The sequence below is a fragment of the Stenotrophomonas sp. ASS1 genome, from assembly GCF_004346925.1.
GTDB lineage: Bacteria > Pseudomonadota > Gammaproteobacteria > Xanthomonadales > Xanthomonadaceae > Stenotrophomonas > Stenotrophomonas maltophilia_A.
The window spans coordinates 1852710-1910380 of record NZ_CP031167.1; the positions used below are offsets into that span (position 1 = coordinate 1852710).

Annotated in this window: 47 protein-coding genes (2 of these 47 cut by a window edge); 33 read left to right on the top strand and 14 right to left on the bottom strand. The window is 64.3% G+C overall.

Annotated features, from left to right (window positions below; translation table 11 throughout):
* The 3 genes in view from MG068_RS08855 to galU are tightly spaced (at most 3 nt apart) and all read left to right on the top strand, a layout consistent with a single transcriptional unit that may run on beyond the window.
* Nucleotides 1-134, top strand: partial view of an MraY family glycosyltransferase gene (locus MG068_RS08855; RefSeq protein ID WP_132809938.1) — the end only. 856 nt of this gene lie to the left of the window's left edge; 134 of the gene's 990 nt are visible here — the last part of the coding sequence; the start codon falls outside the window, past its left edge; it ends in the stop codon at nt 132-134.
* Nucleotides 135-137: 3 nt separating this feature from the next.
* On the top strand, nt 138-2051 hold the full coding sequence (locus MG068_RS08860; protein ID WP_032130079.1) for a polysaccharide biosynthesis protein: 1914 nt from the start codon (nt 138-140) through the stop codon (nt 2049-2051).
* A complete protein-coding gene (galU, locus tag MG068_RS08865) occupies nt 2048-2926 on the top strand; it encodes a UTP--glucose-1-phosphate uridylyltransferase GalU (RefSeq protein ID WP_132809939.1) in 879 nt (292 codons plus the stop codon). Before MG068_RS08860 ends, galU begins: the two co-directional genes overlap by 4 nt.
* 482 nt (nt 2927-3408) lie before the next feature.
* Here the strand turns inward: galU and MG068_RS08870 are convergent, their stop codons facing one another.
* The 3 genes from MG068_RS08870 to MG068_RS08880 all read right to left on the bottom strand — a co-directional run bounded on the left by MG068_RS08870 (nt 3409) and on the right by MG068_RS08880 (nt 7782).
* Nucleotides 3409-4617, bottom strand: coding sequence for an acetyl-CoA C-acyltransferase (locus MG068_RS08870; protein ID WP_049399460.1), 1209 nt, complete (start codon nt 4615-4617; stop codon nt 3409-3411).
* 99 nt (nt 4618-4716) lie between these two features.
* A complete protein-coding gene (locus tag MG068_RS08875) occupies nt 4717-7089 on the bottom strand; it encodes a 3-hydroxyacyl-CoA dehydrogenase/enoyl-CoA hydratase family protein (protein ID WP_049399461.1) in 2373 nt (790 codons plus the stop codon).
* A gap of 39 nt (nt 7090-7128) precedes the next feature.
* A complete protein-coding gene (locus MG068_RS08880) occupies nt 7129-7782 on the bottom strand; it encodes a TetR/AcrR family transcriptional regulator (RefSeq protein WP_032130490.1) in 654 nt (217 codons plus the stop codon).
* A 325-nt stretch (nt 7783-8107) separates the two neighbouring features.
* Here MG068_RS08880 and ndk point away from each other — a divergent pair, with 325 nt between their 5' ends.
* From ndk to der, 7 genes are all read left to right on the top strand, one after another.
* On the top strand, nt 8108-8533 hold the full coding sequence (gene ndk / locus MG068_RS08885) for a nucleoside-diphosphate kinase (protein WP_008265389.1): 426 nt from the start codon (nt 8108-8110) through the stop codon (nt 8531-8533).
* Nucleotides 8534-8543: 10 nt separating this feature from the next.
* Entirely contained in the window at nt 8544-9749 is a 1206-nt protein-coding gene (rlmN, locus tag MG068_RS08890) for a dual-specificity RNA methyltransferase RlmN (protein WP_005409296.1), read from the top strand.
* The gene (gene pilW, locus MG068_RS08895; RefSeq protein ID WP_121503074.1) at nt 9736-10521 is read left to right on the top strand and encodes a type IV pilus biogenesis/stability protein PilW; all 786 of its coding nucleotides are present in this window, start codon (nt 9736-9738) and stop codon (nt 10519-10521) included. Before rlmN ends, pilW begins: the two co-directional genes overlap by 14 nt.
* Nucleotides 10522-10539: 18 nt before the next feature.
* On the top strand, nt 10540-11412 hold the full coding sequence (locus tag MG068_RS08900) for a RodZ domain-containing protein (protein ID WP_032130492.1): 873 nt from the start codon (nt 10540-10542) through the stop codon (nt 11410-11412).
* A gap of 65 nt (nt 11413-11477) precedes the next feature.
* Nucleotides 11478-12116, top strand: a complete 639-nt coding sequence (locus MG068_RS08905; RefSeq protein WP_049399466.1) for a YfgM family protein — start codon at nt 11478-11480, stop codon at nt 12114-12116.
* Nucleotides 12116-13324 (top strand): outer membrane protein assembly factor BamB, encoded by a 1209-nt coding sequence (bamB, locus tag MG068_RS08910; protein ID WP_032130494.1) that lies wholly within the window; start codon nt 12116-12118, stop codon nt 13322-13324. Before MG068_RS08905 ends, bamB begins: the two co-directional genes overlap by 1 nt.
* 17 nt (nt 13325-13341) lie before the next feature.
* Nucleotides 13342-14739 carry a ribosome biogenesis GTPase Der gene (gene der / locus MG068_RS08915; protein ID WP_049453247.1) on the top strand — a complete coding sequence of 466 codons (1398 nt, stop codon included), beginning with the start codon at nt 13342-13344 and terminating at the stop codon, nt 14737-14739.
* A 138-nt stretch (nt 14740-14877) separates the two neighbouring features.
* Here the strand turns inward: der and MG068_RS08920 are convergent, their stop codons facing one another.
* The 3 genes from MG068_RS08920 to MG068_RS08930 form a co-directional block, all read right to left on the bottom strand.
* Nucleotides 14878-15660 carry a hypothetical protein gene (locus MG068_RS08920; RefSeq protein WP_049399471.1) on the bottom strand — a complete coding sequence of 261 codons (783 nt, stop codon included), beginning with the start codon at nt 15658-15660 and terminating at the stop codon, nt 14878-14880.
* Nucleotides 15661-15754: 94 nt separating this feature from the next.
* Nucleotides 15755-16384: a LysE family translocator gene (locus MG068_RS08925; protein ID WP_132809940.1), complete on the bottom strand. Its 630-nt coding sequence runs from the start codon at nt 16382-16384 to the stop codon at nt 15755-15757.
* 74 nt (nt 16385-16458) lie between these two features.
* Complete coding sequence (locus tag MG068_RS08930; RefSeq protein WP_132809941.1) at nt 16459-17274, bottom strand: helix-turn-helix domain-containing protein; 816 nt, start codon at nt 17272-17274, stop codon at nt 16459-16461.
* A gap of 89 nt (nt 17275-17363) precedes the next feature.
* Between MG068_RS08930 and moeB the strand changes: the two genes are divergently transcribed.
* From moeB to MG068_RS08975, 9 genes are all read left to right on the top strand, one after another.
* Complete coding sequence (moeB, locus tag MG068_RS08935; protein ID WP_132809942.1) at nt 17364-18500, top strand: molybdopterin-synthase adenylyltransferase MoeB; 1137 nt, start codon at nt 17364-17366, stop codon at nt 18498-18500.
* A gap of 777 nt (nt 18501-19277) precedes the next feature.
* The gene (locus MG068_RS08940; protein WP_132809943.1) at nt 19278-21110 is read left to right on the top strand and encodes a monovalent cation:proton antiporter-2 (CPA2) family protein; all 1833 of its coding nucleotides are present in this window, start codon (nt 19278-19280) and stop codon (nt 21108-21110) included.
* A 212-nt stretch (nt 21111-21322) separates the two neighbouring features.
* The gene (gene folD / locus MG068_RS08945; protein ID WP_132809944.1) at nt 21323-22201 is read left to right on the top strand and encodes a bifunctional methylenetetrahydrofolate dehydrogenase/methenyltetrahydrofolate cyclohydrolase FolD; all 879 of its coding nucleotides are present in this window, start codon (nt 21323-21325) and stop codon (nt 22199-22201) included.
* 433 nt (nt 22202-22634) lie between these two features.
* Nucleotides 22635-24092 (top strand): IMP dehydrogenase, encoded by a 1458-nt coding sequence (gene guaB / locus MG068_RS08950; protein ID WP_005409308.1) that lies wholly within the window; start codon nt 22635-22637, stop codon nt 24090-24092.
* A gap of 107 nt (nt 24093-24199) precedes the next feature.
* Entirely contained in the window at nt 24200-24676 is a 477-nt protein-coding gene (locus MG068_RS08955) for a hypothetical protein (protein WP_206138695.1), read from the top strand.
* A complete protein-coding gene (gene guaA, locus MG068_RS08960) occupies nt 24673-26238 on the top strand; it encodes a glutamine-hydrolyzing GMP synthase (RefSeq protein WP_132809946.1) in 1566 nt (521 codons plus the stop codon). Before MG068_RS08955 ends, guaA begins: the two co-directional genes overlap by 4 nt.
* A gap of 336 nt (nt 26239-26574) precedes the next feature.
* Nucleotides 26575-29277 carry an ATP-binding domain-containing protein gene (locus MG068_RS08965; protein WP_132809947.1) on the top strand — a complete coding sequence of 901 codons (2703 nt, stop codon included), beginning with the start codon at nt 26575-26577 and terminating at the stop codon, nt 29275-29277.
* Nucleotides 29278-29337: 60 nt separating this feature from the next.
* Nucleotides 29338-31338, top strand: a complete 2001-nt coding sequence (locus MG068_RS08970; protein WP_132809948.1) for a site-specific DNA-methyltransferase — start codon at nt 29338-29340, stop codon at nt 31336-31338.
* Nucleotides 31339-31348: 10 nt separating this feature from the next.
* Nucleotides 31349-34432: a type III restriction-modification system endonuclease gene (locus MG068_RS08975; protein ID WP_132809949.1), complete on the top strand. Its 3084-nt coding sequence runs from the start codon at nt 31349-31351 to the stop codon at nt 34430-34432.
* Between the two features lie 464 nt (nt 34433-34896).
* Here MG068_RS08975 and MG068_RS08980 read toward each other — a convergent pair whose 3' ends face one another.
* A complete protein-coding gene (locus MG068_RS08980) occupies nt 34897-35253 on the bottom strand; it encodes a hypothetical protein (RefSeq protein ID WP_132809950.1) in 357 nt (118 codons plus the stop codon).
* A 548-nt stretch (nt 35254-35801) separates the two neighbouring features.
* Entirely contained in the window at nt 35802-36725 is a 924-nt protein-coding gene (locus MG068_RS08985; RefSeq protein WP_132809951.1) for a LysR family transcriptional regulator, read from the bottom strand.
* A 96-nt stretch (nt 36726-36821) separates the two neighbouring features.
* Here MG068_RS08985 and MG068_RS08990 point away from each other — a divergent pair, with 96 nt between their 5' ends.
* Nucleotides 36822-37661 carry a type 1 glutamine amidotransferase domain-containing protein gene (locus MG068_RS08990; RefSeq protein ID WP_132809952.1) on the top strand — a complete coding sequence of 280 codons (840 nt, stop codon included), beginning with the start codon at nt 36822-36824 and terminating at the stop codon, nt 37659-37661.
* Nucleotides 37662-37756: 95 nt separating this feature from the next.
* Here the strand turns inward: MG068_RS08990 and MG068_RS08995 are convergent, their stop codons facing one another.
* Nucleotides 37757-38332, bottom strand: coding sequence for a 5' nucleotidase, NT5C type (locus MG068_RS08995; protein ID WP_132809953.1), 576 nt, complete (start codon nt 38330-38332; stop codon nt 37757-37759).
* A 545-nt stretch (nt 38333-38877) separates the two neighbouring features.
* On the opposite strand from MG068_RS08995, the gene MG068_RS09000 reads away from it, so the two are divergent.
* The 4 genes from MG068_RS09000 (at nt 38878) to MG068_RS09025 (ending at nt 43523) form a co-directional block, all read left to right on the top strand.
* Entirely contained in the window at nt 38878-40230 is a 1353-nt protein-coding gene (locus MG068_RS09000; protein ID WP_165929933.1) for a DUF1963 domain-containing protein, read from the top strand.
* Between the two features lie 91 nt (nt 40231-40321).
* Nucleotides 40322-41053 carry a hypothetical protein gene (locus tag MG068_RS09005; protein ID WP_132809955.1) on the top strand — a complete coding sequence of 244 codons (732 nt, stop codon included), beginning with the start codon at nt 40322-40324 and terminating at the stop codon, nt 41051-41053.
* A 79-nt stretch (nt 41054-41132) separates the two neighbouring features.
* Nucleotides 41133-41612, top strand: coding sequence for a hypothetical protein (locus MG068_RS09010; RefSeq protein ID WP_240792124.1), 480 nt, complete (start codon nt 41133-41135; stop codon nt 41610-41612).
* Between the two features lie 1128 nt (nt 41613-42740).
* On the top strand, nt 42741-43523 hold the full coding sequence (locus MG068_RS09025) for a 3-hydroxybutyrate dehydrogenase (protein WP_132809956.1): 783 nt from the start codon (nt 42741-42743) through the stop codon (nt 43521-43523).
* Between the two features lie 72 nt (nt 43524-43595).
* On the opposite strand, the gene MG068_RS09030 is transcribed toward MG068_RS09025, so the two are convergent.
* The 3 genes from MG068_RS09030 to MG068_RS09040 are packed head-to-tail and all read right to left on the bottom strand — an operon-like array spanning nt 43596 to nt 44855.
* The gene (locus MG068_RS09030) at nt 43596-44054 is read right to left on the bottom strand and encodes an SRPBCC family protein (RefSeq protein ID WP_087922332.1); all 459 of its coding nucleotides are present in this window, start codon (nt 44052-44054) and stop codon (nt 43596-43598) included.
* Between the two features lie 2 nt (nt 44055-44056).
* The gene (locus tag MG068_RS09035) at nt 44057-44389 is read right to left on the bottom strand and encodes an ArsR/SmtB family transcription factor (RefSeq protein WP_132809957.1); all 333 of its coding nucleotides are present in this window, start codon (nt 44387-44389) and stop codon (nt 44057-44059) included.
* Nucleotides 44390-44399: 10 nt separating this feature from the next.
* Nucleotides 44400-44855 (bottom strand): SRPBCC family protein, encoded by a 456-nt coding sequence (locus MG068_RS09040; protein ID WP_132809958.1) that lies wholly within the window; start codon nt 44853-44855, stop codon nt 44400-44402.
* A gap of 163 nt (nt 44856-45018) precedes the next feature.
* Here MG068_RS09040 and MG068_RS09045 point away from each other — a divergent pair, with 163 nt between their 5' ends.
* Together MG068_RS09045 and MG068_RS09050 are read left to right on the top strand one after the other, a co-directional pair.
* Nucleotides 45019-45543: a GNAT family N-acetyltransferase gene (locus tag MG068_RS09045; protein ID WP_132809959.1), complete on the top strand. Its 525-nt coding sequence runs from the start codon at nt 45019-45021 to the stop codon at nt 45541-45543.
* A 141-nt stretch (nt 45544-45684) separates the two neighbouring features.
* Nucleotides 45685-47454 (top strand): oleate hydratase, encoded by a 1770-nt coding sequence (locus tag MG068_RS09050; RefSeq protein WP_132809960.1) that lies wholly within the window; start codon nt 45685-45687, stop codon nt 47452-47454.
* A 43-nt stretch (nt 47455-47497) separates the two neighbouring features.
* On the opposite strand, the gene MG068_RS09055 is transcribed toward MG068_RS09050, so the two are convergent.
* A complete protein-coding gene (locus MG068_RS09055; protein ID WP_240792125.1) occupies nt 47498-48769 on the bottom strand; it encodes a hypothetical protein in 1272 nt (423 codons plus the stop codon).
* Nucleotides 48770-48837: 68 nt separating this feature from the next.
* Nucleotides 48838-49839, bottom strand: a complete 1002-nt coding sequence (gene ftrA, locus MG068_RS09060) for a transcriptional regulator FtrA (protein ID WP_132809961.1) — start codon at nt 49837-49839, stop codon at nt 48838-48840.
* A 317-nt stretch (nt 49840-50156) separates the two neighbouring features.
* Here ftrA and MG068_RS09065 point away from each other — a divergent pair, with 317 nt between their 5' ends.
* The 7 genes from MG068_RS09065 to MG068_RS09095 all read left to right on the top strand — a co-directional run.
* Nucleotides 50157-52733: a TonB-dependent receptor plug domain-containing protein gene (locus MG068_RS09065; protein ID WP_132809962.1), complete on the top strand. Its 2577-nt coding sequence runs from the start codon at nt 50157-50159 to the stop codon at nt 52731-52733.
* Nucleotides 52734-52851: 118 nt separating this feature from the next.
* Entirely contained in the window at nt 52852-53433 is a 582-nt protein-coding gene (msuE, locus tag MG068_RS09070) for an FMN reductase (protein ID WP_132809963.1), read from the top strand.
* Between the two features lie 142 nt (nt 53434-53575).
* Entirely contained in the window at nt 53576-53953 is a 378-nt protein-coding gene (locus MG068_RS09075; RefSeq protein ID WP_219626372.1) for a DUF3088 family protein, read from the top strand.
* A gap of 14 nt (nt 53954-53967) precedes the next feature.
* Nucleotides 53968-54945 (top strand): MsnO8 family LLM class oxidoreductase, encoded by a 978-nt coding sequence (locus MG068_RS09080; RefSeq protein ID WP_132809964.1) that lies wholly within the window; start codon nt 53968-53970, stop codon nt 54943-54945.
* A gap of 18 nt (nt 54946-54963) precedes the next feature.
* Nucleotides 54964-56307, top strand: coding sequence for an LLM class flavin-dependent oxidoreductase (locus MG068_RS09085; protein WP_071228936.1), 1344 nt, complete (start codon nt 54964-54966; stop codon nt 56305-56307).
* A gap of 4 nt (nt 56308-56311) precedes the next feature.
* Nucleotides 56312-57532: a M20 aminoacylase family protein gene (locus MG068_RS09090; protein WP_132809965.1), complete on the top strand. Its 1221-nt coding sequence runs from the start codon at nt 56312-56314 to the stop codon at nt 57530-57532.
* Nucleotides 57529-57671, top strand: the start of a protein-coding gene (locus MG068_RS09095; protein ID WP_049399083.1) for a GNAT family N-acetyltransferase. It continues 409 nt past the right edge of the window; the window shows 143 of its 552 coding nt (coding positions 1-143); the start codon lies at nt 57529-57531; the stop codon falls past the right edge of the window. Before MG068_RS09090 ends, MG068_RS09095 begins: the two co-directional genes overlap by 4 nt.

A 57671-nucleotide genomic window follows, 5' to 3' on the forward strand; every position in this document is an offset into this window, starting at 1 on the left:
TTACAGTGCTTAATGTCTGCTCCAATTTGCAGCCGAGGTGGGAGGCTGCCGTGGCGTTCGCGTGGTTCATTGCGCTGAGCGTCCTCTGGCTCCTCCTGCGCAATGGATTGCGCCACCCAAAAGGAAATACCTGACTTATGGCTTCACCCTGGCGGGACAGAATCCTCGGCCTGATGCCGCGTTCGGCCATCGTCTGCCACGACCTGTTCATGGTCTGGGCATGCTGGCAGCTGCTCCACGCGGGGCGGTATTCGATCCTGGCCAACGCCCCCGAGCTCCCTCTCTGGAACGTTGACACCACGCTGGTGCTGCTGCTGCAGGGCATGGTGTTCTGGCGCGTGGGCCTCTATCGGGGCCTGTGGCGGTTCGCCAGCGTCAGCGACCTGCTGAACATCTTCAAGGCCAGCTTCATCGGCATGGTCGCCATCGTGCTGGTGCTGATGTGGAAGCGCTTCGACGGCGTGCCCATGTCGGTGCTGGTGATCTATCCGTTCGCGCTGTCGGCGCTGCTGGGCGCGCCGCGCCTGCTGTACCGGGCCTGGAAGGACTATCAGGCACTGCAGTCGGACTCGTCCGCGCGCCGCGTGCTGATCCTGGGTGCCGGCCAGGCCGCCGAGACCCTGGTCCGTGACCTGCGCCGTTCCGGTAATTTCGAGCCGGTCGGCCTGCTGGACGATGCGCCGCACCTGCGCGGCGCCAAGCTGCAGGGCCTGCCGATCCTCGGCACCCTGGACGATGCGCCGACAGTGGTCCGGGAGACGGCAGCCAAGCTGCTGGTGATCGCCATCCCGTCGCTGGACGCGGCGGGCATGCAGCGGATCGTCGCCATCTGCGAGAGCACCGGCGTGCCGTTCCGCACCGTGCCCAAGCTCAGCGACATCCTGCAGGGCCAGTCGCTGCCGGGGCAGCTGAAGGAAGTGGCGATCGAGGATCTGCTGGGCCGCAAGCCGATCATGCCGGACTGGAACCTGATCCGTGGCTGGCTGGGCGGGCGTACGGTGATGGTCACTGGTGCCGGCGGTTCGATCGGCTCCGAGCTTTGCCGCCAGTGCGCACGGCATGGTGCCGGCCGCATCATCCTGCTCGAGATCAGCGAACTGCTGCTGCTGACCATCGAAGGCGAGCTGCGGCGCAGCTTCCCCGATGTCGAGATCGAAGCGGTGCTGGGCGACTGCGGTGACCCGGCGGTGATCCGCCACGCCCTGTCGCTGCATCCGGTCGACACCGCCTTCCATGCGGCTGCCTACAAGCACGTGCCGGTGCTGGAGCGGCAGCTGCGCGAAGCGGTGCGCAACAACATACTGGCCACCGAGAACGTGGCCCGCGCCTGCCTGGAAGCGCGCGTTGAGCATTTCGTGTTCATCTCCACCGACAAGGCGGTCGACCCGGTCAATGCACTGGGCGCCAGCAAGCGCTATGCGGAGATGATCTGCCAGAGCCTGGACCAGAAGTCCACGCATACCCGTTTCGTTACGGTGCGCTTCGGCAACGTGCTGGCCTCGGCCGGCAGCGTCGTGCCGCTGTTCCGCGAACAGATCCTGCGTGGCGGTCCGGTGACCGTCACCGACCCGGAAGTCAGTCGCTACTTCATGACCATCCCGGAGGCCTGCCAGCTGATCCTGCAGGCGGCCGCTTCGGCATCGCATGGTGCGATCTATACGCTCGACATGGGCGAGCCGGTGCCGATCCGCGTGCTGGCCGAGCAGATGATCCGCCTGGCCGGCAAGCAGCCGTACAAGGACATTCCGATCATCTACACCGGGCTGCGTCCGGGCGAGAAGCTGCACGAGACGCTGTTCTATTCGGACGAGGACTACCGTTCCACCGCGCACCCGAAGATTCTCGAGGCCGGTGTACGTACGTTCTCGCGTGACCTGGTGCTGGGCAATGTCCCGCGCCTGCGCGATGCCGTGGCTGGTTACGACACGACCAGCATCCAGGAGATCCTGTTCGCGACGATGCCGGAGTTCTCTCCCATCGAACAGGATGCTTACATTTCATCCGCTAAAGTCGTGCCCTTTCCGGCACGTGAGGCCAACAGGCACCAATGAGCAAGCGAATTCGCAAGGCAGTTTTTCCAGTGGCAGGGCTCGGGACGCGCTTTTTGCCGGCAACCAAGACGGTTCCGAAGGAGATGCTGCCGATCATTGATCGACCGCTGATCCAGTACGCCGTGGATGAAGCGATCGAAGCGGGCTGCGACACGCTGGTGTTCATCACCAACCGCTACAAGCATGCGGTCGCTGACTATTTCGACAAAGCCTACGAGCTGGAGCAGAAGCTCGAGCGCGCCGGCAAGCAGGAGCAGCTGGAGATGATCCGCCATGTGCTGCCCAATGGCGTGCGCGCGATCTTCGTGACCCAGGCCGAAGCACTGGGCCTGGGCCATGCGGTGCTGTGCGCCAAGGCCGTGATAGGTGACGAGCCGTTCGCGGTGCTGCTGCCGGACGACCTGATCTGGAGCCGCGGCGACGGCGCACTGAAGCAGATGGCAGACCTCAACGAGGCCAGTGGTGCCAGCGTGATCGCCGTTGAAGACGTGCCGCACGACAAGACTGCCAGCTACGGCATCGTTGCCACTGATGCGTTCGACGGCCGCAAGGGTCGCATTTCGCAGATCGTGGAGAAGCCGAAGCCGGAGGACGCGCCGAGCGACCTGGCGGTGGTTGGCCGTTATGTGCTGAGCCCGAAGATTTTCGAGTTGCTGGAACAGACCGGCAGTGGTGCCGGTGGCGAGATCCAGCTGACCGACGCGATCGCGCAGCTGCTGAAGACCGAAGAGGTCGATGCCTACCGCTTCGAGGGCACCCGCTTCGACTGCGGCACGCACCTGGGGCTGGTGGAGGCGACGATCCGTTTCGCGTTGGACAACCCGAAGCTGGCCGGCCCGGCGCGGGAGAAGCTGGCGGCGATGCTGGCGGAATAAGGGTTTTATCAAGCGCTCCGTGCGGCGTCTTGATTGATACGTGGGGGAGGGGGCGGATGGCCCTCTCCAAAACACGCCAAAGCCCTTCCATGGTGCTCGATGGCGCCATCCATGGCGCCAACGGTTTTGGAGAGGGCCATCCGCCCCCTCTCGACAGTTTCCGTGCGGCGCGGACGGGAAGGGCGGAATCAAAGGCAGAAGCACAATCAAAAAAGGCAGCCTCTGGCTGCCTTTTTTGATTGTTGGGGGCGGATCCCTTTGCGCAGCAAAGGGCTCTGACCCAAGACTTTGATCCTGCCTTTGCTCACCCCTCCGCCGCGCGGAATGTTGGCTGGCACGGGCGGGTGAGGCTGGCCGGGACTGTCAGCGGCATGGATGCCGCTGCCAAGCCTACAGGGATGTACTTGCGGCGTGTCCCGGGCAGTCTCACCCACCCGGGGCCCCACAGCAAACCGAAACGTCCGCCGGCAACGCTTTGAACCTTACAGCGCCTCGAAAATACCCGCTGCGCCCATGCCGGTGCCGATGCACATCGTCACCATGCCGTACTTCTGCTGGCGACGGCGCAGGCCGTGCAGCAGGGTCGCGGTACGGATCGCGCCGGTCGCACCCAGCGGGTGGCCCAGGGCAATCGCGCCACCCAGCGGGTTGACCTTGTTCGGGTCCAGGCCGCAATCGCGGATCACCGCCAGCGACTGCGCGGCGAAGGCTTCGTTCAGTTCAATCCAGTCCAGCTGGTCCTGGGTCAGGCCGGCCTGCTTCAGTGCCTTCGGGATCGCGGCGATCGGGCCGATGCCCATCACCTCCGGGCGCACGCCGGCTACCGAGAAGCTGACGAAACGAGCCAGCGGGGTCAGGCCGTAATCCTTGATCGCCTGTTCCGAGGCCAGCAGCACGGCACCGGCGCCGTCGCTCATCTGCGACGAGTTGCCAGCAGTGACGGTGCCGCCGAACTGGCCGTTGCGGAACACCGGGCGCAGCTTGGCCAGGCCTTCAGCCGAAGAGTCCGGGCGCGGGCCTTCGTCGGTGTCGGCGATCTTGTTGCGGGTGATGATGCGCTGGCCGTCGGCCAGGTCAGGCAGGTGCGAGACGATTTCGTACGGGCTGATCTCGTCCTTGAACTCACCGTTCTGGATCGCGGCCATGGCCTTCTGGTGCGAGGCCAGGGCGAAGGCGTCCTGGTCTTCACGCGAGACCTTCCACTCTTCAGCCACCTTTTCGGCGGTGATGCCCATGCCGTAGGCGATGGCGACGTGGTCGTTGTCGAACACGCTCGGCGCCATGGCGATCTTGTTGCCCATCATCGGCACCATCGACATCGATTCGGTGCCACCGGCCAGCATCAGGTCGGCATTGCCCAGGCGGATCGCGTCGGCGGCCTGCGCCACGGCCTGCAGGCCGGAGGAGCAGAAGCGGTTCACGGTCTGCGCGGCGATGGTGTTGGGCAGGCCAGCCAGCAGCACGCCGATGCGCGCCACGTTCATGCCCTGCTCGGCTTCCGGCATGGCGCAGCCGATGATCGCGTCATCGATGCGGTTGACGTCCACGCCCGGGGCCTGGGCGACGACGCTGCGCAGCACGTGCGCAAGCATGTCGTCGGGGCGGGTGTTGCGGAACATGCCCTTGGGCGCCTTGCCAACCGGGGTACGGGTGGCGGCGACGATGTAGGCGTCCTGGATTTGCTTGGTCATTGCAGTGATCTCTCGAATTGGTTTTGCCGGTGTGCCCACCAAGGTGGGCACCTACCAGAGGCAGAGGGATGCCGGCCAGGGGCCGGCACCCGCCATCAATCAGTTACGCAGCGGCTTGCCGGTCTTCAGCATGTGCGCGATGCGGGCCTGGGTCTTTTCCTGCTGGGCCAGTTCGACGAAGTGCTTGCGCTCCAGGGTCAGCAGCCACTCTTCGTCCACCAGGGTGCCGCGGTCGACCTTGCCACCGCACAGCACGGTGGCGATGCGCTCGGCGATCTCGTAGTCGTACGGGCTGATGAAACGGCCTTCCAGCATGTTGACCAGCATCATCTTGAAGGTGGCGATACCCACGTCGCCGGCCACCTGGATGCGGCGTGCCGGCAGCGGCGGACGGTAGCCCGCTTCGGCCAGGGCGCGCGCTTCGGCCTTGGCGATATGCAGGGCCTCGTAGCTGTTGAACACCACCTTGTCGGTGCTGCGCAGCAGGCCCAGTTCCTTGGCGTTGACCGCCGAGTTGGAGACCTTGGCCATCGCCACGGTTTCGAAGGTCTTCTTCAGTTCGGCGAACACGTCACCGCCCGGGCCTGCGGCCTGCGAGGCGCGCACAGCCAGTTCCTTCAGGCCACCACCGGCCGGCAGCAGGCCGACGCCGGCCTCGACCAGGCCGATGTAGCTTTCCAGGAAGGCCACGGTCTTGGCGCTGTGCATCTGGAACTCGCAACCACCACCCAGCGCCAGGCCACGCACGGCAGCCACCACCGGCACCAGCGAGTACTTGATGCGCTGGCTGGTGCGCTGGAAGTTGGCGACCATCTCTTCGAACTGGTCGACCTTGCCGGCCTGCAGCAGGCCCAATGCACCGGCCAGGTCGGCACCGGCGGAGAAGGGTTCCTTCTGCTGCCAGATCACCAGGCCCTGGAAGTCCTTCTCGGCGCGGCTGACACATTCCTGCAGGCCGTCGAGCACCTGGTCGGACACGGTGTTCATCTTGGTCTTGAAGCTGACCACGGCGATGCCATCACCGTCGTGCCACATGCGCAGGCCGTCGTTCTCGAACACGGTCTCGCCCGGCGCGAACTTCTCGCCCAGCAGCGGATCGGGGAAGCGCTGGCGCTGATACACCGGCAGCGACGAGCGCGGTAGCTTGGCGTTGCGCGACGGGCTGTAGCTGCCCTCGGCGGCGTGCACGCCGTCGCGGCCATCGAACACCCAATCCGGCAGCGGGGCGTTGCTCATGCTCTTGCCGGCGACGATGTCATCAGCAATCCACTGTGCCACCTGCTTCCAGCCGGCGGCCTGCCAGGTTTCGAACGGGCCCAGCGACCAGCCGTAGCCCCAGCGGATGGCGAGGTCGACGTCGCGCGCGGTCTCGGCGATGTCGGCCAGGTGGTAGGCGCTGTAGTGGAACAGGTCGCGGAAGGTCGCCCACAGGAACTGCGCCTGCGGGTGCTGGCTTTCGCGCAGCTTGGCGAACTTCTCCGCCGGGTTCTTGATCTTCAGGATCTCGACCACTTCCGGTGCGGCGGTGCGATCAGCAGCGCGGTAGTCCTGCTTTTCCAGGTCGAGGACGACGATGTCCTTGCCGACCTTGCGGAAGATGCCGGCGCCGGTCTTCTGGCCCAGCGCGCCCTTGGAGATCAGCGCGTCCAGCCACTTCGGCGACTTGAAGAATTCATGCCACGGGTCGTTGGGCAGGGTGTCGCCCATGGTCTTGATGACGTGGGCCATGGTGTCCAGGCCGACCACGTCGGAGGTGCGGTAGGTGGCCGACTTCGGGCGGCCGACCAGCGGGCCGGTCAGGCCGTCCACTTCATCGAAGCCCAGGCCGAACTGCTGGGTGTGGTGGATGGTGGACAGGATCGAGAACACGCCGATGCGGTTGCCGATGAAGTTCGGGGTGTCCTTGGCGTACACCACGCCCTTGCCCAGGGTGGTGACCAGGAATTCTTCCAGGCCTTCCAGCACGGCGGCGTCGGTGGTGGTGGCCGGGATCAGCTCGGCCAGGTGCATGTAGCGCGGCGGGTTGAAGAAGTGCACGCCGCAGAAGCGGTGGCGCAGCTGCTCGGGCAGCACGTCGGCCAGCTTGTTGATGCCCAGGCCCGAGGTGTTGGAGGCCAGCACCGCGTGGTCCGCCACGAACGGCGCGATCTTCTTGTACAGGTCCTGCTTCCAGTCCATGCGCTCGGCGATGGCCTCGATAATCAGGTCGCAGTCCTTCAGCTGCTCCAGGCCGGACTCGTAGTTGGCCGGGGTGATGGCTTCGGCCAGCGACTTGCTGGCCAGCGGCGCCGGGCTCAGCTTGCCCAGGTTGGCGATCGCCTTCAGCACGATGCCGTCAGCCGGACCCTCCTTGGCGGGCAGGTCGAACAGCACGGTGTCGACGCCAGCGTTGGTGAGGTGGGCGGCGATCTGGGCACCCATGACGCCGGCACCCAGCACGGCGGCGCGGCGGACTAGCAGGGAATTGGACATGGTGTAGGGCCTTTGTTGGTCAGCAGTTACTGGGTGGAATCAAGGGGAAGCGGGCAGGGCGCTGGCGCGTGCGGCGGCGCGGAACCCGGCTTCGGCGAAATGGATCAGTTCGTGGGCGGCATGGGCACGATGCGCCGCTTCGGTGACACCGGCGGGACGCTTGATCAGCCCGAAGTCGGCCATGGCATAGGTGAGCGAGCCGGCCAGGAAATCCAGGCGCCAGTACAGCTCTTCCTTGCTCAGGTCGGGTGCGCATTCGGCAATCGCCTTGCCGAACGCACGCAGCACGTGACCGTAGTGGTCGGACAGGAACTTGCGCAGGTTGTCGTTCTTCTCCGCGTAGGCGCGGGCGATCACGCGCACGAAGGCGCCGCCGTTCTGGCGGTCCTGGGCCAGCGCCAGTGCCGGCTCGACGAAGGCGGCCAGCACCGGGCGCAGCTGCCCGGGGTGTTCGCTGCGGGCGCGCTCGAGCTGCGACAGGCGGGCGCCGGTCATCTCGTCCATGCGGCGGCGGAACACCTCGTTGACCAGGTTTTCCTTGGAGCCGAAGTGGTAGTTGACCGCAGCGATGTTGACGTCGGCCTGGCTGGTCACCTGGCGCAGCGACGTGCCGGCGAAGCCGTGCTGTGCGAACAGCTCCTCGGCCGCGCCGAGGATGCGGTCCTTGGTCGAGAAGTGGGCGGGTTTGGCCATCGGCGGGCGGACCTTAATCAAACGATTGTTTGATACTAGGACCAGACGGTAGCGTATGGCATTTTGCAGTGCAGCAAAAATGCCCGGACCGGTCAGATTTCACTCAGGTGGGTGAATGGGCGCAAAGGGTAGTGCCGGCCGCTGGCCGGCAACCGCAGGCAGCCCGTGGGGCGCCAGCCTGCCGGCCGGCGGCCGGCACTACCACGCTGCCGCTTTATCTTTTACAATTCGCCTACGTTTATCAGGCTAAGCCCGCGTCCCGACGCGGGTTTTTTTCATGTTACCCTTCGGGCCATCAGCGGCCCGATTCCATTGGAGACATCCCATGGCGCTGGAGCGCACCCTTTCGATCATCAAGCCGGACGCCGTTGCCAAGAACGTCATCGGCGAAATCTACGCCCGCTTCGAGAAGGCCGGCCTGAAGGTCGTGGCCGCCAAGTACAAGCAGCTGTCGCGCCGTGAAGCCGAAGGCTTCTACGCCGTGCACCGCGAGCGTCCGTTCTTCAACGCGCTGGTCGAGTTCATGATCTCCGGCCCGGTGATGATCCAGGCCCTGGAAGGCGAGAACGCCGTCCTGGCCCACCGCGACCTGCTGGGCGCCACCAACCCGAAGGAAGCCGCTGCGGGCACCATCCGCGCCGACTTCGCCGAATCCATCGATGCCAACGCCGCCCACGGCTCGGACTCGGTCGAGAATGCCGCGATTGAAATCGCCTACTTCTTCGCCGCCACCGAAGTCGTTTCGCGCTGAGAGTAATGCCGTGAACGAGGTCGTACAGTCCCCCGCCATCCAGCCGCTGCCGAAGTCGGCACCCACGGCTGGCAAGCAGAACCTGCTCGACCTCGATCGCGCGGGCCTGGAGAAGTTTTTCGTCGAGGTTCTCGGCGAGAAGAAGTTCCGTGCCCATCAGGTGATGAAGTGGATCCACCATCGCTACGTCACCGATTTCGATGAAATGACCGACCTCGGCAAGGTCCTGCGCGCCAAGCTGCAGGCCCATGCCGAGGTGCTGGTTCCCAACATCGTGTTCGACAAGCCCTCCGCCGACGGCACCCACAAGTGGCTGCTGGCGATGGGCGTGGATGGCAAGAACGCCATCGAGACCGTGTACATCCCGGACAAGACCCGCGGCACGCTGTGCGTGTCCTCGCAGGTCGGTTGCGGCCTGAACTGCACGTTCTGCTCCACCGCCACCCAGGGCTTCAACCGCAATCTGACCACCGCCGAGATCATCGGCCAGGTGTGGGTTGCCGCACGCCACCTGGGCAACGTGCCGCACCAGATGCGCCGCCTCACCAACGTGGTGATGATGGGCATGGGCGAGCCGCTGATGAATTTCGACAACGTCGTGCGCGCCATGAGCGTGATGCGCGACGACCTGGGCTACGGCCTGGCCAACAAGCGCGTGACCCTGTCGACCTCCGGCCTGGTGCCGCAGATCGACCGCCTGTCTGCCGAAAGCGACGTGTCGCTGGCGGTGTCGCTGCATGCGCCGAACGATGCGCTGCGCGAGACGCTGGTGCCGCTCAACAAGAAGTATCCGATCGCCGAGCTGATGGCCTCGTGCGCACGCTACCTGCGCGCCAACAAGCGCCGCGAATCGGTCACCTTCGAATACACCCTGATGAAGGGCATCAACGACAAGCCCGAGCATGCCCGCGAGCTGGCCCGCCTGATGCGCCAGTTCGACAACGCGGTGCAGGCCAAGGATTCGGGCAAGGTCAACCTGATCCCGTTCAATCCGTTCCCGGGTACCCGCTACGAGCGCTCGGAAGAAGCGCACATCCGTGCCTTCCAGAAGATCCTGCTCGACAGCAACGTGCTGACCATGGTCCGCCGCACCCGTGGCGACGACATCGACGCCGCCTGTGGCCAGCTCAAGGGCCAGGTGATGGACCGCACCCGCCGCCAGGCGGAGTTCAACAAGACGCTGCAGGCGGGGAAGGGGAGCGATGCCGCGGCCTGACCGCCTCTGGCTGGTTCTGTTCGCAGGCGTGCTGGCCGTTGCGGTCGGTGGCTGCAAATCCCATCCCAAGGCCAAGCTGGGCCCCAGCGAGGCGCCGGTCTACTCGGTCCGTGATCCGGACAGCGTGCGCCGCCAGGTGCGCCTGCAGGACCTGTTGGCCCTGGCCGCCCGCGACATGCAGGTAGGCAACCTCGATGCGGCCGAACGCAAGGCGCGCGAGGCGCTGAAGCTGGCCCCCGAGTCGCCCGATGCGCTGGTGCTGCTGGCCGGCATCGACGAGCGCCGTGGCCGGACCCAGCAGGCTGGTGAGAGCTTCCGCAGGGCTGCCGAGCAGGCGCCGCAGCGCGGGGACATTCTCAACAATTACGGCGCGTGGCTGTGCCAGCAGGGCCGGCCGGCCGAGTCGCTGGTCTGGTTCGATCGTGCGCTGCAGGCGCCGGGCTACGCCACGCCGGCCGAGTCCCAGGCCAATGCCGGGGGCTGCGCGCTGGATGCCGGCCAGTTCGAACGTGCCGAGCGCGACCTGCGTGCGGCGCTGGCAACGCTGCCGGGAAACCCGGTCGCGCTGGAGGCGATGGCCCAGCTCAGCTTCCGCCAGGGCCGCTTCATGGAGGCCCGGGCCTTCGCCGAACGTAGGATTGCGGCTGCACCCGCAACGCGTTCCGTGTTACAACTTGCGTCTCAAATCGAAGCGCGGCTGGGTGATCGGGCGGCATCTGACCGCTATCTTCAGCGCATTCGACAGGAATTTCCGCAGGAAGCGGGCTCCTAACTCCAGGGTTGATGCATTGTGATTGATGACCAGACTGTGAGCGCTCTCGAGACTGCGGCCGGCTGCGGCAGCCGCCTGCGCCAGGCCCGCGAGGCGGCCGGACTGACCCTCGAAGATGTCGGCTCGCGCCTGCGCATGCCGGTCCAGGTGGTCAAGTCGCTGGAAGAGGAACAATGGCAGAAGCTGGGCGCGCCGGTGTTCGTGCGCGGCCAGCTGCGCAGCTACGCGCGCCTGCTGGACGTGGATGTGAGCCAGCTGCTGGAGCAGGCCCAGGTCGGCCCGGTGGTTCCGCCCACCCTGGTCAGCCATACCCACACCCCGCGTGCGCGCCGCATTGCCGAGAATCTCGGCCGTCGCGTGCTGTATGTCGGTATCACCGCGGTTCTGGCGGTGCCGGTGTGGTTCGCCACCCGTGGTCATTTTGATGGCAGTGCGACGCCGTCGCCGAACACCGCTTCGCTGGACGCGATCCCGGCCGCTGTGCCGGTGACCCCGTCTGCCGCCGGCGTCGAGCCGGCCGCCGTGGCTGACGTGGCGAGCGCCCCGGCCAGCAAGCCGGCCGCCACCCCGTACGTAGCCTCGCTGGCCCCGGTGCCGCGTTCAGCCCCGGCACCAGCGGCTGCCGCCAACACGCTGGACATGCAGTTCAGCGGCGACAGCTGGGTCGATATCGGCGGCCCGGACGGCGCTACCGTCGAGAAGGCGCTGATCAAATCCGGCGAGAGCCGCAGCTTCACGCCGGGCCAGGTGACCCGGGTGACCCTGGGCAACGCCTCGGCGGTCCAGGTTCAGCAGAACGGCGCTATCGTCGATCTGACCCCCTACCAGCGAGCCAACGTGGCACGCTTTCAGGTATCCTCTGAAGGCTCCGTAGTCCCGGTTTCGCACTGAGGCGCGGTTTCACCACCTTCGATTAATCCCAATGGTCCCTCCCGATGGGCGGGGCGAGAGTACGCATGGCGATCGACGATCTGCTCGACGAGCACGAACAAAGTGAACGCGTCCGCAGCTGGCTGCGGAAGAATGGCGCCAGCATCCTCGGTGGCGTAGTGATCGCCATCGGTGCCATTGCCGGTTGGCAGTGGTACCAGAAGGATCAGGGCGGCAAGCTGGCCTCGGCCAATGTCGAGTACCAGAAGGCGCTCGTTGGCCTGCAGCAGAACAAGCTCGACGACGCCTCCAAGGCGGTCAAGGCGCTCGAAGCCGGCCCGTCCAGCATCTACGGCGACCTCGCGGCGCTGCAGCTGGCCAAGGCCCAGGTCGACGCCGGCAAGAACGAAGAAGCCCTGGCCACCCTGCGCGGCGTGAAGGTCGAAGGTGACCTGCAGCGCGTGGTCGACCAGCGTGTGGCCCGCCTGCTGGTGGCCACCGGCAAGAGTGACGAGGCGATCAAGCTGCTGGGCAGCGCCACCGACAGCAGCAGCCTGGAAATCCATGGCGACGCGCTGATGGCGCAGGGCAAGCGTGACGACGCCCGTGCACAGTACGAGAAAGCGCTGAAGTCGCTGGACGTGGCAGCGCCGCAGCGGCGCCTGCTGGAAACCAAGGTTATGGACGCCGGCGGCACCGTTGCCGCCCCTGCGGAGTCGGTTTGATGAGTCAGAAGGTCATGATCACCCGCGTCGCCACCGTGCTCCTGATGGGCATGGCCCTGACCGGCTGCAGCACCGTGAAGGGCTGGTTCGCCGGCAAGGACGCGGCCGCGAAGAAGGCACAGGAACCGGCTGAGCTGGTCAAGTTCGAGCCGACCGTGAAGGTCAACAAGGCCTGGTCGGTCAACCTCGGCAAGGGCGAGCGCCGCATCGGCGTGCGCCAGGGCCCGGCCGTGGCCAACGGCCACGTGTTCGCTGCGGCACTCACCGGTGGCGTGCACGCCATCGACCTGCAGACCGGCAAGAAGGTCTGGACCTGGGAGCCGAAGAAGGAAAAGAAGAAGGCCAAGCTGCGCCTGTCCGGCGGCCCGGGGGTCGGTGAGAACCTGGTCGTGATCGGCACGCTCGATGGCCAGGTCATCGCCCTGGACATCAACGACGGCAGCGAGAAGTGGCGCGCCCGTGTTCCGGGTGAAGTCATCGCCGCGCCGGCCATCGCCCAGGGCGCGGTCTACGTGCGCAGCAATGACGGCCGCATCACCGCGTTCGATGCCGGCAACGGCACCCAGAAGTGGTTCAACCCGAGCGAGCTGCCGGCGCTGACCGTGCGTGGCAACGCGCCGGTGGTGACCGGCCCGGGCGTGCTGTTCATCGGCAAGGACGAGGGCGCGGTTGCCGCCCTGGCCCAGCAGGATGGCCGCACCCTGTGGGAACAGAATGTGGGCAACGGTGAAGGCCGTACCGAGCTGGAGCGCATGGCCGATGTCGACGGTGCGCCGGTGCTGGATGGCAACACCCTGTTCGTGAGCAGCTTCAAGAACCAGACGATGGCCATTGAAGGCCCGACCGGTCGCCCGCTGTGGGCGCGCGACCATGGCGGTGCCGGTGGCGTGGCGGTCTCGTCTGGCAATGTGTTCGTCACCGACAACAAGGGCGGCGTGTTCGGCCTGGACAAGGCCAGCGGCGCGGCGATGTGGTCGCAGACCGCACTGGCCCGTCGCTCGCTGACCGGCCCGGCACTGCACGGCGACTACGTCGTGGTCGGCGACTACAAGGGATACGTGCACTGGCTGCAGACCTCCGATGGTGCGATGGCGGCACGGGCAAAGAGCGGCGGTGACGCCCTGCTGGCCCAGCCAATCGTCGTAGACGGGGTGCTGCTGGTGCAGAACGTTGATGGCAAGCTGACCGCCTTCCGGTTGGCAAATTAAAAATTGGAGTAATCGCGATGCTGCCTTTGGTCGCCCTGGTTGGACGGCCGAATGTCGGCAAGTCGACTATTTTCAATGCGCTTACGCGCACCCGTGACGCGCTGGTCCATGACCAGCCCGGCGTCACCCGCGACCGCAACTACGGTGTCTGCCGTCTGGACGAGGACAATCATTTCCTCGTCGTCGACACCGGCGGTATCGCGGAAGAGGAAGAGGGTCTGGCAGGGGCTACCACCCGCCAGGCCCGTGCCGCTGCGGCGGAAGCCGACCTGATCCTGTTCGTGGTCGATGCCCGTGAGGGTACCTCGGCGATGGACGACGAGATCCTGGCCTGGCTGCGCAAGCTGTCGCGCCCGACGCTGCTGCTGATCAACAAGATTGACGGCACCGACGAGGACACCGTGCGTTCGGAGTTCGCCCGCTACGGCTTCGGCGAGATGCTGACCGTGTCGGCCGCGCATCGCCAGGGTCTGGACGACCTGCTGGACGAAGTGGTCCAGCGCCTGCCGGAAGAAGGCAGCGGCGAAGAGCTGGACAACGATCCGAACCGCATCCGCATCGCCTTCGTCGGCCGCCCGAACGTGGGCAAGTCCACCCTGGTCAATCGCATCCTCGGCGAGGAGCGCATGATCGCCTCCGACGTGCCGGGCACCACCCGCGACTCGATCGCCGTGGACCTGGAGCGTGACGGCCGCGAATACCGCCTGATCGATACCGCCGGCCTGCGCCGTCGTTCGCGCGTGGACGAGGTCGTCGAGAAGTTCTCGGTGGTCAAGACCATGCAGTCGATCGAGCAGTGCCAGGTGGCCGTGCTGATGCTCGACGCCACCGAAGGCGTGACTGACCAGGACGCCACCGTGCTCGGTGCCGTGCTCGACGCCGGCCGCGCGCTGGTGATCGCCATCAACAAGTGGGATGGTCTGACCGAGTATCAGCGCGAGCAGGCTGAAACCATGCTGTCGCTGAAGCTGGGCTTCGTGCCGTGGGCCGAGTCGGTGCGCATCTCGGCCAAGCATGGCTCGGGCCTGCGTGAGCTGTTCCGCGCGGTGCACCGCGCGCACGAATCGGCGAACAAGACCTTCACCACCAGCGAAGTGAACAAGGCGCTGGAAGTGGCGTACGAGACCAACCCGCCGCCGACCATCCGCGGCCATGTCTCCAAGCTGCGTTACGTGCACCCGGCCGGTGCAAACCCGCCGACCTTCATCGTGCACGGCACGCGCCTGAAGGAGCTGCAGGAATCGTACAAGCGCTACCTGGAGAACTTCTTCCGCAAGCGCTTCAAGCTGATCGGCACGCCGGTGAGCTTCATCTTCCGCGAGGGCACCAACCCGTACGAGGGCAAGAAGAACGTCCTCACCGAGCGGCAGGTCAAGGCCAAGCGGCGCTTGATGAAGCACGTCAAGGGCAAGTGATGCAGAGAAAGGCGGCCGCAGGGCCGCCTTTCTTGTTTGTGGTAGTGCCGGCCGCTGGCCGGCAACCCGATGATGCCTGGCGTGTTCACGAGGTTGCCGGCCAGCGGCCGGCACTACCCCCACGTCTACAGATCTCGATCAGGGCGGACTGCTGCGACGAGCGCGGCAATGCGGCAATGCGCATGGGATGCCTCGGCCGCGCCGCGATGTTGAAGCCGGTTGCACCTGGCTTGTGGCGGGGATCGATTCCGGCAGCTGCACCTGCCCGGTGATGCTTGCCCATACCAGGGTCGTACCCAGTGCACCTGCCAGGTACGCCACCGACACCGCCCCGATCAGCAGGCCCGCGGCATGCTCCAGCCATGGAAGCAATCGGCAACACCCCTGTGCCCTGCGCGGATGGCTGCCGAGCCACGCCATCAGCAGGCCGAGCGACAGCGCGACGCCACTCAGGCAGGCCACGTAAGCGGCCTGGGTGCCCGTGTCGGCAACGAGGCCTGTAACCAGGGCTGCAATCGCGAACTGCAGCATCCAGTTGCTGCTGCTGGCGAGCGCCAGCAGGCATCCTGCTTCGGCGTGCGGCCAACGGGAGCGGGCGCGCAGGCCCGAGGGCATCTGCAGGGAAAGCGGAGAGAACGGGGTCAAGCCGGCGTCGCGCAGGCACATGCCCGCCAGGCGCAGCAGCAGGAGGCAGCCCGCGCACTGCATCGCCAGCGTCCACAGGCCGCGGTTTCCCAGCATGCCCGCTGCAACGAAAGCCGTCGCACAGATGACGCCCGTACCGAAGGCGATACCGAACGACGCGGCCATGGCGGCGTGCCCGCCCGCGCCCATCGCGGTGCGCAGGATCTTCGCGTGATGCGAAGCAGGCAGGAGCATGGCGAAGCCGTACAGCACCGCGACGATGAAGAACTGCTGCACGTAAACCTGCCACTGACCTACAGAAAGTGCAGAGTGTGGGCGGGTGTGAACGCGCGGTATTGAACGCCATTGCGACAGGCGCGAATCGCCGGCATCAGCCGGCCCGCAGCGACACGACGATCCATAGCGCCAGTGCGATCATCAGTAGCCCTGCGGCCCGCTCCAGCCAGGGCAGGGCGCGTGCGAACCGACGCAGCACCCACGGGTGGCCGACCAGCGCGGCGACCAGCAGATCCCAAAGCAGGACGATGCCGAACATCCACGCGCCATAGAAGAACTTCGTTGCGGCGTTGGCCTGGGGGCCATTGAGCATTGCCGCCAACGTTGCGTAGAACAGCGCATTCTTCGGGTTCAGCAGCGCAGACAGGGCGCCCAGCCCTGCCGCCTTCCACCACCCGTGCGTATCGCCTGCGCGCGATTCCGCGGCAGGTGCCTGCAGCGTCGTCGAGCCCGCATGGCGCAGGAACAGCGTGCCGAGGTACAGCAGGAAGCCGCAGCCCGCCAACTGCACCGCAATGAACCCTGCGCTGCCTGCGCGCAGCATGGCAATTCCGGTGAAAGCGGCCACGATGAAGACGCCGTTGCCAACGGCGATGCCTGCGCAGGCGCCACTGGCGGTGCGCCAGCCAGAGGTGATCGCGGTGCGTGCAACGAGGAAGAAATCGGGACCGGGTGAGAGCAGGGCGAAAAAATGAACGGTGGCGATGATCAGGAACTGTTCCATCGGGTCCGGCGGCGGCTGGCTGGGGCGCCAGTCTGGGGATGTGCCGCGCGGTGGTATTGAACGTTATTGCAGGCTCAGCGCCGGTACTGGCCTGGGGTCGCACCGGCGTGGGCCTTGAAGACCCGCTGGAAATGACTCTGGTCGGCAAAGCCCAGTGCATGCGCGACCACGGCCAGTGCCTGGCCTTCGCACAACCGTCGGCGAGCCTCCTGGATGCGCTGGTCGATCTGCCAGGCGTGTGGCGTCAGGCCCGTGGCACGTCGGAAGGCGCGGATCAGCTGGTAGCGGCTCATGCCTGCCAGCGATGCGAGTTCCTGCAGGGCCGGGGTGTGTTCAAGCCGCTGGCGCAGAACGTCCATCACCGGTTGCACCCGCTGCTGTAGTGCGGCGTCTTCAGGCGGGCCGGCGACGGCTACACCATCGTGTTCATCAAGATCGCCGACGAACGCGATCAGGGCTGCTTCCTTGACGCTGACCGCATCGTCGGAGAACAGCGTCTCGTTGAGCTGGCAGTACTGCTGGTAGCGCAGGCGATGGCTGGAAATCCGGATGGGTTCCTGCTGCCAGTCGGGTCCGGGCAGGCCGTCATACTCGGCGCGGACTTCGGCCATCCAGCGCGCATCCAGGTGCAACATCTGGTAGCTCCAGACCTGGCCGGGCAGGGGGTTGCAGGCATGCACGCGGCCTGCGGGTACGCCGACCAGATTGCCGGGTTGCAGCAGGCGCGGTCCTTCCGCCGCGCCGGTGAACACACTGCTGCCGGCGTCCACGGCGCCGATCGAGAAAGTGTCATGGCTGTGCGGGCGATGGCAGGCGCGGCTGCCGCACGCCCGTCGGCTTTCGACGAAGGGCATGCGCGGGTCACGCCAGAATTCGGTGGCAGAGCGCATGCAGCGGTTCCGGGATGCAGGGAGCAACGCCCGCATGGTGCCATGTTCGGGGCAAGGCGCGTCGAGGGTGTCTGCGCGATAATGCGGCCATGAGCATCCAAGAGCTTTCCCCCGCGCAGGCACGCGAGCGCCTGGCCCATGGCGCCGTGCTGATCGATGTGCGCGAGGCGCATGAACGGGCCGGGGGCATGGCCGAGGGCGCGCGCGGCGTGGCCAAGGGGGAGCTGCAGGCCGACCCGGCCACGCATCTGCCAAAGCACGACCAGGAGATCCTGCTGATCTGCCAGAGCGGCAAGCGCTCGGCCGATGCCGCGCAGTTCCTGGTGAAGGCTGGATATACCAATGTGGCTTCCGTGAGCGGCGGCACCGTGGCCTGGCGCGAGCAGTCGCTGCCGCTGGTGCAGCCGCTGGCCAGCGCCGCCGACCGCGACTTCTACGACCGCTATTCGCGCCACCTGCTGCTGCCGCAGGTGGGCGAGGCTGGCCAGCGTACGCTGCAGCAGTCGCGCGTGCTGGTGCTGGGGGCGGGTGGCCTGGGCGCGCCGGCCGGCTTCTATCTGGCTGCGGCCGGGGTAGGGCATCTGCGCTTTGCCGACCATGACCGCGTGGAGCGCAGCAACCTGCATCGGCAGATCGTGCATACCGAAGCCAGCGTCGGCCAGCTCAAGGTCGATTCCGCGCGCGAGCGATTGCTGGCGCTTAACCCGTCGATCGAGGTCGAGGCGGTGCCGGAGCGGGTCACATCCGAGAATGTGGATGCGCTGCTGGAGGGCGTGGATGTGGTGCTGGACGGCTCGGACAACTTCCCGCTGCGCTACCTGCTCAACGACGCCTGCATCAAGCACGCCAAGCCACTGGTGTATGCCGCCATCGAGCGCTTTGACGGCCAGGTAAGCGTGTTTGACGCTGGCCGCCAGCGTGGCGTGGCGCCGTGCTACCGCTGCCTGTTCCCGGAGCCGCCGCCGCCGGAGTTCGCGCCGAACTGTTCCGAGGCTGGGGTGCTGGGTGTGCTGCCTGGCCTGGCCGGGGTGCTGCAGGCCACCGAGGTGCTGAAGCTGCTGCTGGGCATCGGCGAGCCGCTGGTCGGCCGCCTGCTGCGCTTCGATGCGCTGGGCATGCGCTTCCGCGATACCGGCATCCGGTCGGACCCGCATTGCCCGGTGTGCGCGCTGGGCGTGCCGTTCCCGGGGTATATCGATTACGCCGCGTTTTGCCGGGGCGGGTGAGTTCGGCTGGGGAATGCCTTGGTAGATGCCGACCTTGGTCGGCGCTCTCGTGCCAACCAAGGTTGGCACCTACCGAAGCGGGTGCATGGTTGGCGCCTACCGAAGCGGGCGCATGGTTGTCAGCTACCGAAGCGGCGCATGGTTTCAGGATCCCGCATCCGGCCGGACCCGCATTGCCCGGTGTGCGCGCCGGGCGTGCCGTTCCCGGGGTATATCGATTACGCCGCGTTTTGCCGGGGCGGGTGAGGCTGGCTGGGGAGTGGATTGGTAGATGCCGACCTTGGTCGGCGCTCTTGTGCCAACCAAGGTTGGCACCTACCGAAGCGGGTGCATGGTTGGCGCCCGCCGATGCGCATGCATGGTTGGCACCCATCGGCGCGCATGCATGGTTTCGGAATCCGGAATCCGGCATCCGGCCGGACTCGCACTGCCCGGTGTGCGCGCCGGGCTTGCCGTTCCCGGGGCATATCGATTACGCCGCGTTCTGCCGGGGTGGGTGAGGCTGGCCGGGGAATGCCTTGGTAGATGCCGACCTTGGTCGGCGCTCTTGTGCCAACCAAGGTTGGCACCTACCGAAGCGGGTGCATGGTTGGCGCCCGCCGATGCGCATGCATGGTTGGCACCCATCGGCACGCATGCATGGTTTCGGGATGATGCCGGGGGTCACTCCTGGCATCGTTCCACCTCCAAGACAATCCGGCGCAACATGCGTGCTATTGCCGTCATCGGCATTGCTCTATTGTTGAACCCGATTCTGGATCTTGGGGAACACACCGCATGGCGGTAGAAGCAGCGACCAGCGAGCTGGTCAAGGTCGTGGCCCTGCTGGGCGCGGCGGTGGTGATGGTGCCCTTGTTCCGCCGGGCCGGCCTTGGCTCGGTGCTGGGCTACTTCGCTGCCGGCCTGGCGATCGGACCGTTCGGGCTGGGCTGGTTCTCCGACCCGCAGGCGATCCTGCATACCGCCGAACTCGGCGTGGTGATGTTCCTGTTCGTGATCGGCCTGGAAATGCGGCCCTCGCACCTGTGGAGCCTGCGCAAGGAAATCTTCGGGCTGGGCACGCTGCAGATCGTCACCTGTGCGCTGGTGCTGACCAGCATCGCCAAACTGTTCGGCCTGCCGTGGCAGGTGGCCTTCATCGGCGCCACCGGCTTCGTGCTCACCTCTACCGCGGTGGTGATGCAGCTGCTGGCCGAGCGTGGTGACATCGCGCTGCCGTCGGGGCAGAAGATCGTTTCCATCCTGCTGTTCGAAGACCTGCTGATCGTGCCGTTGCTGGCGCTGGTGGCGTGGATGGGCCCGAGCGCAGGCAGTGCCGACGGCGAAGGCTCGCGCTGGCTGTCGGTCGCGATCGGCGTCGGCGCCATCGTCGGCCTGGTGCTGGTTGGCCGCTTCCTGCTCAACCCGCTGTTCCGCGTGCTGGCCGAATCGAAGGCGCGCGAAGTGATGACCGCCGCCGCGCTGCTGGTGGTGCTGGGTGCGGCGCTGCTGATGCAGCTGTCCGGCCTGTCGATGGCGATGGGCGCGTTCCTGGCCGGCGTGCTGCTGAGCGAGTCGACCTTCCGTCACCAGATCGAGGCGGACATCGAACCGTTCCGCGGCATCCTGCTCGGCCTGTTCTTCCTCAGCGTGGGCATGGCGCTGGACCTGGGCGTGGTGGCTGGCAACTGGCAGCTGATCCTCGGCCTGGTGCTGGCGTTGATGGCGGCCAAGGCGCTGTGCATCTACGTGGTGGCGCGCGTGATGGGCAGCGATCACGCGCAGGCGCTGGATCGTGGTGTGCTGATGGCGCAGGGCGGCGAGTTCGCCTTCGTGTTGTTCTCCGCCGCCGCATCGGCCGGCGTGATCGACCTGGAGATCAATGCCAACTTCACCGCCGTGGTGGTGCTGTCGATGGCACTGACCCCGCTGGTGGTGCTGGTCTACAAGCGCATCGCACCGAAGCCGACGGTGAACATGGACGGCGTGGACGAAGCCGATGGCCTGTCCGGCAGCGTGCTGCTGATCGGCTTCGGCCGCTTCGGGCAGGTCGCCAGCCAGTCGCTGCTGGCGCGCGACGTGGACGTGACCATCATCGACAACGATGTGGAGATGATCCAGAGCGCGGCGCGCTTCGGGTTCAAAGTCTATTACGGTGATGGCACGCGTCTGGATGTGCTGCATGCCTCGGGTGCCGCCACCGCGCGGGCTATTGCGGTGTGCGTGGACAAGGCCGAGGCGGCTGACCGCATCGTTGAACTGGTGGCGCATGAGTTCCCGCAGGCCAAGCTGATGGTGCGTTCGTTCGACCGCGAGCATTCGCTGCGGTTGATCCATGCCGGTGTCGATTTCCAGATCCGCGAGACGTTTGAATCGGCAGTGCTGTTCGGCCAGGCCGCGCTGGTGGAACTGGGGGCGGATGAGGATGATGCGGTGGAGATTGCAGAGCAGATCCGCCGTCGTGATGCCGAGCGCTTCGAGCTGGAGATTGCCGGCGGTGGCTTGAATGCCGGCGCACGGATGATCTACGGCAACAGCCCGCAGGGCGTACCGACGCCGACGCCGTTCACCGCGCCGAAGCGGGAGAGCAAGACACTGAATCCGCAGGATGTGCCGGAAGAGGAAGAGTAGCCCCGGTAGTGCCGGCCGCTGGCCGGCTACCTCAGCGCACCACCCGTCGGTAGTGCCGGCCGCTGGCCGGCAAATACGGAAACGTTCCGACGTCATGAGGTTGCCGGCCAGCGGCCGGCACTACCAGGTGGGGAATTACCCAAGCCGTGGCGGTGGGCGAGGGGGCCTGAATCGGGGACAATGGCGTCCCCGCCGCCCCACGCCCGCTCCCGATGACCGATTCCGCCTCCCCGCTTCCTGCCCGCATCCTTGATGGCCGCCGTATCGCCGAGGACCTGCTCGACAGCCTGAAGGTGCGCGTCGACGCCCGCGTGGCCGCTGGCGGCAGCCGCCCGGGCCTGGCCGTGGTGCTGGTCGGTGGCGACCCGGCCTCGACCGTGTACGTGCGCAACAAGCGCCGTGCCGCCGAGAAGGTCGGCATCGAAGCACATGACTACGATCTGCCGGCCGGTACCACCGAAGCCGAGCTGCTCGACCTGATCGACCAGCTCAATGCCGATCCGAAGATCAACGGCATCCTGATCCAGCTGCCGCTGCCGGGCATCCCCGACGCGCGCCGGCTGATCCAGCGCATCGACCCGCGCAAGGACGTGGACGGGTTCCACCCGGAAAACGTCGGCCACCTGGCCCTGCGCGAGTTCGGCCTGCGCCCGTGCACCCCGCGCGGCATCACCACGCTGCTGGGCCACACCGACCAGCCGGTGCGTGGCCGCAACGCCACCATCGTGGGCGTGAGCAACCACGTCGGCCGCCCGATGGGCCTTGAGCTGCTGATTGCCGGCTGCACCGTGACCAGCTGCCACAAGTTCACCCCCAAGGACGTGCTGGAACAGGCCGTGCGCAACGCCGACATCCTGGTGGTGGCGGTGGGCCGCCCCGGCATCGTGCCGGGCGAGTGGGTGAAGCCGGGCGCGGTGGTGATCGATGTCGGTATCAACCGGTTGGATGACGGCCGGCTGGTGGGTGATGTCGGGTTTGAGGCCGCTGCCCAGCGGGCGAGCTGGATCACCCCGGTGCCGGGTGGCGTGGGCCCGATGACCGTGGCCACGTTGATGCAGAACACCCTGGAAGCCGCGGAAGCGCTGAGCTGACCTTTTGGGGTGGGTGCCGACCGTTGGTCGGCACAATGTGGACATGCGGATGACCCGCTCCTGGTAGGTGCCAACCTTGGTTGGCACGATCTGTCCGGTGTCTGGACCCCAGATGGGGTGAGGGCCTCTCCCTGTTTGTGCCAACCAAGGTTGGCACCTACCAAGAGCCGGTCGTCGGCCTGCCTGTGGTGGGTGCCAACCTTGGTTGGCACGATCCGTCCGCCGCTGGACCCCAGATGGGGTGAAGGCCCCTCCCTGTTTGTGCCAACCAAGGTTGGCACCTACCAAAGGCGGTGCGTTTGGGTGCCCTGAACGGATCACCGCTGGCGCGACACTGTGTCGCGCAGAAATCCAATTCTGGCTACCAAAAATGCTGTTCTTGGCTCCAGAAACAGGGTAAAATGTCGCGCTTCCCCACATCTCGGGTATGCCGATGCTGCGCATCCAGGCTGAAGCACTCACTTACGACGACGTCTCGCTCGTCCCCGCCCACTCGACCATCCTGCCCAAGGACGTCAACCTCGAAACGCGGTTGACTCGCGACCTGAAGCTGAAGCTTCCGATCCTGTCCGCAGCCATGGATACCGTCACCGAAGCCCGCCTGGCCATCGCCATGGCCCAGCTCGGCGGCATGGGCATCATCCACAAGAATCTCAGCCTGGAACAGCAGGCCGCGGAAGTGGCCAAGGTCAAGAAGTTCGAGGCCGGTGTCATCCGCGACCCGATCACCGTCGGCCCGGAAACCACCATCCGCGACGTGCTGGCCCTGACCCAGGCGCACAACATCTCCGGCGTGCCGGTGGTGGGCAGCGACGGCCTGCTGGCCGGCATCGTGACCCACCGCGACATGCGCTTCGAAACCGAGCTGGACGATCCGGTCCGCCACATCATGACCAAGAAGGATCGCCTGATCACGGTCAAGGAAGGCGCCGCGTCCGACGAAGTGCTGCAGCTGCTGCACCGCAACCGCATCGAAAAGGTGCTGGTGGTCAATGATTCGTTCGAACTGCGTGGCCTGATCACCGTCAAGGACATCCAGAAGAACACCGACTTCCCGAACGCTGCCAAGGATCTGTCGACCCGCCTGCTGGTCGGCGCTGCCGTCGGCGTGGGTGGCGATACCGATCGCCGCGTGGAAGCGCTGGTCGCCGCCGGCGTGGACGTGATCGTGGTTGATACCGCGCACGGCCACTCGCAGGGCGTGCTGGACCGCGTCAGCTGGGTCAAGAAGAACTTCCCGAACGTGCAGGTCATCGGTGGCAACATCTGCACCGGCGAAGCCGCACTGGCGCTGCTGGACAGCGGCGCGGACGCAGTGAAGGTCGGCATCGGCCCGGGCTCGATCTGCACCACCCGCGTCGTCGCCGGCGTTGGCGTGCCGCAGGTCACCGCGATCGATCTGGTGGCCGAAGCCCTGCAGGACCGCATCCCGCTGATCGCCGACGGTGGCATCCGCTACTCGGGCGACATCGGCAAGGCGCTGGCCGCCGGTGCCTCGACCATCATGGTCGGCGGCCTGCTGGCCGGTACCGAGGAATCGCCGGGCGAGACCGAGCTGTACCAGGGCCGCTCGTACAAGAGCTACCGCGGCATGGGTTCGCTGGCTGCCATGGAGAAGGGGTCGAAGGACCGCTACTTCCAGGACGCCGCCACCGCCGACAAGCTGGTGCCGGAAGGCATCGAAGGCCGCGTGCCGTACCGCGGCCCGGTGGGCGGCATCATCCACCAGCTGATGGGCGGCCTGCGCGCCACCATGGGCTACGTGGGCTGCGCCACCATCGAAGACATGCGCAGCAAGCCCAAGTTCGTGAAGATCAGCGGCGCCGGCCAGCGTGAGAGCCACGTCCACGACGTGACGATCACCAAAGAGCCGCCGAACTACCGCGCCTGATGCGCTTGCGAACTGCTCTTGCGATTACGGGCAGCCTGCTGATGGCAGGCTGTTCGGTGTCCGAACCGCCGCCGCGCTCCGGGTCTCCGGGCGCGGCGGTTTCGCAAGTGAAGGACGTACAGGCGTGCCAGAACGCATTCTCGCTGCCGAAGGGCTGGCAGGTGCAGGCCGCTGGCGAACAGCGCTGGCTGCTGAAAGGTACTGGCGAGCGCCCGCTGCAGGTCACCCTGCAATGCATTTCCGAGCTGCTGCACGGGCCGGATGATCCGGTGCTGACGCCGGTACTGGGCGCGCTGGAGCCCGCACGGATGAGCGTGCGCTGGGCGTCCTGGGGCGCTGCGGATTCGGGCGTCTCGATGGCGGCGCTGCAACGGCGCACCGTGCCCGGCACCGAAGTGCAGGAAATCGCCGAGCTGCCGCGCGCTGACCGCTCCAACCCCAACGCACCGCATGGCCTGCTGATGCTGCGCTGGGACGAGGAAGACACCTCACATATTCAACAACGCGAGGCGTTCATCGCCACGCTGACGCGGAGCCTTGAAGCGCCGGGCGCTGCGAAAAACACCACTGGAACGGCACCATGACCAACATCCATAACGACAAGATCCTCATCCTCGATTTCGGCGCCCAGTACACGCAGCTGATCGCCCGCCGCATCCGCGAGCTGGGCGTCTACTGCGAAATCTGGGCATGGGACCACAACCCGGCCGAGATCGCGGCGTTCGGCGCCAAGGGCATCATCCTGTCTGGTGGCCCGGAATCGACCACGCTGCCGGGCGCCCCGGCCGCGCCGCAGGAAGTGTTCGACAGCGGCCTGCCGATCTTCGGTATCTGCTACGGCATGCAGACCCTGGCCGCGCAGCTGGGCGGTGCCACCGAAGCCGCTGACCAGCGCGAATTCGGCCACGCCGAAGTGAACGTGATCAACCCGGATGCACTGTTCAAGGGCCTGAGCGACCACGGCGGCGAGCCGAGGCTGAATGTCTGGATGAGCCACGGCGACCACGTCTCCGTTGCGCCCCCGGGCTTCACCATCACCGCCACCACCGACCGCATTCCGGTGGCTGCCATGGCCAACGAAGAAAAGCGCTGGTACGGCGTGCAGTTCCACCCGGAAGTGACCCACACCCTGCAGGGCCAGGCGCTGCTGCGGCGCTTCGTGGTGGACGTGTGCGGCTGCCAGACCCTGTGGACCGCCGCCAACATCATCGACGACCAGATCGCCCGCGTGCGCGAACAGGTGGGCGATGACGAAGTGATCCTGGGCCTGTCCGGCGGCGTCGATTCGTCCGTCGTGGCCGCGCTGCTGCACAAGGCCATCGGCGAGAAGCTGACCTGCGTGTTCGTGGATACCGGCCTGCTGCGTTGGCAGGAAGGCGACCAGGTGATGGCGATGTTTGCCGAGAACATGGGCGTAAAGGTCGTGCGCGTGAATGCCGCCGACCGTTACTTCGCGGCGCTGGAAGGCGTGAGCGACCCGGAGGCCAAGCGCAAGATCATCGGCAACCTGTTCGTTGAGATCTTCGACGAAGAGTCGAACAAGCTGAAGAACGCCAAGTGGCTGGCGCAGGGCACCATCTACCCGGACGTGATCGAGTCGGCCGGCAGCAAGACCGGCAAGGCGCATGTGATCAAGAGCCACCACAACGTGGGCGGCCTGCCGGAGCACATGAAGCTGGGCCTGGTGGAGCCGCTGCGCGAGCTGTTCAAGGACGAAGTGCGCCGCCTGGGCGTTGAACTGGGCCTGCCGCGCACCATGGTCTACCGCCATCCGTTCCCGGGCCCGGGCCTGGGCGTGCGTATCCTGGGCGAAGTGAAGCGTGAGTACGCCGAACTGCTGGCCAAGGCCGATGCCATCTTCATTGATGAGCTGCGCAAGGCGGATCTGTACGACAAGACCAGCCAGGCGTTTGCCGTGTTCCTGCCGGTGAAGTCGGTGGGCGTGGTGGGCGATGCGCGTGCTTATGAGTGGGTGATTGCGCTAAGGGCCGTGGAGACGATCGACTTCATGACGGCGCATTGGGCGCATCTGCCGTATGAGTTCCTGGGTACGGTGAGCAACCGGATCATCAATGAGTTGCGGGGGGTGTCGCGGGTTGTGTATGACATCTCGGGGAAGCCGCCGGCTACTATTGAGTGGGAATGAGTTGAAAGAACGAGGGCGCCGAGAGGCGCCCTATTCTTGTGCTTCAGGTGTTCTAGCAAACGGCGCCCGCTTGTTTGCGGTATTGCTGTTGATCCTTCTCGGTAAGTCATGCTTGCTACCCAAGACCGAGACAAGCTTCAGAAGATGGTTGGTCAAACGCCGCTAATGAGGCATTTTCGTGGGAAATGCCGCATTTAATGGCTATGATTGCCGCATTTAGGTTGGTCGGACTCACATTTCCATGCACTCGCTCGTCTTCGAGTACAAGGTAGAGATCAACGCGCACTTTTGGCAGCTTAAGAACTAACTTGAAGTATTGATCGGGAGGAAGGGTGCATGACGCAGAGCCTGAATGACGAATCGAGGAAACACATCGAGCAGGTTGCCAGTGAAACGTTGGCGCGACTCGAAAGCATCGCCAAAACGGCCAAGAGCAAGCTGCGCGATGAACGATCCCTTGGGTTCGAGGCACTGGCAAGCATCAACACCATGACGTCCAGTTCAACCATCCAAAGGCTGGATCAGATCAGTCAGGCGAACCGCGAGAGCTATCAGTTGCTGGCTAAGGAGCCTGCTATCGCGCGCGTGGTGGTTATTGATGAAGATGGCGAACAGAAAACCTACTACATCTGCCGCACTACGCCGGTGTCGGGTTTTCCAAACTTGGCCAGCTACCGGGCTCCTGTTGGGCGACTGGCCTCATTGTCAATTGGCGCAGAGTTCACGCTGCCCAATGGAGCCGTCGTTGAAGTGCACGAGCGCGCCCAGATCCATCCCAATGCACTTGCCGATGGTTGGGACTCGCGCAACACCGTGGTTGAAGCAGAGGATTTCGGGCCGATCACCATCGAGTCCCTGCGTACGGTGCTGACGGAAGTTGTTGGAGCAGAAGTTACTGAAGACCTTCTCGGCCAATTGCTGGCCGAGGAGGCCGTCAAGGCCAACATTATCGACGGAGTTCGCCGTAGCGTCATCACCAAGATGGGGCTGCGGGATCAACCCATTCTCGATCAGTATCAGGACGAAATTTTCCGTCTTCCTCTCGATAAGCGCCTGCTGATTCTTGGGCCGCCTGGCACTGGCAAAACAACGACCCTGATCCGCCGCCTCGGCCAAAAACTCGACACCGCTTTCTTGGAAGAAGGTGAACAACGTCTGGTTGACGCAGTCGCCTCCGCCCAGGGCACGACCCACACCAAAAGCTGGTTGATGTTCACGCCGACCGAATTGCTCAAGCAGTACCTCAAGGAGGCTTTTGCGCGTGAAGGCGTTCCCGCCTCTGATCTGTGCATCAGAACGTGGCAGGACTATCGACACGGGCTGGCCCGAAATGCGTTCGGCGTACTCAGAACGGCATCCGGTGGCGGCACCTTTGTCCTGAAAGACGGAATGTCCAACTTGAGCGAAGCCGCACTGGAGCGGCCCATTCACTGGTTTGACGATTTCGATGCATGGCAGCGCAAAGCCTATGTGCAGGAGCTGCATGATGCAGCCACTCTGCTTCACGATGCCAAGATCCCAGAGGTACTGAATCTCGGGGCACGTCTGCAAGATATTTTGTCCAAGGCGGCCGATGGCGCACTGGTTCTCTTGTTTGGCTTGCTGGCCGCAGAAGTTACCAACGTGCAGGCACTCGCCGGCAGCCTGAAGGAAGGCTCTGACGCCAAGATCAAGGCCGCACTCAACCTGCAACTTAACCGCAATCGAGCCTTTCTGGATGAGTTGGCCCGAGTGATCGACAGTCTGCAGCACGCGCAAACAACGGATGTGGACGACCAGGACGACCCGGATACCGATGAGGAAGAAGACGCTGCGGCACCCCGCACGGTCCGTGCAGCCGCGCTCAGTGCATACATGCAAGCGGTGCGTGCCCAAGCCCGGGCGACCGCATCCAAGCGCACGGTCAGCAAAGTGTCTCGCAATGGCAAGATCCTAGAGTGGTTGGGGGATCGTGGCCTGACGGAGGTAGATCGTGCAGATGTCGGCGCAAGTCTTCTGGTGCAGTCCAGCGCGCGCCGCTTCTTCAACCCGGTCAAGCGCTACCTTGACGGTATCCCGAAGCGCTACCGCGCATTCAGACGCGAACGCCTGCCGGCCAATACTTGGTATCGCCACGAAGCTTTTGAAGCGCATGAAATTCACCCGCTAGAATTGGACATCGTATTGCTGGCCATCTTGCGCACCGGAGGCGACCTGATCAGTAGGCCCGACGTCCTGCGCGCCATCGACAGTCCCGCTTGGTCATCGCTCCAGCCGTTTCTGGGGCATTACCGCAACCAGATTCTGGTGGATGAAGCAACCGACTTCTCGCCCATCCAGCTTGCGAGTATGGCGGCACTAGCGGATCCACGATTGCGCTCATTCTTTGCCTGCGGGGACTTCAACCAGCGCCTGACCACTTGGGGCGCACGCTCCGCTGATGACTTGAGGTGGGTGTTCGTCGATCTCGACATCAAGGAAATCACCGTTTCCTACCGGCAGAGCAAGCAGTTGAACGATCTAGCCCGCGCAATGATCCGGGCAGTCGGTGGCACTGGGCAAGACGTCAGCTTGCCCGCGCACGTGGACAGTGCGGGTGTCGCGCCAGCCTTGCTAGAACATGCCACCAGCACAGAGGCCACTGTGGCGTGGCTGGCGGATCGCATACGCGAGATCGAGTGCTTCGTCGGCCAGTTGCCATCCACTGCCATTTTTGTGAACGCCGAGGAGGAAGTCGTCCCTGTGGCCGAGGCACTCAACAACGCATTGAGCGAGCACAACATCCAGGTGATCGCCTGCCGCGAGGGGCAGACTGTCGGGCAAGAAGGCAACGTGCGCGTGTTTTGTGTGCAGCACATCAAAGGTCTGGAATTCGAAGCGGTGTTCTTTGTCGGCATTGACCAGCTTGCCATGCTGCAACCGGCGCTGTTCGACAAATACCTATACGTAGGCACCACCCGTGCGGCCACCTACTTCGGCGTGACTTGCCAAGGTACCTTGCCATCCGTCGTTGAGAGCCTGCGCGCGCACTTCTGCCTGGACTGGCAGCTGGATGGCTGAACAGCCCAACAAGAATTGGAGTCGCGAGCCGCCACGCACTGGCGACCAAAGGAAAAGAATATGAAAAAACTGAAAATGCACTCACCCAACCTGGCCGAAGACAACATCACCCACATCCGCGAGATGTTTCCGGGTTGCGTGACCGAAGCCAAAGGGGAAAATGGCAGCGTGAAATTGGCGGTGGATTTCGACCAGCTCAGGCAGGAACTGTCCGCTATCCTCGTCGAAGGCCCGCAGGAACGCTACCACCTGAACTGGCCGGGCAAGCGTGAGGCGCTGCTGACGGCCAATGCGCCGATTGCCAAGACGCTGCGCCCAGTGCGCAGCGAAAGCGTGGACTTCGATACTACGAAGAACCTGTTCATCGAAGGCGACAACCTGGATGCGTTGAAGCTATTGCAGGAGGCGTATCTGGGCAGGGTCAAGCTGATTTATCTCGACCCGCCATACAACCGCAAGAAGGGCAACAATCTTGTCTATCGGGACGACTTCGTCGGCAACACATACGAGTACCTGACCCAGAGTAATCAGTCTGACGAGCAGGGCAACAGGCTTGTTGCCAACACCGAGGCTAATGGTCGATTCCATTCCGATTGGCTAGGAATGATGTATCAGCGCCTTCGCGTAGCACGCAACCTCCTGACTCCCGCCGGTGTCATTGCGATTTCCATTGACGACGCCGAAACGGCCAATGTTCTGCATCTATGCTACGAGGTATTTGGCGAGTCGAATTTCCTCGGCACCTTGATTTGGAAGAACGCCACCGACAACAACCCGAGCAATATTGCGGTCGAGCACGAGAGCATCCACGTCTTTGCACGAAGCAAAGGCGATCTTGAAGGTGTGTGGAAGAGTTCAGTCTCCGACGTTAAAGAAGTCCTCATCAAAATTGGGAATGAACTGGTCGCCAAGCATCCCGATGATGCCGATCAGCTACAGGCTGCTTACACTGCATGGTTTCGTGAGAACAAGGACCAACTCGGTCCGTTGGCTGATTACAAGTTCATCGACAAGAATGGGGTATATGCGGGTAGTCGCAGCGTTCACAACCCCGGAAAGGAAGGTTATCGGTATGACGTGATTCATCCGACTACCCAGAAGCCCTGTAAGCAACCGCTTATGGGATACCGCTTCCCAGAAGAAACCATGAAGCGCCTGCTTGATGCGAAGAAGGTTTTGTTTGGTGAAGATGAAAGTAAGCTCATCGAATTGAAGGCGTATGCTTATGAGTTCGAGGACAAGCTGTCCAGCGTGTTCGATCTGGACGGAAGGTCTGGCGCATACGACCTAAGGACTCTCTTCCCTGAAGGGAAGAAGGTGTTTTCAAACCCCAAGCCCATCGTTTTGATGGAGCGGCTCATCTCCTTCATGACCGGGCCGAAAGACATCTGCCTCGACCTGTTTGCTGGGTCTTCGACAATGGCACACGCGACGATGGAGATCAGCCGCCGCGACGGCAGCAATCGCCGCTTCATCAGCGTGCAGTACCCCGAGGAGATCGGGCAGGAGAGCAAGGATGCGAAAGAAGCGCTTCAGTTCTGCACGCAAGTCGGCTTGAAGCCACTCATCTCTGAGATTTCAAAGGAGCGAATCCGCCGGGCAGGCGTGGCGTTGCGCAACAAGAGCGGCGCTCAAGATTGGAATCGGGACGTGGGCTTCCGCGTCCTCAAGATCGACACCTCGAACATGGCTGACGTCTACTACGCACCTGATGCGCTGGAAAAAGCCAACCTTGACCTGTTCGTGGAGAACATCAAGCCCGACCGCACAGCGGAAGACCTGCTGTTTCAGGTGATGCTCGACTGGGGTGTTGACCTCGCCCTGCCCATCGAGAAGAGAGCCATCCAGAGCAAGGACGCGTTCTTCGTGGACGGCAACCTGCTGGCTGCCTGCTTCGACGCGCATGGCGGCATCGACGAGACCTTCGTCAAGGAACTAGCCAACCACAAGCCGCTGCGTGTGGTGTTCCGCGACGCCGGGTTCAAGGACAACGCCGTCAAGATCAACGTGGAGCAAATCTTCAAGCTCTTGTCGCCATCCACCGAAGTGAAGTGCATTTGAGGGGGCTGCGATGAAGCTGAAGTTCAAAACGCAGGCCTACCAGACTGTTGCCGTGCAGGCTGTAGTGGATTGCTTCAAGGGGCAGGTGCCGCAGCACGGCGGCATTCGCTATCGTCTTGACCCCGGCTCCCGCAAGGCGGTAACCACCAGCCCACAGGGTGCGCTGGTGCTGGAGTCCGCGCCAGATGCAGCGACAGAACAGGGGGCGGCTTTCCGCAATTCCGACCTTACTTTGCTGGAGACAACCCTGCTGGACAACATCCACGCGGTGCAGCGGGCGCAGAACCTCCCGCTGTCGGATGCGCTGGTCAAAACCAAGGTCGCCAAGGTCAATCTCGACATCGAGATGGAAACCGGCACGGGCAAGACCTACTGCTACATCAAGACCATCTTCGAGTTGAACAAGCTGTATGGCTGGAGCAAGTTCATCATCGTGGTGCCCAGCATCGCCATCCGTGAAGGTGTGGCCAAGTCGCTGGACATCACCGCCGAGCACTTCCTGGAGACATACCAGAAGAAGGCGCGCTTCTTCATCTACAACTCCAAGCAACTGCACCACCTGGAGAGCTTCTCGTCGGACGCGGGCATCAACGTGATGGTGATCAACGTGCAGGCTTTCGCCTCGCGCGGGGCGGAGAACCGCCGCATCTACGACGTGTTGGACGATTTCCAATCGCGCCGGCCCATTGACGTAATCAGTGCAAACCGCCCGGTCATGATTCTGGATGAGCCGCAGAAGATGGAAGGTGCGGCTACTCTGAAATCGCTCGAAGAATTCAAGGCGTTAGCGGTGCTGCGCTACTCGGCCACCCACAAGACCACCCACAACAAGATTCACCGGCTGGATGCACTGGATGCCTACAACCAGAAGCTGGTGAAGAAAATCGCCGTGCGCGGTATCGCGGTGAAGGGGCTGGCAGGTACGGCAGGCTATCTGTACCTGCAATCCATTGAGATTTCGAGCAAGAAACCGCCCGAGGCACGCGTCGAGTTCGAGCGGAAGTTGACGGGCGGCAGTATCAAGCGTGTGGTGAGAAAACTCTGCAAGGGAGATGATCTGTTCGATATGTCGGGCGGACTGGAACAGTACCGAAATTACTTCGTCAGTGATATCAACGCCAACACCGATACCCTGAGCTTTACCAACGGTGTGGAGCTGACGGTCGGCGACGCCACCGGCGATGTGACTGAAGCGGCATTGCGTCGCATCCAGATTCGGGAAGCTATCAAGGCGCACTTCGACAAGGAGCAGGCGCTGTTCCAACAAGGTGTGAAGGTGCTGACCCTGTTCTTCATCGACGAGGTGGCCAAGTACCGCGACTACACGCAGGCGGACGAAAAAGGCGAATACGCCCGCATCTTTGAAGAGGAGTACATGCAGTACTTGAACGAGGTGGTCGATCTGGACGATACCGCCTACGTCAAGTACCTGAAGGGCATTGCTGCGGGCAGGACCCACAGCGGCTACTTTTCCGTTGACAAGAAAACCAAGCGGCTGGCTGACCCGACGGTTGCTGCGCGCGGCGAGAACGCAGGGCTTTCAGATGACGTGGATGCCTACGATCTGATCTTGAAGGACAAGGAACGCTTGCTGTCGCTCGCCGAGCCGGTGCGCTTCATTTTCTCGCACTCGGCCCTGCGCGAAGGTTGGGACAACCCGAACGTGTTTGTTATCTGCGCACTCAAGCACAGCGACAACACCATCTCCCGCCGCCAGGAGGTGGGGCGTGGCTTGCGGCTATCTGTGAACCAGACAGGCGACCGAATGGATCACCCAGCTACCGTTCACGACGTGAACGTGCTGACTGTGGTCGCCAGTGAGAGCTACAAGGACTACGTTGCCGGGCTGCAGAAGGACATCAGCGATTCGCTTTCTGAACGTCCGCGCGTGGCAAATGAGGAGTACTTCACCGGCAAGGTGCTGAAAACAGCGACCGGCGACGTGCCGGTTACGCCGCAAATGGCGAGGCAGATTTACCGCTATCTGGTCAAGAACGACTACACGGACGATTCAGATCGGATCACGGGTGCGTATCACGATGCCAAGAAGGCCGGAACCCTGGGCGATCTGCCAGACGAACTGAAGCCGCACGCCGCGCAGGTGTACCAGCTTATCGACAGTGTGTTCAGCGCCAGCCAATTGCCCAGCATCGGCGATGGCCGCAAACCCAAGAAGAACCCGCTCAACACCAACTTCGACAAGCAGGAGTTCAAGACACTGTGGAACCGCATCAACCGCAAGGCGGCCTATAGTGTCGATTTCGACTCGGACGAGCTGGTGCAGAAGGCGATCAAGGAGCTGGATGCGGCCCTGCACGTGACCCCGCTGCAATACACAATCCAAGCGGGCGAACAGATCAACGAGGTGACCGGCGAGGCGCTAAAGCGTGGAGATAGTTTCAAGGTTTCCGACATCAGGACCGAATACAACAAGCAGTCGATTCCTTCAGCAATCAAGTACGACCTGATCGGCAAGCTGGCCGAAGGTACTCAATTGACTCGCCGCACGGTGGCGGAAATTCTCAAGGGTATTGACGTCGCGGTTTTTGCACAGTTCAGAACCAACCCAGAAAGCTTCATCAGCGAGTCCACGCGGCTAATCAACGAGCAGAAGGCCACGGTCATCATCGAACACTTGGCCTACGATCCCATCGAGGACAAGTTCGACCTTGACATTTTTACCGCTGGACAAACCAAACAGGACTTCAGCATGGCCGGGGAAAAGCTCCAGCGGCACATCTACGATTATGTTGCGACGGATTCGAAGGTGGAGCGGGAGTTCGTGAGAGAACTCGACACAGCAAATGAAGTGGTGGTCTATGCCAAGTTGCCGCGCGGCTTCCTGATCCCCACGCCCGTGGGCGACTACAACCCGGACTGGGCAATCAGCTTCAAGGAAGGCGCTGTCAAGCACATCTATTTTGTGGCAGAGACCAAGGGCTCCATGTCCTCGTTGGACCTGCGTGAAATCGAAAAGACCAAGATCAAGTGCGCCCGCAAGTTCTTCGATGAGATGAACCGCTGCTACGCCTCGGAAAACGTCAAGTACGACGTCGTGGACAGTTTCGGCAAGCTGATGGAGGTGGTGAAGTAGTGCATGCCAAGTTGTTTATCTTCCGAGATAAACAGCCGTAACTTGCACTTGCTCTTGCCCACGCTCTCGGTTGAAGATTTTCGTGCTGCGGTATCCGGGTGCGCTGGGCATCGCTCAGCTCTCTGACGGGTGGTCCGGCTGCTGGTGGAGACCGCCCCGTCAGAGTTTCATGGCGGGTTTGCGCGTACTGATGAGGAAGGCCATGCATGGGTTGCTCAAGCGTGAGCGGACGTATAGAACGAGCCACCCATACTGAATGCAGCACGAGTGGAAGTGTTTGAATACATACTAGCGACGCGACAATTCAAGAGTGCGGCTAAGGGTCGCTAGGCATGGTCAGAAGTTTGCAGCTCTTTTGCAACCGTACGTGATATCGGGATATTACTGCCATCGCCCGAACACAAGAATCGGACACTCCCAGCTGCACAAGTATGGCTATGCCCAGCTAAGATTCATCAAGCCAATCACTCCGGCCTAACCTCCCGACAAGCCCACTCAACCAACCCCCGGCAGGCCAGAAACAACCCATCCACAATCCCCTCATCCAAATGCCGCTCCGGGTCCGCAGCCACCCGGCAGCGGTCTGCCGCATGCAGCAGCTCCAGCACCGTCAGTGCTCCCACCATTGCGCGTTCGGTCCTGGCCAGGCTCACGCGGCGACCGGGTGATACGTCGGTTTCTGGCCACGGGTGCCCATCAGCGCCCTCACAGCCGCGCATGCGCCTAAGGATGCCGAGCAGGGAGTTCAGGTCGGGCAGGGGAGTGTCGTCATTGATGGGCTCAACAACGGTGTACGAGGAAAAGGTGTCGGATTCGTTCATGGCGTCGGCTTCCGTGGCTGTGCTTAACAGCGCCACCGCGAAGGGTGGCGGACGATGCGTGGCTGCAAACCGGAAGAAGCGATGTCATAAGACCGGCGGGCCCGAGGGCCCCCACGCACCGCCCGCCATACAGGCCGACGGATTGCCCGCCGGCACCGGTTAAGGACGGTGCCGACGGGCAAGCGCAAACTACAGACATCGCTTTCTTCGGGTTTGCAGACCCGACCACCCTTTGTCGGTGGCGCGCCATGGTGTTTACGCCGCCGCTCCGAATGCCAATAGAAATTCGCGAAGGAATCGAGGAATCCGAGAGCGAAGAACTATTGTTGCACGCACCATTCGTGCAGCGCGCGACACCGCCGGACGCATTCGCGCAGCTGCTCTGCTGATGGCGAATCAAACTGACGCAATCGCCCATGCCGCAAGCGGATTGCGCGACAGCCTTCTTTGCAACAGTTCTTAATCCGCACCGAGTGGCAGCGGCGCGCGACCGACCGCACAGCCCGAAAATCGGTTCAAACCCGACACCGCCAGCGAACCTCGCAGCCTCAACCAACGCGATCCTCGGCCGCGCTGGCATTCCCCACCAGCAACTCAATCATCGCCCGCGCCGCCGCCGACTGCCGCCGATGCGGCGCATAGATCACCGAGAACGGCCGCGAGCGCCCCCGCAGCTGCGGCAGCACTTCCACCAACTGCCCACGTTGCAGCCGCTCGCGCACGATGAACGCATAGCTCTGGCAGATGCCGATGCCCTGTTCGGCCAGCGATACCACGCCCAGCACATCGTCGGAGGTCTCGATGGACGAACGCGGCAGCCAGTCCACGTCGCACCCGTCGTCGCGGAAGATCCACGGCGCCAACCGCCCGGTGCGTGGCATCACAAAGGGCAGGCACAGGTGCTGCTGCAGGTCGTCCAGCGTCTGCGGCGTGCCGCGGCGCTGCAGGTAGTCCGGCGCGGCCAGCAGCAGCAGTGGCGCGTCTTCCAGCTTTCGCGCTACCAGCCCGCTGTCCGGCAGCTGGCCCAGGCGGATGGCCAGGTCGAAGCCTTCGGCCACCAGGTCCACGTTGCGGTTGGTGATGTTCAGTTCCACCTGCACCTGCGGGTACTGCTGCGCAAAGCGCGCCAGCACGGGCGGCAGCCGGTAGTGGCCATAGGTGGTGGGCACGCTCAGGCGCACGCGGCCGGCCAGCGCACCGTCCTGGGCCAGTACGTCGCGCTCGGCGTCGTCCAGCAGGCCGAAGGCAGTGCGCACCTGTTCCAGATAGAGCCGCCCGGCGTCGGTCAGGCCCACGCGGCGGGTGGTCCGCTGCAGCAGCTGCCGGCCCAGCCGCGCTTCCAGGCGGGTGACCGCGCGGCTCAGCACCGAGGGCGTGGTGGACAGCGCCACCGCGCCAGCCGTGAACGAGCCGTGCTCGACCACCGCCAGGAACACCTCCACATCGCCCAGGTAGTCGAACTTGCGGCTCATTTGGCTCTCCGGGGAACAGATGTTTTGCGATGGGGCCAATTTATCGCCGCTGGGGCGATGAATAAAGTGGCCGCCATTCCCCGATAGGAGCTCCCCATGAACCTGATGACCTGGCTGGCCGCAGCGCTGGCCCTGACCCTGTCCGCCAGCAGCGCGCAGGCCGCCAACGTGCTGGTGGTGCTGTCCGACGAAAACCACCTGGACCTGAAGGACGGCAAGGTGCTGTCCACCGGCTTCTATCTCAACGAGCTGATGCAGCCGGTCAAGCTGCTGCTGGACGCGGGCCACGAGGTGACCTTCGCCACGCCGCAGGGGCGGGCGCCGACGGTGGATGCGTCCTCTGTGACGCCGGCGTACTTCAGAAACGATGCCGCACAGCTGGCGCTGCACAAGGAGCTGCTGGAGAAGCTGGCGCTGACCTCGCCGACGGCGTCGCCGGTGGTCAGCCTGGCGCGCATCGAGCAGCAGGGTTACGCGCGTTTCGATGCGGTCTACATTCCCGGTGGGCACGCGCCGATGCAGGACCTGCTGAAGAGCCCGGCGCTGGGCCGGTTGCTGGCCGACTTCCACCAGCGCAACAAGACCACCGCGCTGGTCTGCCACGGGCCGATCGCGCTGCTGTCCACGCTGCCGGATGCGGATGGTTTCGTGGCGAAGTTGGAAGTTGGGGCGATGCCGGCTACGCCGAAGTGGATTTACAGCGGCTACCAGATGACGGTGATCAGCAACCAGGAAGAAGCGCAGGCCAAGCCGCTTCTGGGCGGCGGTGAGATGAAGTTCTACCCGCAGACGGCGTTGCAGCGGGCGGGTGCGATGTTCAGCAGCAATGCCACGCCGTGGACGGGGCATGTGGTGGTGGACCGCGAGCTGATTACCGGGCAGAACCCGGCTTCGGCGTTGGAGGTGGGGCAGCGGTTGGTGGAGCGGTTGAAGTAGGGTGGGGCTACAAAGCAGGCTGCCAGCCTTGTGGGCCGAGGGGCCAGCTCCTCGGCCTGTCCATGGAAACATCAACGTGGCCGTTACGGGAAGAATCAGCTCGCCACGAGCGCTGTTGCTGACAGATCTTCTATCTCGGAAAGCGCGTGACGCGTTACGGCCCAATCGCCGGAGTGCCTGATCGCCACGCCTCCCGCCGCCGTCCAGGCATCACAGTTCGTTTCGAGATCATCGATCAGAACATCGCCCGGCTGGTGCATGAAAAGAGGCTTGTGCCTGCCGCCAAGCACAGGCAACACCAGGCAGGTCGCTGACAGGTGTTCGCGAACCCACTGTCGCTTCTGCATGGCAGCGAGCGGATAGTTCGATTTCGGGCAGGCAGTGAGAATGACCGGATTCAAGTGGTGGATGCTGTGGAAGAACTCCACTGCACCCTGCATCGGCGGCAGGTCGCGGAAAAACGACGGGTGGTTGTTGATGTGCTTCCACATCTCATCGTCGGCAAGCAATCGATGGTCCAAGCCAAACAGGGTGGGAAATGCCGCGTCGAAATCGGCCATCACACCGTCAAGGTCTACGTAGATTGTGCGTCTGGATGCATTCGATCCATCTGTGTGCTGCTTCGCGAGCGGGTCCATCATCGGTATCGACTTCACATCATCTGCGTTCATTACCGCGTTCTCCTCTCAAGAGTGGGCATTCTTCTTCATCCGTTCCCCGGTAGCGGGGCAAAGTGCTTGGTGATTGCGACAAGCCTGGCAGCAATCACGATGCTGCCGGCGTCGCTCCAGGGCTGAAGGGGCCTGCGCCCCCTCGCCCACGCGGAAGGCCAAAGGGCCATTTGAGTCCATCAGGCGCTGCTGCAGCGGGACAGTGCGCCGCGCCGTAACCACACACTACGGACACTACCGGCCGGAATTGGGACCGAGATGGGCATCGCATCACGGCGACGCCGCCCGGCTGATGCCGTAATTAGCATGCTGGAAATGCGGCTTATGTCGCTGCGCTTCTTCAAAGGCCTGCCGGCTGGCTGACCTGGCCCTTGGTCAGGAGGCGCGGCCCGCACCCACTGGCCCACTTCGCCAACCAACGCGCACTGGCGCGCTGGGCAGCGGATCATCGCCGGGCGCTACAGGCAGGCCGGGTGGTGATATACCTGTGGTGCTCGATCCAGACTCAAAAGGACGTCACTGAAATGGATGCTCAGGCAGATTCAATGTACCACGCCGACCAGCGTGACCACCATGCCGAAGCCGTGCTTGAGGCCTTCTTCGCCAAGCATCGCACCCCGGCCCTGGTGCTGCAGCGTTTCTACCCGCCGGCGGCATTCCCCAGGGTTCGCAGCCGTCTAGGCGGTCTGCCGCAATTGCCCGATGGCATGGATTGGCCGGTTGGGGAAAGTTATGGCGAAGCGGCGCCGATGCACTTCCTGGCGCAGATCGATTGCGCCGAGCTGCCACGCGTGGATCCCGATATGCCCTCGCAGGGCATGCTGTTCTTTTTCGCCATGAACGACGAAGAGCAGATCTGGGACACGGACGAACCACAGCAACGCGTGCGTGTACTGTACGCGGCTGAGGTAGCGGTCGATCAGCACGTGCGTGCGCTGCCGGACGGTATGCGTCCGATTCTGGATGAAGGCCCCTCGGACCATGCGCACCGCAATCCCGCATGGCTGCTACCTGAGGAGGATGGGCCGTGCGTGCATGTTCAATGGCCCTTGGTGGCGCGGCGCATGGATACCTGGCCGGACGAGCTGGAGCTGTCGCCGGGTGAGGAGGATCGGCCGTATTACGATATCTACCCCTCGCGCCGGGAAGAAATGCGGCTGGGTGCGGTGGTGGCGGCCACGGGCCTGTTTCCGCGCGCGGATGCAGCCACGGAATGGGAGCGCCCGCAGTCACCTGCGTGGACCTTCCCGGTGCAATGGCTGCGTTACCAGACCGATTTTCCCCATGTAGGCATCATCATGGACCGCCTTTCGCGGGTGATCGGCAATGAGCGGCGTGCAGGCAAGCGCGGGAAAATTGATTACGCCGACGTACGCGCATGGGTGAAGCGCGCCGCCGCCATTGGCCTGGACGAAGCTCCGGATGATGCAACGCGGGAGGCATTCCGTGAGTGGATTATCGGACAGATCAGCGACGAATTCGAGCGTATGACGCTGACCGACCTGGGCATGGGCCGGGCGTTCACAAAGGGACTGCTGGCGGCAGTTGCCTACGCGGCAGGGTCACCCGTTGCGGCCGCACGCATTCCTGCACTGATGTACCGCCACTTGCAGGAAGAACATCTGCCGTTTGATGAAAGCCTGGGCACGTTGCCTGATGGCCGCAAGCGCTGCGCCGAGACGCGCGTGCACCAGATGCTGGGGCACATACCGCGCTTGCACGGCATCGTACCCGACGTGGAAGGCGAGGGCGACGCGGTCTGCCTGCTGCAGTTGGCGTGTGACCCGGCGATTGATCTGGTCTTTGGTGACTGTGGCCAGGCCACGTTCTGGTTGAGTCGTGAGGATCTGCGCAACTGCAGGTTTGACCGCGTCGTGGGCGTGGTGGAGTCGCATTGATTGGGCACGGCGGGGCTGCCATGGCACCATGACGGGCTGGCCTCGTCCTTCCGGGCGGGGCCGTTTTCCCAGGGAAGCCCTCGAACACGACATGCGAACGTCCTTCTTCATTCTCTCCGCCCTGTGCCTTGGCCTGTTGTCTGGCTGTGCCAGTGGCCCGGAGGAGCACGCCTCAAGCCGCGAGATCACGGGTGCGTTCGTGGCCGACGACGGCCAGTTGTATCTGCTGCCGCGCTTTGAAGAGCCGATGCGTTTCAATGCCGAGCCGTTCCGCGAGTACCGCGCGCTGATGGACAGCCCGCTGCGCGAGGCGGTGGCCTGCGCGCAGATGTACTTCCATGAGGATTGGCGCGACCCGGCCAACAAGGCCAAGGTGCACGGCAGCTATGCGCTGCTGCTGCGGCCGGAGCAGGTGACGCCGGAACAGGCCGCGCAGTTCAAGCTGGAGCGGATTGAAGTGCTACCGCGCGAGGCGAAGTATGTGGATGAGCGTGCGCGCTATTACCTGCCGCAGGATCGGAGCCGTTATGCGCTGGCGTTTGATCGGGCCTGCAACCTTTCAACGAAGGGCGGCAGCTATTACAGCGCGCTGTTCGAGGGCGACGGCGAGCGGGTGAAGTTGCCGGATGCCGCTGCGCTGGCGGAGAAGGGGAAGCTGGCGCAGCCGATCAGTGCTAGGGCGCAGCGGATCCTGCCGGAGCGGGAGGACAAGCCGGGTGTTGGGACAGCGGCCGGCAAGGTGCTGGGCGCGGCGTTGATACCTGTGGCGGTTCCGGTGTTTGTGTTGAGCCTGCCGTTCCTGGGGCCGGATCATTGGAAGTGATGGGGCCTTGAGGGAGGGCCATCCACGCGTGGCGTGGATCTATTTGGGCATCGCCTGAAAGTTCATCCTGGAGATCTGTGTGCCCAGCACGCTGGAAACTGTTTTGAAGACCGTAGGCTTCATTGTCCTCGCGGCACTTCCGTTGGTGATCCTCTGGTTCACCCTTCGGCGAATGTCAGCGACCGCGCGTTCTGCATTGGGATCAGGGCTGCGTTTGGATCCCCCTCGCCGGATTTCTGGCAAGTCCATGACCTTGGTGATGGTGGATGGCAAAGAGGATCGCGAGCACTATTTCTTTGATACAGAATCCTTCTACCTGCGACGTGGGCCGGTGCCCACGGCGGTTCCGCTTTCGCAGATCACCTCAGTCACACGAACGTCTGACAGGATCTACGGGCGCTATGTCTGGCAGGTGTGCTTCAGCAAAGCATCGGGCAGAAAGTGCGTGACGTTTACCAACAACCTGACGCTGTTCAACCGCGACTTCCTGCTCTTTCTGGAGGCGGTGCGGAAGGCCAACCCGCTCGCGACCGTTGATCGAGCGAGCGTTCTCTTCTAGAGCGTGTTTGAAGTTCGGTATGAACAGTGTCACTGCAATGGCATCACAGCGCGCAGCCCATGTTCGACCGATGTGATCGATGAGAGATGGGCGTTTGTTGCGCGGTATCTGATGCCGAAGCATTCTCATGCGTGGCAGTGCAAGTATGATCTGCGATGAACACGCAAAGCCCGTAACATGGAACGAGGTCCGCTCGTTTCTGCGCGCGATGCGAAGCGTGGGCCTTTTCACCTGTGACGAAGACGCATTTGAGACAATTGTCGAGACGATTTACGTTTAAGGCATGCGGTCAATCTCTGCGGAGTAGTTCCTGATGATGTGCCGATCGACGCTGGACGTATCCCTGATTCACGCCTACGCGCTTCCTCTCGGCATAGATGCTTCAAGGATCACGCTGCCTCACCGGCAACTTGGAACGAGCACCGGTGGCGTTGAGCTTGGCAAGTTCCGCATGCACAGCGGTCGCAACGTCTTCGTGCTGCGCACGGACCGTAGCTCTGTTCTCGTCACAGCCAGAGGGGATACTGACTTGATTCTGGACCGACGTCTTCACGAACAGCTCAAAGCATGCTTGGATCAGGTACGTGAGACCGGCGGCCATCGAGGAAGATTGCAATGATCAGCAGGAAGTACTGGTTTACCAGGAAAAAGTACGGATGGGGTTGGGGGATGCCGTGCGCGTGGCAGGGCTGGCTTGTGTACGCAGTCGCATTCGGCCTGCTGCTGGCAGGTCCGTTTCTGTTCTCTCCATTTCGCGAGCCCATCGCGTTTCAGCTCTACACGTGGGCCGTAGTGTTGGTCCTTGTCCTTATCTGCTGGATGAAAGGCGCCCCGCCCGGTTGGCGGTGGGGGGAGTAGAACGGCCGCAGAAGCTATTTTCGGACCTGTTCGATTTCGATCCGCCGGGCAAAGCATGGATGCATTGCCCTATGTCGGAGTCGGACAGTATCGCTAGGAGGCCACGACTGTGCCCCCTCTGAGGTGTACCGTCCGTTTTGAATGAACGCTGGACACTTCCCTCGGCGGGTACCTAACGCGTTCTAACCGTTGATTGACCAAGGTAGCGTCGCTTAAAGGGGCGCGCCGGTGAAGCTACACTGGCCACCTACGCCCAATGGAAGCTCACCCATGTTCTCTGGAAAGGTTGCGGTGGTGACCGGTTCCACCAGTGGTATCGGTCTTGGTATCGCCACGGCGCTGGCGCGGCAAGGCGCCGATATTGTGCTGAATGGCTTTGGCGATGCGGCGGAGATCGAACGCATCCGTACCAACCTGGAAACCGAGTTCGGTGTTCGCGTGGCGCATGACGGTGCCGACCTGTCCCGTGGCGAGGCGGTGCGCGGACTGATCGATCGCGCCGTCGCGACGATGGGCCGCATCGACATTCTGGTGAACAATGCCGGCATCCAGCACACCGCGTCGATCGAGGAGTTTCCGGTCGAGAAGTGGGATGCGATCCTGGCGCTGAATCTCTCGGCGGTGTTTCATGCCACGGCGGCGGCCGTGCCCCACATGAAGCAGCAGGGCGCCGGCCGCATCATCAACATTGCGTCGGTGCACGGGTTGGTGGGCTCGGTGAACAAGTCGGCCTACGTGGCGGCCAAGCACGGCGTGGTTGGATTCACCAAGGTGACCGCGCTGGAGAACGCGGGCACCGGCATCACCGCCAATGCGATCTGCCCGGGCTGGGTGCGGACGGCGCTGGTCGAGCAGCAGATCACCGCGTTGGCCGAGCGCGAGGGCACGGATCAGGAGACCGCTGCGCGTGCGCTGCTGGCTGAAAAACAGCCGTCGTTGCAGTTCGTGACGCCCGAGCAGCTGGGCGAGGTGGTGGTGTTCCTGGCTTCGGACGCGGCGGCGCAGATCACCGGCACGGCGTTGCCGGTGGATGGGGGTTGGACGGCCCGCTAGCGGACCGGCATCGGCCGCGTTGCCGACGCCGCAGCGGCCAAGGCGCCTGCGGCGTCGTCCCGGCGCAGCCGTTTACTGCGGCTTGGCAAACACATCCAATCCCTTGCCGGTCTCCAACAACGACTTCAGGCTCGACAGCACGATCGGCCAGCCCTGGCGGATGCCGGTATCCATGCCGCTGCCGGGTTCCAGTTCGTCGTGGGTGACGGTCAGCCGCACCATGTCCTGGTAGGGCACGATGTCGAAGGTGACGCGGCTGTAGGCATCCGGGTTCTCAGCTTGCGAGGCGGCGGCCCAGGTGATGACCAGCCGCGAGGGTGGGGTGCTTTCCACCACTTCGCCGACCAGCTCGACCGAGCGCGTTTCGTTGGCGCGCACATGCTGCCAGCGCGAGCCGGGCTTCCAGTCCGAGACGTTCTCGTGGCCCCAGTAGCGGCTGGCGATCTCGGGGCGGGTGATGGCCTCGAACACCTTCTGCGGCGTGGAGGCGATGTAGATCACGTGGATGAAGCGGGTGGACGCTGCGGACATCGTCATTCTCCTTCCAGTTCTCGTTTCAGGTCATGCAGCAGGCCCAGGCGCTGCTGCTCGAACTTGCGTACCCAGCGCTCGTAGACTTCGTGCAGGGGCACCGGGTTGATGAAGTGCAGCTTCTCGCGGCCGCGGCGCACGGTGCTGATCAGGTTGGCGTCTTCCAGCAGGCCCAGGTGCTGGGTGACCGATTGCCGGGCCATGTCCAGGTGCTCGCACAGCTGGCCGAGCGTCTGCCCGTTGTCTTCGCAGAGCAGATCCAGCAGCGTCCTGCGCGTGGGGTCGGCCAGTGCCTTGAAGACCTTGTCTGTGTTGCGCGCGTTGTCTACCGCCATGGGGATGTCTTCAATTCCAGTTGTCGATCCTGACGTCGTTTGGGTTGGGCTGGCCCTTGCCGGTTTCCAGCAGCGCCTTCAGGCTCATCAGGAACACCGCCCACTTGGTGCTGCAGTGGGAGGTGAACTCGACGCGCTCTTTCCAGCCTTCATGGGTGAACAGCACGATGCAGTAGTCACCTTCCTGTTTCAGCAGGAAGCGCGCGTGGGTGCCGATCCATTCAGCAGGGCCGGCGAGGAACCGCCAAAGCACGAGCTCGCCTGGAACAAGCTGCTCAAGTTTCATTTCCATGGCGCCGATTTCCTGGCCGTTGTTCGTGAAGCGAACCTTGAGCGTCCCGCCGGCCACGCGGTCGCCATGGGTGTCTTCGGCCCACCAGGCGGCGACGCCTTCGGGGGTTGCCAGAGCTTGGTACACCTGGCTTGCAGGGGTCTTGATGCCGACCCTGTGTGCGATATCGACCATTGCAGGTTCCTCGCTTGGGCGGACAGGCGCCGTCCTTGGGTGGACTATAGGCAGGTAAATGCCTGCATGTCAAATCCGGCTCACGGACTTCCAGCCCTGGTAGTGCCGGCCGCTGGCCGGCATCCTCGTCGCAATTGATTGAAGCGTTGAAAGGAATGCGCACATGACTGAAGCTGGAAAGGAAATCTTGAACATCCGCCGCGCCAACGTAGACGATGCCCCTGCGGTGCTGACGCTCTTCGACGAAGTCATCGAATGGTTCGTATCGATCGGCAACCTGCAGCAATGGGGCAGTGAGCCATGGTCCACGATGCCGCGCCGGATCACCCAGGTGACCGATGCCTGCGCGCTGCCGGGTGCATGGGTTGCGCAGAACGAACACGGCGTGGTGCGCGCGTTCCTGGCGCTGGGCGAATCGATGCCCTATGTGCCGGCGCCCACCGTGCCGGAGCTGTATGTGCGGGTACTGGTGGCATCGCGTGACGCCCGCGTGCGCGGCATTGGCCGTCGCCTGATGGCCTTTGCCGATGAGCAGGCGCGCGCTGCCGGGCTCGACCATCTGCGTGTGGACTGCTACGGCGGTGGCAACGGTGATCTGGTGCGCTTCTATGAGACCTGCGGCTACACGCGCATCGCGCCGTTCATTGTGGATGGCTGGCCGGGCATGCTGCTGGGGCGACAGCTCTGACGTGGCTGCGTCACTCGGTCGCAGCCTGTGTGCAGGAAACGGTACATCGGTTCGGCGCTAGAGTAGGGGCATGACCTGCATGGAATGGCTGTGTCATTCCACTGCGGGTTCCTGATGACCCCCTCCAGGAAGGAGCAACGCATGTACTACAGCAGTGGCAACTACGAAGCCTTCGCGCGCCCGCGCAAGCCCGCCGGTGTCGACGGCAAGCGCGCATGGTTCGTCGGTTCGGGCCTGGCCTCGCTGGCCGGCGCCGCGTTCCTGGTGCGCGACGGCCGCATGGCCGGTGAGCGCATCACCATTCTCGAGCAGCAGCAGATTGCTGGTGGCGCGCTGGATGGCCTGAAGGTGCCGGAGAAGGGCTTCGTGATCCGCGGCGGCCGCGAGATGGAAGACCACTTCGAGTGCCTGTGGGATCTATTCCGCTCGATTCCGTCGCTGGAGATTGAAGATGCCAGTGTGTTGGATGAGTTCTACTGGTTGAACAAGGATGATCCGAACTATTCGCTGCAGCGTGCCACGATCAATCGCGGCGAAGATGCGCACACCGACGGCCTGTTCACGCTGAGCGAGCAGGCGCAGAAGGACATCATCGCGCTGTTCCTGGCCACCCGGCAGGAGATGGAGAACAAGCGCATCGACGAGGTGCTGGGTCGCGACTTCCTGGACAGCAACTTCTGGCTGTACTGGCGCACCATGTTCGCCTTCGAGGAATGGCATTCGGCGCTGGAGATGAAGCTGTACCTGCATCGCTTCATCCACCATATCGGCGGCCTGCCGGATTTCTCGGCGCTGAAGTTCACCAAGTACAACCAGTACGAATCGCTGGTGCTGCCGCTGGTGAAGTGGCTGCAGGACCACGGCGTGGTGTTCCAGTACGGCACCGAGGTGACCGACGTCGACTTCGATCTGGCGGCCGGCCGCAAGCAGGCCACGCGCATCCACTGGACGCGTGACGGTGTAGCCGGTGGCGTGGATCTGAGCGCGGATGACCTTGTGTTCATGACAATCGGTTCGTTGACCGAGAACTCGGACAACGGCGATCACCACACGGCGGCGCGTTTGAACGAGGGGCCGGCGCCTGCCTGGGACCTGTGGCGACGCATTGCCGCCAGGGATCCTGCGTTCGGGCGTCCGGACGTGTTCGGCGCGCACATTCCGCAGACCAAGTGGGAATCGGCGACGGTGACCACGCTGGATGCACGCATTCCGGCCTACATCCAGAAGATCGCCAAGCGTGACCCGTTCAGTGGCAAGGTGGTGACCGGCGGTATCGTCAGCGTGCGCGATTCGCGCTGGTTGATGAGCTGGACGGTGAACCGCCAGCCGCATTTCAAGAACCAGCCCAAGGATCAGATCGTGGTCTGGGTGTATTCGCTGTTCGTGGATACGCCCGGAGACTACGTGAAGAAGCCGATGCAGGACTGCACCGGCGAGGAGATCACCCGTGAGTGGCTGTACCACCTGGGCGTGCCGGTGGAGGAGATCGACGAATTGGCCGCGACCGGCGCGAAGACGGTGCCGGTGATGATGCCGTACATCACCGCGTTCTTCATGCCGCGCCAGGCCGGTGATCGCCCGGACGTGGTGCCGGAGGGTGCGGTGAACTTCGCCTTCATCGGTCAGTTTGCCGAATCGAAGCAGCGCGACTGCATCTTCACCACCGAGTATTCGGTGCGCACACCGATGGAAGCGGTGTATACCCTGCTGGGCATCGAGCGCGGCGTGCCGGAGGTGTTCAATTCCACCTATGACGTGCGCTCGTTGCTGGCGGCGACCGGTCGCCTGCGCGATGGCAAGGAACTGGATATTCCCGGGCCTGCGTTCCTGCGCAACCTGCTGATGAACAAGCTGGACAAGACCCAGATCGGTGGTCTGCTGCGCGAGTTCAAGCTGGTGCAGGAGGACTGAGCGCGCGTCAGCGTGGAGGGGAACGCGCCGGCAACACCGCGGATCAGTCTGCCAGCACGTTACCCGCTCCTTCGCCATAGGTCGCCCTCGCGCTGCCACACACCGCGTAGGTGGCAGCGCTGGCTGGCAGGCCAGTGGCCTTGATGCCGCGCCGCGAATCGCCGTCAAAGACCTCGGCGTAGCGTTCGGCGGCCAGCGCGTCATCGGGCAGCATGTACAGCAGGACGCGCTGCAATGTGGATTGCCCCTGCAGTGGCTGCGGCTGCCGGAACGCGGGCACCTGCACGCGCGCGCTGTGCCACCGCGTCGGCGCGTCTGCAGTCTGCCAGCGCACCTGCAGGGGCAGGTTGAGCGGCAATAGCGCGGGGCTGACCGGGTAGCCGTAGGCTGTGCAATCCCGGGGCGCTTCCGGGATGTTCGCGATGGCCCCGTCGCCGATGTCCAGTGTGAGGCCATTGATTTCCATCCGCAGGATGGGCGCACTGCCGTAGTTGTGGATCTTGAACAGCGTCAGGCCTTCGAAGCGGCTGCGCTCCAGATCATCGGTGGTGAAGCCACTGAAGCGTGCGAGCGCGGGCGCGACCTCTACGTGATCGCTGTAGTGGTAGTAGATATGCACGAGCTCGGGTGTACCCGCGCGTCGCCAGGCCGCGTTGAATGGCGCAAGGTCAGGGTAGGTCCGACGGACCAGCGGCACATCGGTGACGGCGCGATCTCCAGACGGTGTGGCGTAACGGTAGTGGTCGACGGAGCGCTTCAGGCGCGCTTGTTCATACGGGAAGGCCCTGTCTGCATCGGACTGCGGGTTGGGGTAGCGGTGGAAGGCCAGGAAGCGCTGGGGCGTTTCGCCCTGCATGGGCAGGTCCGGGCCAGCGCCAGAACCGGTGGATGCATACGGCGAGGTGTCCAGCCAAAGGGGGTGCCCGCTGAGGTTGACGTGCAGCTCGGCGATGGATGCGCGTGAGCCGCCAGCCAGGCTGTCCACACTGCCTTGCAGGACGTGCCACAGTGGAATGATGAGCATGGCGGCGGCGGTTGGCACGAACATCAGCACGTGTATGCGGCCCGGCACCTGCCCGCGCTGGCGCACCATGTAGCGCAGCCAGGCCAGCAGGAGCACCAGCAGCAACGGGACGCCGACCCAGATCGCGATGGTGGCCAGCGCCACGACGCCCCAACCCAGGTTGGGGCTGGACACGGCAATCAACGAGAGCGTGGCGATCAGTGCCGCCAACAGCAGCGATACGCCGATTCCGACGCGGTAGGTCCTGTAGGGGCTGTCGGTCATCACCGGTCCGTCGGCAGTGCGGGGCATGCCCCTATCTTGCAGCGCAGGTGCCTGCGTGGAAAGGCCGGGAGTGGGGGACAGGGGGGGGGCGGGAGTCAGCAGCCGATCAGGCGGTCCGCACCGATGCCGTTGCGATGCTGGCTGCGGTACTCGGTGGGGCTGGCATCGACCTGGCCACGGAAGTGCCGACGGAACGACTCCTGCGAACCAAAGCCGGCCTGCTCGGCAATCCACTGTAGTGGCCGGTCGGTGGTTTCCAGCAGCTCACGCGCGAAGGTCACGCGCTCGCGGATCAGCCAATCGATGGGCGACAGACCGGTGGCTTCCAGGAACTGCCGCTGCAGGGTGCGTTGGCTGAGCGCAGCCTGCTCGGCGAGGCTGCCTAGCGAATGTGGCTCGCGCAGGTTACGGCGCATCCACTCCATCAGCTTCGCCAACCGCGTGGGCTCGCCGTTGGGGATGGCCCGGCTGACACGCTGGCTGCGCCCGGCATCACGCCAGGGTGCCAACACCAATCGCTCGGCCACCAGATTTGCCACGCGCGCGCCGTAATCCTTGCGCACCATGTGCAGCATCATGTCCATGCCGGTGGCCGATCCGGCCGAGGTGATGATGCTGCCGGTGTCCACGTACAGCACATCCTCGCGCACATCGATGCGTGGGAACTCGCGTGCCAGCGCTTCGGTGAGGCGCCAGTGAGTGGTGGCCTCGCGGCCATCGAGCAGCCCGGCCCAGGCCAGCACGAACGCACCGGAGCAGATCGACGCGATGCGTGCGCCGCGTGCGTGGGCACGGATCAGTGCATCGAGCAGGGCCTGCGGCGGACGTTCGCTGGGCTCGCGCCAACCGGGGATGACGATGATGTCGGCGTCATCGACGCTCCTTAGATCGTAGGGCAGCTGCACCTGGGTGCTGCCGAGCATGCGCAGCGCTCCGGGTTCGCCCGCGCACAGCTGGGTGCGGTACCAGGCCACGCCCAGCTCTGGGCGTATCGGTGCGAACAGGCCTACAGCACAGCCGAACTCGAACAGCCCCTGGCCGTGGCAGGCGACGATGGCGACGAGCGGCGCAGTGGGATCGGCGGTCAGGCTGGGCATGGCTTGATGCTACGGGTGGAGGTGCGTGGCGCAGAGTGGTGCGCGGGCATGAGGTGATGCCGGGCGGGCATATGGAGGCCGGGGTCGGATCCCTTCCGCAGGAAGGGCTCTGACCCCGTGGAGGGATGCGTGCCTCGGGTCAGAGCCCTTTCCTTTGGAAAGGGATCCGACCCGGTGAGTTCAGGCCGCCTAACGTCATTACCAGCGGTCATGTGGGTGGCCGGATGTTACGGCTGGGTGACGCGATCCCGCCTGTCGCGGTGGGTGAACAGGCCCTTGAATGGAAGCGTGTTTCCGGCCCACCCCCACGAGCCCCCATGCCTGCCGCCTACGCCCCAGCCTTGAGCACTCTTGCCGTCCTGATCGCCGCTGCCCTCGCTGCATCGCCCAGCCATGCGGCGGAAGCCGATGCAGACCCTGCCACTACTGCAGCCACCGCCAATGTGGCAGCCTCCACGCTGGATGCGGTGGTGGTCACCGGCTCTCGCACCAGCACGCGCACGGTGAAGAACAGCTCCACGCCCATCGATGTGATTTCCGCTGAAGACCTCGCCGCCACCGGTCAGGGCAATCTGCTGGAAGCCCTGCAGCGCAGCCTGCCGTCGCTGAGCCAGATCGGCGGTTACCAGAGCGATCAGGAGAGCCTGATCCGCGGCTATCAGCTACGCAATCTGTCGCCGGGTTACACCCTGGTGCTGGTCAACGGCAAGCGCCGCAACGCCAGCGCCTATGTGAGCGGTGCCAATGGGGGCGGCTTCCCCGGCCATGCGTGGGCGGACCTGGCGTTGATTCCGGTCTCGGCCATCGACCATGTGGAAGTGCTGCGTGATGGTGCCTCCGCCATCTACGGCTCGGACGCGATCACCGGCGTGGTCAACGTGATCCTGAAGTCGCAGGCGCACGGTGGTGATGTGTCGGTGGAGAGCGGGCAGAGCACCGATGGTGATGGTTCGCGAACCAGCGTGCGCGCCAACGTCGGCCTGCCGTGGGGCCAAGATGGCTTCGTCAACCTGTCTGGCGAGACCACCCGCCAGCATCATGCGATCCGTACCCGCCACTACATCGATGGCTACCTGAGTTATCCGGCAGTGGATGGCAGCGGCAATCTGGTGGCGCTGCGGCCGAACAATCGACTGCCGGCCGGCGCGTCGCCGAATCCGGCCGAGGCCAACCGCGATGCCGAGGCCAACACCATCCTCAGCTCGCCTTCGTATGCGCTGAAGGCCTTCGCGGTGAACGTGGGCCATGGCCTGGGCGAGAGCGCGCAGTTCTACGCCAATGCTACGGCCAGTGACCGCACCGCACAGGCGATCCAGAATTTCCGCCTGCCGGCGACCATCTTCACCACCTACAAGGCGCCCGGCGTGCTGAGCGTGTTTCCCGATGGCTTCCTGCCAGTGCTGGAAACCAAGGAGAAGCAGTACACCGGTACCGCAGGTGTGAAAGGCCAGATCGCGGGCTGGGATTACGACGCCAGCTTGACCGGCAACCGCAGCACGGTACGTACCTATACCCGCAATTCGGTGAACTACTCGCTGCCGTATCCCGGTTCGCCCACCGACTTCTATGACGGCAAGCTGGATTACCAGCAAGGCATCGCCAACCTCGACCTGCGTCGTGGCTTCGAGGTGGCGGCATTCGCTTCGCCGCTGGAGGTGAGCGCGGGCGCCGAGTATCAGCACGACCAGTACGAGCGCGGGGCGGGGCAGTGGGAGTCGTATACCGGCTTCGGCGCTGCAGCCTTCGTCGGCTATTCCACCGCCGACGCGGTGAAGGCAACCCGTAACAGCAAGGCGGTGTACGTGGGTGCGGCCACCAACATCACCTCGCGCTGGTACCTGGATGCGGCCGCGCGCTGGGAAGATCACTCCGACTTCGGCAGTGTCTCCACCGGGCGCCTGACCACCCGCTTTGACTTCACCGATGCGCTGGGTGTGCGGGCAACGGTGAGCAACGGTTTCCATGCGCCCAGCCTGGGCGCGCAGTTCTACCAGGCCACCGGCAGCTGCCCGTGCGGGACCACGCTGGTGGCGCAGGTGTCTTCGCCGGCAGCGATTGCGTTGGGTGCCACACCGCTGAAACCGGAAAAGGCCACCAACTACAGCCTGGGCGTGACCTGGGACCCGAGCCCGGCGTTCCATCTGGCGGTGGATGCCTATCAGATCGACATCCGCGGCCAGCTCGGCCAGTCCAGCCAGATCGGCTACAACGCGCAGGATCCGGCGCGCGTCACCGACAACAGCGGCACGGTGCTGAGCGCGGCGCAGAAGAACACCATCGACGCACTGCTGGGTTCAGCCGGCATCAGCATCCTGCCGGGTGATGCGTTCTACGCCAGCTACTTCACCAACGTGGGTAATACCCGTACACGGGGTGTGGAGCTGACCCTGGAGGCGAACCAGGAAACCGCGTGGGGCAAGCTGCGCTGGAGCTACGCGGCCAACGTCGGCCGCACCACCATCCAGAAAGTCAGTGGCATTCCGGCGGCGCTGCAGGGCCTGCCGAACATCAACCTGCTGACCAGATCCAGCGAGTATGCGCTGCGCTTCCGCACGCCCAGCTACACGCAGGTGGCGGGACTGGGCTGGCAGAACGGGCGCTGGCGCTCGAATCTGGACTTCACCTACTACGGCCCCATCAAGCGCCTGAACAACGGCGTGGAGTACAGGCAGCCGCCGGTGCTGGTGACCAACCTGTCCGGTGGCGTGGAGCTGGGTGCGGGCTGGAGTGCGGCGCTGGGCATCAACAACGTGTTCGACAAGCGCACCCGCAAGGTGCCGGAGTACGCGCGCAGTGCCACCGATGTGGCGAGTATCGAGACCACGTGGGACAGCGGCGATGTGCTGAGCAATGTGGGTGCGTATTGGTTTGGCCGGGTCAGTTACCGGTTCTGAGGTGGGAAGCAGTCGAGCATGGCTCGACTCTACAAAAGCGAAGGGCAGTCGAGCATGGCTCGACTCTACAAAAGCGAAAGGCAGCCGAGCATGGCTCGGCTCTACACGGGAGCAGTTCATGTCTTCTGCATTGAGGGTGGTTGCATTGGTGGGGTCACCGACCAGCTCGGCGACGTCGCGCACGTTGTTGCTGGCGCGGCATCTGCTGGTGTCGCTGCAGCAGCGGGTGCACGCCAGCGTGGACCTGGTGGAGCTGGCGCCGATCGCGCGCGCGCTGGGCCAGTCGCTGTCGCGCGGCGAGGCGGAGCCGGCGGTGGAACAGGCACTGCAGACCATCGAGGCGGCGGAGCTGCTGGTGGTGGCCGCGCCGGTGTATCGCGGCTCTTATCCCGGGTTGTTCAAGCACCTGGTCGACTTCATCGAGCTGGAGGCGCTGGTGGATCTGCCGGTACTGCTGGCAGCGACCGGCGGCAGCGAGCGCCATGCGCTGGTGATCGATCACCAGTTGCGACCGTTGTTCAGTTTCCTGCAGGCGCACACGCTGCCGATCGGGGTGTATGCCACGCCTGCCGATTTCGAAGGCGAGCACATCAGCAGTGCAGCCCTGCAGGCACGCATCGCGCTGGCGGCCGAGCGTGCAGCCGGCCATCTGGCCGCGCAGCCGCTGACTGCTCCGGCGCCGCTGCGACGTATCGCCTGACGCCATAACCGGCAGCGCTTTGCTTATGGCTACGCCGCATCTGCGTGGCCGGATCTGACCGCCGATTGTCGCCAGCCGTCGCTGCTGTGGCTGCTGGCATCTCTAGCATCGATATCGAAGCGGCATCGCATTGCCGGCCCCGATGAGGACGACCCCTGTGACTTTCGACGCAGCAAGCAAACCCATCCTGTTCCTGCTCGACCGTGAGTTCGAGGACGGCCAGATTCCCGGCCAGCGCTTCTTCTGCCGGCACAGCCTGCTGCTGGAAGGCGCGCTGTCGAGCATCGACGGCCTGGACGCGCAGCTGGACGTGCGTCGCATCGGCTTCGCACGGCCGCGCCGTGAGGTGATTGCCGAGATCGGCGAGCAGGACCAGTCGCTGCCGAAGCTGGTGCTGCCGCAGGGCGTGCGCAGCGAACTGGCCAGTGGCGCGCACCAGGACCGCCAGTACATCTCCGGTGCCGAGCCGATCCTGGCCGCGTTGAACGGCTTGCTCGGCATTCCCGTGGCTCACCCCTGAGCGAGGACGCGACCATGAGCTATCAGATCAGCGTGCTGGACAAGAGCCCGGTGGCCGAAGGTGCCTCGCCGGAGCAGGCGCTGCGCAACAGCCTGCAGCTGGCGCAGCGCGCCGAGCAGCTGGGCTACCACCGCTACTGGTTTGCCGAACACCACGCTGCACCAACGCTGGCCAGCCCGGCGCCGGAAGTGCTGGCTGCGTGGGTGCTGGCGCAGACCCGGCGCATCCGTATCGGTAGTGGTGGGGTGATGCTGCGCCACTACGCGCCCTATAAAGTGGCGGAGAACTTCAACCTGCTGGCGGCGTTGGCGCCAGGGCGCGTCGATCTGGGCGTGGGCAAGGCCCCGGGTGGCCTGCCGGCCTCGACTGCCGCGCTGGCGGCCGGGCGCCCGGCGTTCGCCGACTTCGATCAGCAACTGCGCGACCTGGAAGGCTATCTGTCCGGGGCGGACACCGAGGCGCTGGCACGGCCGGTTCCGCAGCAGGCACCGGAGCGCTTCCTGCTCGGCGCCAGCCCGCAGAGCGCAAAGCAGGCGGCCGAGCTGGGCTGGCGCTTCGTCTATGCCGCGCACTTCGATGGTGACCCGAAGCATATCGAGGCCGCCTTCGATGCCTACCGCACCGTTTCTACGCAGCCGCCGCTGCTGGCCACGGTGGCCTTCGCCGCACCAACTGCCGAAGCCGCAGCGCGTCATATCGGCGCGCTGCGCGTCTACAAGCTGCACCTCGGCCCCGGCCAGACGGTGAATCTGCCCAGTCCCGAGGCGGCTGCCGAGTACGCGCGGCAGGTGGGCGTGGCTGACTTTCGTATCGAGGAAACGCGCCCCAGCGTGTTGTCCGGTGATGCGCAGCACGTGCGTGACGAACTGGATGCGCTGCACCGGCGCTTCGGCGTGGGCGAGTTCATCCTCGATGCGCCGGTGGCTGACCTCGACGCGCGTCTTACATCCCTTGAACTGCTGTCGCCCGCGCCGCGCGCGGCGGTGGCCTGACCTGCAGGAGCGATTCCCATGAGCACGACCCCGCGCCACATTCCGTTCGGCATCATGCTGCAGGGGCCCGGCAGCCACATGCATGCCTGGAAGCATCCCTCCAATCCGGCCGATGCCAGCGTCAACCTGCAGTTCTACATCGACATCGCGCGTACCGCCGAGGACAACGGCATCGCCTTCGGCTTCGTAGCCGACGGCCTTTACATCAACGAGAAGTCGATCCCGCACTTCCTTAACCGCTTCGAGCCGATCTCGCTGCTGTCGGCGCTGGCCACGGCGACGAAGAAGATCGGCCTGGCGGGCACGCTGTCGACCTCCTACAGCGACCCGTTTACCGTGGCCCGGCAGTTCGCTTCGCTGGACCTGCTCAGCGGCGGTCGTGCGGGGTGGAACGTGGTGACGTCGCCGCTGGAGGGTTCGGGGCGCAACTACGGTCGCCCGCACCCGGAGCACGCGCTGCGCTACCAGATCGCCGACGAGTACCTGGACGTAGTGCAAGGGCTGTGGGATTCCTGGGACGACGATGCCTTCGTGCGTGAGCGCGACAGCGGCACGTTCTTCGCGCCGGACAAGTTCCACCGCCTCGACCACAAGGGCCGCTTTTTCCAGGTGGAAGGGCCGCTCAACATCCAGCGTTCGCCACAGGGGCAGCCGGTGATCTTCCAGGCCGGGTCGTCCGACGATGGCATCGCGCTGGCCGGAAAGTACGCCGATGCGGTGTTCACCCATTCGCCATCGCTGGAGGAGACCCGCGCGTTCACCCAGAAGGTGAAGAACTCGGCGATCGCCCACGGCCGCAGCGGCAATGACGTGAAGATCTTCCCGGGCATCGGCCCCATCGTCGGCCGCACCGCGGAGGAGGCTGAAGCCAAGTACCAGGCGATCGCCGCACTAGCCACGCTGGAGGATGCGCTGGCCTATCTCGGCCGCTTCTTCGACCACCACGATTTCAGCCAGTACGATCCGGACGCGCCGTTCCCGGAGCTGGGTGACATCGGCAGCAACTCGTTCCGTTCCACCACCGACCGCATCAAGCAGGACGCGCGCGAAAAGGGCCTGAGCCTGCGCCAGGTGGCACTGGAAGCGGTGAGCCCGCGACCGAATTTCATCGGCACGCCGGAGCATGTGGCCGACGAGTTGATCCGGTGGTTCGATGCCGGTGCCAGCGACGGCTTCATCCTCGGTTTCGCGGCACAGCGCGAAGGCCTGGACGATTTCGTGACCCAGGTGCTGCCGATCCTGCAGGCGCGCGGCTACCACCAGCGTGAGCTGGAAGGGCAGACCCTGCGCGCGCATCTGGGCCTGCCGTACAAGGCCAGCCGCCACTCGACCGACGCCGAGCCGGCGCGGAAGGCAGGGTAAGGCGATGAGCGGAGAAAGCGCGGCAGCACCGGGCCATGCCCAGCGGAATTCCCGAACGACGGGCATATTGCCCGACATCGCGGCACGCGCCGAGGCGGCCATCGCGATCCGCCATGACCTGCACCGGCACCCGGAGCTGGCCTTCGAGGAACACCGTACCAGCGCACGCGTGGCCGAGCTGCTGCAACAGTGGGGCTATGAGGTCACCATCGGCCTCGGCGGCACCGGCGTGGTCGGTACGCTGCAGCGCGGGCAGGGCAGCCGTCGCCTTGGGCTGCGTGCCGACATCGATGCACTGCCGATCCACGAGGACTCCGGGCTGGCCTACGCCAGCCAGAACGAAGGGTTGATGCATGCCTGCGGCCACGATGGGCATACCGCCATCCTGCTGTCTGCGGCGCACTACCTGGCCCATCACGGCCGCATCGACGGCACCCTGCAGCTGGTGTTCCAGCCGGCCGAGGAAACCGGTTCGGGGGCCTCGAAGATGATCGCCGACGGCCTGTTCGAACGCTTCCCGGTGGATGCGATCTATGGCCTGCACAACTGGCCGGGCGTGCCTGTCGGCCACTTCGGCTTCGTCGATGGCCCGGCGATGGCATCGGTGGACTGGGCGCGGCTGAAGGTGATCGGCAAGGGCGGTCATGGCGCTGAGCCTCAGGGCAGTGTCGACCCGATCCTGGTGGCAGCGCACATCGTCACCGCGCTGCAGAGCGTGGTGTCGCGCAATGTCGATCCGCGGCAGATGGGCGTGGTCACCGTGGGTTCGATTCACGGCGGGCAGGCCGCCAATGTGATTCCAGACGTGGTCGAGCTGAAGCTGACCGTGCGCGCCTACCTGCCCGAGGTACGTGACACCCTGCGGCGCCGGGTCACCGAGATTGCCGAGCAGACCGCCGCCGCGTTCGGCGCGCGCGCGGAGATCGAGTTCCCGCGAGGCTTCCCGAGCGTGATCAACCACCCTGAGCAGACCGCCTACATCCGTGAGGTGGCCGTACAGGGCTTCGGCAGCGAGCAGCTGGTGCCGGAGTTCGCGCCACGCACGGCCAGCGAGGATTTCGCCTTCCTGCTGCAGGCGCGGCCGGGCAGTTTCGTGTTCGTTGGCAACGGCGACAGCGCACCGCTGCACAGCCCGCGCTATGTGTTCAACGACGCCGCCATCGCACCTGCCGCCAGCCTGTGGGCGCGGCTGGCCGAAGACTATCTGGTGAAGGACGCGACATGAGCAGCAACGAACGCTTCCTCTATACCTCGGTGGATGATCCGCTGGCGCGGCCTCTGTTCGATGGACTGGAACAGGAGTACGACAGCCGCTACGCCGATGTGCGCCGCCGTATCGGTGGCAGCGCCCGCGAGGAGCTGCA

Excerpts from the sequence above, each read along its gene's own strand:
- MG068_RS08860 (WP_032130079.1), top strand. The coding sequence starts at position 138 with ATGGCTTCACCCTGGCGGGACAGAATCCTCGGCCTGATGCCGCGTTCG.
- galU (WP_132809939.1), top strand. The coding sequence starts at position 2,048 with ATGAGCAAGCGAATTCGCAAGGCAGTTTTTCCAGTGGCAGGGCTCGGG.
- MG068_RS08870 (WP_049399460.1), bottom strand. The coding sequence starts at position 4,617 with ATGACCAAGCAAATCCAGGACGCCTACATCGTCGCCGCCACCCGTACC.
- MG068_RS08875 (WP_049399461.1), bottom strand. The coding sequence starts at position 7,089 with ATGTCCAATTCCCTGCTAGTCCGCCGCGCCGCCGTGCTGGGTGCCGGC.
- MG068_RS08880 (WP_032130490.1), bottom strand. The coding sequence starts at position 7,782 with ATGGCCAAACCCGCCCACTTCTCGACCAAGGACCGCATCCTCGGCGCG.
- ndk (WP_008265389.1), top strand. The coding sequence starts at position 8,108 with ATGGCGCTGGAGCGCACCCTTTCGATCATCAAGCCGGACGCCGTTGCC.
- pilW (WP_121503074.1), top strand. The coding sequence starts at position 9,736 with ATGCCGCGGCCTGACCGCCTCTGGCTGGTTCTGTTCGCAGGCGTGCTG.
- MG068_RS08905 (WP_049399466.1), top strand. The coding sequence starts at position 11,478 with ATGGCGATCGACGATCTGCTCGACGAGCACGAACAAAGTGAACGCGTC.
- bamB (WP_032130494.1), top strand. The coding sequence starts at position 12,116 with ATGAGTCAGAAGGTCATGATCACCCGCGTCGCCACCGTGCTCCTGATG.
- der (WP_049453247.1), top strand. The coding sequence starts at position 13,342 with ATGCTGCCTTTGGTCGCCCTGGTTGGACGGCCGAATGTCGGCAAGTCG.
- MG068_RS08925 (WP_132809940.1), bottom strand. The coding sequence starts at position 16,384 with ATGGAACAGTTCCTGATCATCGCCACCGTTCATTTTTTCGCCCTGCTC.
- MG068_RS08930 (WP_132809941.1), bottom strand. The coding sequence starts at position 17,274 with ATGCGCTCTGCCACCGAATTCTGGCGTGACCCGCGCATGCCCTTCGTC.
- moeB (WP_132809942.1), top strand. The coding sequence starts at position 17,364 with ATGAGCATCCAAGAGCTTTCCCCCGCGCAGGCACGCGAGCGCCTGGCC.
- MG068_RS08940 (WP_132809943.1), top strand. The coding sequence starts at position 19,278 with ATGGCGGTAGAAGCAGCGACCAGCGAGCTGGTCAAGGTCGTGGCCCTG.
- folD (WP_132809944.1), top strand. The coding sequence starts at position 21,323 with ATGACCGATTCCGCCTCCCCGCTTCCTGCCCGCATCCTTGATGGCCGC.
- guaB (WP_005409308.1), top strand. The coding sequence starts at position 22,635 with ATGCTGCGCATCCAGGCTGAAGCACTCACTTACGACGACGTCTCGCTC.
- guaA (WP_132809946.1), top strand. The coding sequence starts at position 24,673 with ATGACCAACATCCATAACGACAAGATCCTCATCCTCGATTTCGGCGCC.
- MG068_RS08965 (WP_132809947.1), top strand. The coding sequence starts at position 26,575 with ATGACGCAGAGCCTGAATGACGAATCGAGGAAACACATCGAGCAGGTT.
- MG068_RS08970 (WP_132809948.1), top strand. The coding sequence starts at position 29,338 with ATGAAAAAACTGAAAATGCACTCACCCAACCTGGCCGAAGACAACATC.
- MG068_RS08975 (WP_132809949.1), top strand. The coding sequence starts at position 31,349 with ATGAAGCTGAAGTTCAAAACGCAGGCCTACCAGACTGTTGCCGTGCAG.
- MG068_RS08980 (WP_132809950.1), bottom strand. The coding sequence starts at position 35,253 with ATGAACGAATCCGACACCTTTTCCTCGTACACCGTTGTTGAGCCCATC.
- MG068_RS08985 (WP_132809951.1), bottom strand. The coding sequence starts at position 36,725 with ATGAGCCGCAAGTTCGACTACCTGGGCGATGTGGAGGTGTTCCTGGCG.
- MG068_RS08990 (WP_132809952.1), top strand. The coding sequence starts at position 36,822 with ATGAACCTGATGACCTGGCTGGCCGCAGCGCTGGCCCTGACCCTGTCC.
- MG068_RS08995 (WP_132809953.1), bottom strand. The coding sequence starts at position 38,332 with ATGAACGCAGATGATGTGAAGTCGATACCGATGATGGACCCGCTCGCG.
- MG068_RS09000 (WP_165929933.1), top strand. The coding sequence starts at position 38,878 with ATGTACCACGCCGACCAGCGTGACCACCATGCCGAAGCCGTGCTTGAG.
- MG068_RS09005 (WP_132809955.1), top strand. The coding sequence starts at position 40,322 with ATGCGAACGTCCTTCTTCATTCTCTCCGCCCTGTGCCTTGGCCTGTTG.
- MG068_RS09025 (WP_132809956.1), top strand. The coding sequence starts at position 42,741 with ATGTTCTCTGGAAAGGTTGCGGTGGTGACCGGTTCCACCAGTGGTATC.
- MG068_RS09030 (WP_087922332.1), bottom strand. The coding sequence starts at position 44,054 with ATGTCCGCAGCGTCCACCCGCTTCATCCACGTGATCTACATCGCCTCC.
- MG068_RS09035 (WP_132809957.1), bottom strand. The coding sequence starts at position 44,389 with ATGGCGGTAGACAACGCGCGCAACACAGACAAGGTCTTCAAGGCACTG.
- MG068_RS09040 (WP_132809958.1), bottom strand. The coding sequence starts at position 44,855 with ATGGTCGATATCGCACACAGGGTCGGCATCAAGACCCCTGCAAGCCAG.
- MG068_RS09045 (WP_132809959.1), top strand. The coding sequence starts at position 45,019 with ATGACTGAAGCTGGAAAGGAAATCTTGAACATCCGCCGCGCCAACGTA.
- MG068_RS09050 (WP_132809960.1), top strand. The coding sequence starts at position 45,685 with ATGTACTACAGCAGTGGCAACTACGAAGCCTTCGCGCGCCCGCGCAAG.
- MG068_RS09055 (WP_240792125.1), bottom strand. The coding sequence starts at position 48,769 with ATGCCCCGCACTGCCGACGGACCGGTGATGACCGACAGCCCCTACAGG.
- ftrA (WP_132809961.1), bottom strand. The coding sequence starts at position 49,839 with ATGCCCAGCCTGACCGCCGATCCCACTGCGCCGCTCGTCGCCATCGTC.
- MG068_RS09065 (WP_132809962.1), top strand. The coding sequence starts at position 50,157 with ATGCCTGCCGCCTACGCCCCAGCCTTGAGCACTCTTGCCGTCCTGATC.
- msuE (WP_132809963.1), top strand. The coding sequence starts at position 52,852 with ATGTCTTCTGCATTGAGGGTGGTTGCATTGGTGGGGTCACCGACCAGC.
- MG068_RS09075 (WP_219626372.1), top strand. The coding sequence starts at position 53,576 with ATGAGGACGACCCCTGTGACTTTCGACGCAGCAAGCAAACCCATCCTG.
- MG068_RS09080 (WP_132809964.1), top strand. The coding sequence starts at position 53,968 with ATGAGCTATCAGATCAGCGTGCTGGACAAGAGCCCGGTGGCCGAAGGT.
- MG068_RS09085 (WP_071228936.1), top strand. The coding sequence starts at position 54,964 with ATGAGCACGACCCCGCGCCACATTCCGTTCGGCATCATGCTGCAGGGG.
- MG068_RS09090 (WP_132809965.1), top strand. The coding sequence starts at position 56,312 with ATGAGCGGAGAAAGCGCGGCAGCACCGGGCCATGCCCAGCGGAATTCC.